We start from the raw sequence: 57,671 nt of genomic DNA, 5'->3' as shown, positions 1-57,671 counted from the left end.
CGCTAATTTTCCGATTGTGGTTGTTTTACCAACACCATTAACGCCAACCATTAAAATAACAAAAGGTTTTTTACCTTCAATATTTAATGGTTTATCAACCTTACTTAAAATATCGCCCATCTCTTCACGTAATTTTCCGTAAAGGGCTTCAGCATCTTTAAGATCTTTATGGGTGGCGTGTTTGGTCAGGCTAGTGATGATTTTAGTGGTGGTTTCCATACCCACATCAGCAATTAAGAGTTGCTCTTCTAACTCTTCAAAAAGCTCATCATCAATTTTCTTACCACGAAATAGGCTAAGGAACCCTGAACCTAAGTTCTGGCGAGTTTTCAGTAAACCTTTTTTCAGTCGGCTAAAAAAGCCTTCTTTCTTAGGTTTCTCTTGTTCAACAACTTTATCTGCTAGTACTTCTTCGCGTAAAGATTCAATATCTTCAGCTTCCGCTTGCGCAATAGCAAGACGTTCGTTTTCTTCTTCTTGCGCTAAACGTTGTGCTTCAGCTTCTTGAGCCAGACGTTCCTGCTCTAAACGCGCCGCTTCTTGACGTTGCGCTTCTAAACGTTCTTGTTCCGCTTTTAGTTCAGCTTGGCGTTGCGCTTCTTCTTGCGCTAAACGTTGTGCTTCAGCTTCTTGAGCCAGACGTTCCTGCTCTAAACGTGCCGCTTCTTGACGCTGCGCTTCTAAACGTTCTTGTTCCGCTTTTAGTTCAGCTTGGCGTTGCGCTTCTTCTTGCGCTAAACGTTGGGCTTCGGCCTCTTGAGCCAGACGTTCCTGCTCTAAACGCGCCGCTTCTTGACGCTGTGCTTCTAAACGTTCTTGTTCCACTTTTAGTACAGCTTGGCGTTGCGCTTCTTCTTGCGCAAGACGGGCTTGTTCTGCATGCTCGGCCTCTAAACGCGCTTGCTCTGCATCTATTTCTGCTTGGCGCTGAGCTTTCTCTTGTTCTAAACGTTGTTTTTCAGCTTCTTGTGCCAATCTATCTTGCACAACACGTTGCGCTTCTTGGCGCTCTACTTCTAAACGTTCTTGTTCCGCTTCTAATTGCGCTTGGCGAGCCGCTTCTTCTTGCGCCTCTTTTGCCAAACGTTCTTGTTCTAAACGCTCTTCTTCTAAGCGTTGCTGTTCTTTCTCTTGCTCAATATTTTCTTCTTTGTTACGCCCAAAACCGAGCCACGAGAAAAAACCTTTTTTTTCTTTTGCCATTAGCTACTAAACTCCTCGCACTAAATCATGGCGCGATTACATTGACGATATTGAAAATAATAATGAAGTCTATCATTTGATCATAGATAAACGCATCTTTTATACGAATTTTATGGTAAATTATTGCGGATTAAATCAAGGGAAGTCATCGAGATAACAACAGACACGAATTCCTTATTCCAAAAGACACTCCAAAACTCACGTTTAAACGATATAAATCAAAATAATATGGCCAAAAAACCACAAAAAGCCCCAATGGGACAAATCAGAATAATTGGGGGAAAATGGCGTGGTCGTAAACTTCCTGTTCTCGATAGCCAAGGATTACGACCAACAACGGATAGAGTGAAAGAAACGCTCTTTAATTGGCTAATGCCTGTTATCCAAGATGCCCGTTGCCTCGACTGTTTTGCAGGAAGCGGTGGTTTAGGAATTGAAGCTCTTTCTCGCTATGCTCGTGAAACCACGTTTATCGAATATGAACGTGCAGTTGCCCAACAAATTACCGCAAACTTAACCTTACTAAATGCAGAGAATGGGCATGTCATTCAAGACAGTGCATTGTCATATCTCGCTAAACAAGGTTCACCTTATAATGTCGTTTTTTTAGATCCTCCTTTTCATAAAGGCATGTTGTCAGACACTATCCAATTATTAGAAAATAACGGCTGGTTAGCGCAAGATTGCTATATTTATGTTGAGGAAGAAATTAAAGCACAGACTTATACGCTTCCTACCACTTGGACATTGCATAGAGAGAAGATCGCAGGGCAAGTTGCGTATCGTCTTTATATTCGCAGTCTATCTGCTTAATTTTTTATGGAGCTGCTATGTTAATCTTTTTTGGCCGATTTTTAATGGTCGGTGTTTGGGGCTTTCTATTTTTAAATATTATTTCCCCGTTTCCTAAGCCTTTAAAATATTTTATGGATATCGCTATGATTTTTATGGTGATTATGCATGGTTTACAAATTGTCATGTATAAAGCAGGACAGCCTAAAGATCAAAAACCGTCAACGGCATTACAATTTCGTATTTTCTTTTTTGGTATTTTTGAGCTATTAAAAATACAAAAAGAACTACGAAAAGAATATGAAGAAAAACAAAAGAATAAAACGAAACAATAACCGTAATATCGTTATATCCTCGCAATTATCTGGGGTGGTCAACCAACCCCAGAGGTTGCCAATCTTATCAACAAATTCTCTTATTTCTTGTTTGATTCATCATTTGGCATATCAGTTTCAAATTTCACAAAACGACTGCCTTGCATAAATAAACGCCCTTTCATTTTAGGCTCGATATCTTGATAAGACGATTTATCAATCTTTAACACTAAATCTTTACGCGAGTCAGTGGTCAAACGAAAAGTCACTTGATAATAATGTGTTGTTTCAGGGCCATTCACATCATTTTCTCTTGAGCGCCGTTCATTTGCAGCAACTTCTCTTTTATCAATAACATCAACCATATAAAGTTTAACGGGCGCATTATCATCACTTATTCGTTGCTTTCTTTGTTCAAAAAAACGATAAGTTGCTGACGCTATAATAATGATAAGTACTGCAATTCCTAAAATAGCCGCTTTATTCATTACATTAATTCCTATCGTTATATGGATTAAAAAGTAAGGTGCTTTATATTATTTTAATAAGTCCGTCAGTTTCGTCATTAACCGCTATTCTTAAATTAAACTTTCTGTTATCAATAATAAAACAGTTCTGAATATAAGGAAGATATTATGAGTTGGCCTTTTCTCGCCGTATTATTCTCCGGGTGGCTTTATATCGATGCAGCATATCGAGGCCCTAATTGGCAACGATGGTTATTCCGTCCTATCACGCTACTTCTTTTATTACTTTGGGCATGGCAAGTTCCTGAACACAGTATTAATAGCTACCTTATTGTAGGTGCATTATTAGCTACTTTGCTTTCTGATATATTAAGAATGTTTGATAGTAAGTATTTACTACCATCTTTTGCCTTGGTTTTCTTAAGTTACATTCTTTATATGGTCAGCTTTTTATTACCACTGCAACTCTCTTTCTATCTTCCTTTACTTGGATTCGTCATTCTTGCTTTCATTATCATTTTAGTGATTGTTTGGAGTAAGCTCGATAAATTAGCTATCCCTGCGTCTCTTACTTTATTAGCTGCATTTGCTATGTTTTGGATTGCTGGAGAAAAATTCTTCTACTTAAGTAACGATTACAACCTATCTATTATGATTGGCTCATTGTTGTTAGTAATTGCTTACTCAATATGGCTTATCAACCGCTTCCGCTTCTCATTCTCGGCTTCTAAAGGGCTTGTCAGCGCCTGTTATTTTATTGGGCATTTCTTTATCGTCAGAGCCTTATTCATTTAGCATCCATTAACCCCTTGTTTTGACAAAATAGAATGAGGGGTTAATTTTTTGACCTAATTCGCACTTTTTGCCAATGAATATGCCTTCGGTATCTTGACTCTGGACTCTACTCCAAGCTGTAAAGTACTTATCAGATAAATGAATTTAAACTTTACTTTGTTGAACAAGGAGAGCCAGTTATGACTAAACATGCTCATCAACACGATAATCATAAACATACCGATGCTTGCTGCTCAAGCTCTCAATGCTGTTCAGGTCACTCAGAGAATAGTACGCACTCACATACTGAAAGCGGACATTCTCATACCAAGACAGATAAAAGTGATCCTGAATGCGAGGATGAGCATCACCACAAACATGATCATGATGGTCACGATCATAGCCATGATGGGCATAATCATGCTCATGGAAGCTGTGATATCAACGCCCCTGTTTCTAACATTGAGCCAGAAAAGATTGCACAACAACGCTTTAGCTGGAAAGTACAAGGTATGGACTGCCCAAGTTGCGCACAAAAAATTGAAACCGCAGCACTTAAAGTGGCTGGTGTAAAACAAGCAAAAGTCCTTTTTGCCACCGAAAAATTGGTCGTTGATGCGGATAGCGATCTACGCGCAGATGTCATTGCCGCAATTAAAAGTGCAGGATTTGAGCTTTTTGATCTTTCATCTCCTCAATCTAAAAAAGTGGATAAGCAAAGCCTATTAAAAGAGAGCTCGTTTGTCATTGTACTTGCGATTTTAATGGCAATTAGCTGGGGTGCTGAGTTTATTGATCCTCAAGCAGGACGTGCCGCTTTTCTTGCAACAACCTTAATTGGCCTATTCCCCATTGTGAAAAAGTCTTTGCAACTTATTCGCAGTGGTACACCTTTCGCCATAGAAACGTTGATGAGTGTTGCCGCAATTGGTGCGCTCTTTATTAATGCTACCGAAGAAGCAGCAATGGTTATTTTGCTGTTTATGATTGGTGAAATGCTGGAGTCTTATGCCGCAGGACGTGCTCGTCGTGGTGTCAGTGCATTAATGGCATTAGTGCCAGAAGAAGCGACATTAGTCAAAGATGGTAAAAAACAAACTGTGCCTGTTGCGCAATTACGTCCAGGCGACATCATCGAAATTGCACCAGGTTCACGCTTACCCACAGATGCGGAATTAGTCAGTGCATTTGCAAGCTTTGATGAAAGTGCATTAACGGGTGAATCCGTGCCAGTAGAGCGTCTACAAGGCGAAAAAGTGGCAGCAGGTTGTTTATCTGTGGATAGAGCTGTACAGATGAAAGTGGTATCTGAACAAGGGCAAAATGCTATTGACCGTATTTTGCAATTGATTGAAGAGGCTGAAGAGCGTAGAGCGCCAATTGAGCGTTTTGTGGACCGCTTTAGTCGCTACTATACCCCTGCTATTATGCTGTTCTCTGCATTAGTGATTATTGTGCCACCGCTGTTCTTTGCTCAGCCTTGGGAAACATGGTTCTATCGCGGCTTAACGCTGTTATTGATTGGTTGTCCTTGTGCGTTGGTTATCTCAACACCAGCAGCAATTACCTCAGCATTAGCTGCTGCTACAAAACGTGGTGCGTTAATTAAAGGAGGTGCAGCGTTAGAGCAATTAGGCACCGTTAATACCATCGCACTTGATAAAACAGGTACATTGACTGAAGGGAAACCTCAAGTTACGGATGTTGTTGCTGAAACGGGGTTTAATGAAAAAGAAGTCCTGACTTTTGCTTCATCCGTAGAAGTCGGATCACACCACCCATTAGCAAAAGCCATTATCAATAAAGCACAAGAACAAAGCGTGCTTGTTGTTGAAGCGGAAGATCGTAAAGCCTTAGCGGGTAAAGGTATTGAAGGTTATTTAAATAGCCAACACATTCTAGTGAGTGCGCCGTCTCAATTATCAGAAACAACAACATTATCGCCTCAATGGCAACAAGAGGTTGCACGCCTTGAAGATGAAGGTAAAACCGTTGTTGTTGTATTAAAAGAGAGTCAGCTAATCGGTGTTATTGCTATGCAAGATACCTTACGCAGTGATGCCATCGAATCAATGAAATTATTGAAAGAGATGAACATTAATGCCGTAATGCTAACGGGCGATAATCCAAGAGCCGCAGCGGCGATTGCGAAAAAACTTGGCATGGATTTCCGTGCAGGATTACTCCCTGAAGATAAAGTGACTTCAGTGATGGAAATCAGTAAAACGCATAACACCATGATGGTCGGTGATGGTATTAACGATGCGCCAGCAATGAAAGCAGCGACTATTGGTGTTGCAATGGGAAGCGGAACTGATGTCGCACTGGAAACCGCAGATGCAGCATTAACACATAACCGTTTAACAGGTTTACCTGAAATTATTCAGTTATCTCGTGCAACACGCAAAATTATTCGTGAAAACATCACTATCGCGCTAGGCTTAAAAGCCGTGTTCTTAGTGACCAGCTTATTAGGAATAACAGGGCTTTGGGTTGCAGTACTGGCTGACTCTGGTGCAACAGCCCTTGTCACCGCCAATGCCGTAAGATTGTTAAGAGTAAAACTTAAATCATCTAGCAAAGAATAAAGTAAACTAAAAAACCCAAACTTCAATAATTGAGGTTTGGGTTATTTTTTAGCGCGATGATAAATTACAGATTGCTCTCTTTTTTACGGATAAGATAACGATAAGGTGCAGATTCAGTCTCTTGATTTAATAAATCATGTTCCATAAAACGACAAAAGCCGGGAATATCACGCACTGTGGCAGGATCATCCGCAATGACTAAAAGCGTATCACCTAATGCCATATTTCTTATGGTTTTACGCACTAACATCACAGGCTCAGGGCAACGTAGGCCTAGCGTATCTAATGTCTTAGTTGCATCATCAAATTGAGCATTCATTCTATTAACCATTCTTCTTACACTGACAGATTGCGTCATTATATCTCGCTTTCGTGTTCACATCACGGCACATTAAGTACAAAGGTATTCCCGCTAACCTTTGCTTTTGTTGCGCAACAGGCGTATTATGCGCATCCTCTCATTTAAGAGAGAAATCACTGTTTTATTGGGTTCCCTCACCCCAATCACTAAAAAGGTACAATTTATGTATACGTTCACTCCCCGCCAAAAAGCGGTGGCGCTGTTATGGCTTTCTTTGTTCCACATTCTGATAATTACATCTAGTAACTATCTTGTGCAATTGCCTATCTCCATTTTTGGTTTCCATACCACTTGGGGTGCCTTTACTTTTCCGTTTATTTTTCTGGCAACAGATTTAACGGTTCGTATTTATGGTGCGCCTTTGGCTCGACGCATTATTACTGCCGTCATGATCCCTGCATTAGCAATTTCTTACCTGCTCTCAACGCTCTTTTTCCAAGGAAGTTGGCAAGGTTTTGCCTCATTAACTGATTTTAATATCATGGTGGCAAGAATTGCGACAGCAAGCTTTATGGCTTATGTGTTAGGTCAAATCATGGATGTGTCTGTCTTTAATCGTCTAAGACAACAACAAAAATGGTGGGTAGCACCAAGTGCAGCGATGTTCTTTGGTAATTTACTCGACACACTCGCCTTCTTCTTTATTGCATTTTATCGTAGTACTGACGCATTTATGGCGGAGAATTGGGTTGAAATTGCATTGGTTGACTACGTGTTTAAATTGACCATCTGTATGCTGTTTTTCTTGCCTGCATATGGTGTTTTGTTGAATTTTATTTTGCGTCACTTTTTCGCACAAGAAAATCAAAAACAAGATTATGCTGAAATTCGCTCATAATCTGTCTCACCTCGCAAAAAAATAATGACATAAATGTCATAATTCAAACAATAAAGCTTCATAAATCAATTTTATGAAGCTTTATTCTGACCGAAATAATTTATTATTTTACGTAAATATTTCTTATAGTAATTAATTAGCATGATTAGTCAAACAACGTACAGAATATTACTTAAATATCATTATTATGATGTTTTTTGCATGCTAATATAAAAATGATTAATTATTTCCAATGAAATATTTTATTCGTCTATTAAACTGTTAATGTATTTAAGTTCATCTCCATAGAATTCTGTGTCAATTGGGATGACAAGCCCCACCATAAGGATTTTTTACTCTCTTTTGCGAATAGTAGGAGTCTATTATGTTAAAAGTTATTCAATCCCCCGCTAAATATATTCAAGGACCAGATGCGCTATACCATATTGGTAAATACGCAAAACCTTTTGGCGATAGAGCACTGATTATTGCTGATAAATTTGTTATGGAGCTCGTCGGAAGTACCGTCAAAGACAGCATGTCTCAATATGAAGTGAATGGGCACTTTGAACTGTTTAATGGTGAATGCACACACAACGAAATCAATCGGTTATCTGAACTCGCAAAAGCACAAGCCTCTCTTGTGATCATCGGCGTTGGTGGAGGTAAAACACTTGATACTGCCAAAGCTGTTGCTTATAAATGCCAGCTTCCTGTCGTCATCTCTCCAACCATTGCTTCCACTGATGCACCAACAAGCGCACTTTCTGTCATTTATACAGAATTAGGCGCGTTTGATAGTTACCTTTTCTACCCAACAAATCCTGATGTCGTCGTGATGGACACCAATATCATCGCTTCTGCACCAGCTCGTTTATTAGTGGCTGGAATGGGAGATGCTTTAGCAACCTACTTCGAAGCAAGAGCCTGTAGTCATGCCCAAAAACAGACTATGGCAGGAGGCAAATCAACACTAGCAGCTCTAGCTCTGGCTGAACTTTGCTATAACACCCTTTTAGAAGATGGTTATAAAGCAAAACTCGCAGTCAGCCGAGGTGTTTGTACAACGGCAGTAGAAAATATTATCGAAGCTAATACTTTCTTAAGTGGTATCGGTTTTGAAAGTGCGGGTCTTGCGGCTGCCCATGCTATTCATAATGGGTTTACGGCATTAGAAGAGTGTCACAATATGTACCATGGCGAAAAAGTCGCCTTTGGTACATTAGTCCAATTAGTGTTAGAAAACAGTCCATTAGAAGAGTTAGAAGAGTTCCTCGATTTCTGTATCTTAGTCGGACTACCGGTCACTTTAGAAGAGTTGGGTATCAATGCAACAGGCGATGAATTAAATGAAAAAATCATGGCGGTTGCTGAGTTAAGTTGTGCTGAAGGTGAGACAATTTACAACATGCCATTTGATATCGATTCCGATAAGGTTTATGCCGCTATTTTAACTGCCGACCAATTAGGACGGGAATGGCTTTATTAAAGCCTGAGTAAACAGGGAGTGTTTATCTCCCTGTTTGCATTTACAAAAAAGGGTGATTTATGGTCAGTATCGTATTAGTTTCAAAGAGCCTTACGCTCGCCAATGGTATTAAAGAGCTCGTTAATCAGACTGTAGATCGCCAAGTAAAAATTGCCATTGCGACCAACTATCAAACACCCTCTGATCTTGCTAATGAAGTGTCACCAGAAACGATACTCACAGCAATTAAAAAGTGTTATAGCAAACAAGGTGTACTCGTTTTACTCGATACTTATCATTCAGCACAAAATGCAGCACTCGCTATCGCTAATCTGGAGCATAGCGTAGCCACTAACGTCGCGTTAAGTTCAGCACCGATTGTTGAAGGCACCTTGGCTGCCGCCAATAGTATTGCGTTAGGCGCTTCGCTTGAAGAAGCAGAAAAAGCGGCGCATAAAACCATTACAATTAAAAAACTGCAATTAGGTGAAAATCTGCCTAATTTTAATATTCACCCTAAAAACACAAATTACGAACCTGTCAGAATTATCACCGCACCTGTTTGGCTATACCCTTATCATCGTTTTGTGATCCCTCGTAAAAAAATATCCTCTCACTTATTACTTGAAGAGCAAAAACGTCTCGTAAAAGCCATTGAGCGATCCAAAAAAGATATAGACTGGTTAACAGAAGAAGCGTACCGCACGATTGGAGAACAATATGCCCATATTTTTTCTAGTCACCGCTTCTTATTAGAAAATACAGAATTACAGCTGACTGTATGTAGCATGATAAGCAAACATCACTGTAATGCTGAATTTGCCTTACAGCAGACATTCATTGATTTAATAGATACTTATGCGCAAATGGATGATGATAATATGCGTGCTCGTGAAAGTGATTTAGATGATATTTTATCTCGATTACTACGCTATTTAACTTCAGCACCTCCGCCAATCACGCATCCTCCTTATACGAACGCAATTCTGGTGACAAAACAGCTTCATCCCTCCACATTAATGGCTCTTGATACCAATAAGATTAAAGGAATTTTATTAAGTCACGGCAATCCTCTGTCTAATACAACTGAATTGGCTAATGCACTAGATATTCCAATTATTAATGAAGCTGGAAAACAAGCGCTCTCGCTGACCGACGGGCAGAATATAACGCTCAAAAAAGTCCAAAATATTTGGCTTTATCAAAATACCTATATCTCACATTAAAAATAAGAGTATTTAAATAACCTGAGTTCCACCGTATCAGGTTATTTAATTTCCTTATTCTTTTATATTTCACAACTTTTTTTACTAAAAATAAAAAAGGGAATAAAAGATCCTCTTTTATTCCCTAGCTGCTTGTTATCTTAGTAATCAATTATTTTTTATTATCGAATAGGTAGTACTTATAATGCTCTTGCTAATAAACTAATAGGGTGTTCACATTTTTTCGTCGTTGACATCTCAATTTGCCATTTACAGGTTTCACAGTCTGTAATTACCAAATCACAGCCACTCTCTTCAATCTGGCGGAATAAGCCCGCACCAATGCCTTGAGCAACATCGTAGTTTTCAGATTTAAAACCGTAAGTTCCGGCAATACCACAGCATTGAGAATCTAAAACAATGACTTCAACACCAGGGATACGCTTAATTAAATCAATGGAATACGCTGTCCATCCCATTTTTTCCATATGACAAGGTGTGTGATACGCCACTTTTAACGGAGTGTGTTCCAGTGGTAATTCACGACCTTCTTCTAATAAGCGATAAATATAACGTGTTGCTAATTCAATGTTTTCACGTACTTTTGATGTATCAACATCAAGGATATGTTCATACTCATCACGAATAGTGAAAGTACAGGTTGATGATGTTGCAACAACAGGAATATTGTTTTCAACAATTTTTTCTGTCAGAGATTCAAGGTTTACCGCGGCTTGTTTTTTAGCTTGTTTAACAAAACCATTCGCAATTAATGCAACACCACAGCATTTTTCACGTTTTAATAACTGAACACCAATCTCCATTTTGTTGAATACTTTAACTAAATCTTTCCCTAATTGTGGGTGGTTATAGTTAGCATAACAACCATGAAAGAAGGCAACTTGATCTTTAAAACGCGCCTGCTCTTCAACTTGTTTTTTCATCCATGTTCTAAATGTACCAAAAGAGTATTTTGGTAATTCGCGACGATGGTCGATTTTAAGTGCTTTATCCAAGATCTTGCGTACAGGTTTTAATCCTGTAATGGTATTTACTATCGGCGCCATTGGCGTTGATAATGTGCCCATGAGATCCGTATGACTTAAAATAGCATCACGAAGTTTTGGTGTTTTTGTATTGTAGTTCAGTTTCGCACGCGAAATGATGTCACCAATCTTCACATCTGACGGACAAGCAACTTCACAACGCTTACAATTGGTGCAATATTTCAATGCTTCATCATAAAGCATCGGATCTTTTAAGCGTAAACGCTCACCATCAGGACCCGCTTGTTTAGGACCCGGATAAAGTGGATTTACTTTTGCAACAGGGCAGTAAGTCGTACAAACAGTACACTTAATGCACGCTTCAAAACTGTTATCATGTAAACTCATTGTGCTGCCTCCACAACCGCAGATGTGGTCTGTTCTGATTTATTGTGCTGTAAAATTTGCTGCGCTGCATAAAGTGCGCTGATCATTGAAACACCTGCACCACAACCTTCATTAAGCGGGTCAAACCCACCTAATACAGCACCTACGGCGTAAACATTCTCTAAGACTTCGCCATATTTCATCGGTCTTAATTGACTATCTGTATCAACACCAAATCGCATATAAGGCTGTTTCGCAAAGACATTCTTTTGTGTCCACTCATTGCGAGGTAATGTTTCTAGCAAATCAAGTTCCATCAAAGGTTCATAGACACGATCAAACTCTGCAATTAACCCATTATTGAAGAAGCTGCCCGTTGCCAATACAACATGCTCACTGCGAATCGGAATGTCAGTATGGTTTCGAGTATGAATACCTGTAACTTTATTCCCTACTAAATCAACTTGTTCTGCACGATCGCCCGGCATTATTAAACCGCCAGCTTTTTGGAAACGCAGTTTTAATGCTTGATGTAAGCGAATACCTAATAGTGATGGCGGCAATGTCGGTAATAAACAGATAGGTTTACCGACAAGTTGTTGAAGTAGCATCACTGGCTCTTCAGCATCCAGTCCAATACATGCAGGTAAAATAATTGCTTCAACACTATCATCGATATGCTTTTTCAGCTCTTCCGCTAACGCTTTAGTGTTTTCAGGTTTATCTAAATAGCGCGCAATATTGACTGCTCTAAATTCACTTGGATTATCACGCAATCTGTCTAATAGCGGTAAGTGGATATGATAAGGAATAGACTCAACACCTTGCTCATTCAGCGTATTACTTGCAAATTGTGGCTGAAAATCTAAGAAGCCTTCGATTCCAACAACAGCCAGCTTTTTCCATGGCAACGCTTGATCAACACCATGCGTTGGCACACGTTTTGGGCTCATCCAACTCATACGTGAACGCCCAACGGGTGTAATACGATAATGGTTTTCATCACCATTACCTTGATATTCAAGGCCTTTCGTACTTGATAATAATGCTTGAGCCTGTTCAATTAAGGTTGAAACCTGAGTTTCACCCATACGACTATAAGGATGTTTCGGAGCAAGCTCAGCCAATGCTGCTAACGCTTTTTTAGGTTGAGTCACTAACGAACCATCAGGAAGATGAGTTAATAGATCTAGCGAACCTGATGAAAAATGTAGTGCGCTTTGACCATTACTGATAATTGCGCAAGACTTACCTGCTTCAGCAAGACGAATACCTGCGGTTAATCCTGCAAGCCCGCTACCTATAATGATGACGTCAAATTTCATTATCTGCCTCCACTGAAGCTGTTTTTTCAATCATATCAGCATCTAAACCACATAAACCTTGGTAAACCCAACTGGTGAATTCACTCTCACGTAACGCATTACCCCAAGCAATTGGTCGAATACCTTTCCAACGCTCATTTAAGAAATGGGCAAGCTGCTGTTCTGATTCGTGAGGAGTAGTGACTTGTAAACGGTTTAATAAACCCGCTGCACGACAAGCACAAAGTTCACCTTGGCATGTTCCCATACCCACGCGAGTACGGCGGCGTAAATCAAGTAAGTTATTGACAGTTAAAGAGTTAACCGCATAGCGAACTTCCCCCGCCGTAACGGCTTCACATTCACAGACTAAACTCTTATCGCTACGTTCATTACTCAATAATTTATTCGCTAAATCACCGTGGCGATAAACCGCAGAACCACGAATTGGCGCAGGTAATGAAACAACGCTACGTAATGCTTGCTCTGCAGATTGGCGAGAGCCCGGTAAGGCTTCTTCTGCGGTTGTACATTTAGCAGAGACATTTAATTTTTCGCAGATTTTATCTGTTGCCCATTCAGCCATTAAACGGTAAGTCATTAATTTACCGCCAGTAATGGTAATAAAGCCTTCTAATCCATCACGTTGCGCATGGTCGAGTAAAACAATACCACGGCTAACATTACGACCAGATGGATCATCATCACTTGCAACTAAAGGACGCACACCAGCATAAGCACGTAAAATGCGAGTTTGAGCCAGTTTTGGCGCTAACATTGAGCCTTCACGGATGAGAATATCGACTTCTTCAGGGGTGACATACATATTGTCGATTTCATCGTAAGGTACTCGTGTTGATGTTGTACCAATTAATGAAATGGTATCGCCAGGCACTAAAATATCGGCATCCGCAGGTTTACGACAACGGTTGATCACCATATTGTTAATACGATGACCCAAAATCAACAACGCACCTTTGGCTGGGAACATACGAACTTTTAACTCGCCATATTCAGCGATTTTTTGCCCCCAAATTCCCCCTGCATTTGCCACTATTTGCGCGCGAATTTCATACAGTTTTTTCGCTTGATGATCGTAAACTTTCACACCTTTAACACGGTCGCCTTCACGAATAAGTCCAACAACTTCATGGTAAGTCAGTACTTGGGCGCCATGTTCGCGGGCATCTAACATATTTGCGGCAGTTAAACGGAAAGGATCGACAGTACCATCTGGCACTTTAACCGCGCCGATTAAATTTGGGTTAACAGATGGCTCTAAGCGAATAGCTTCTTCGGGTGAAATCGCTTGAGCATCAATACCTGCTGCTTGGCAAGATTGAATAAAGGTCTGTTGAAACTCTAAAGAATCTTCAGGAAGGGTAATAAAAAGGCCATCCGTTTTTTCAACACAATGACGAGCGACCCGTTTTAAAATCATGTTTTCTTCAATACACTCACGCGCTGACTCTGGGTCTGTTACTGCATAACGCGCACCACTGTGTAACAATCCATGATTTCGACCGGTTGCACCGGTTGCAATATCATGCCTTTCAAGCAGAACGCAACGTAATCCACGGCGTGCACAGTCTCTTGCCATGCCTGCACCGGTTGCTCCCCCGCCAATAATAATGACATCAGTTTCTGTCACTGGTGAACCGCTCATCATAGAGATGCCCTCTCACATTACATTCAGCAAACGCTTATTTATTCTTTAGCGTTAATTATAGTGTATAAGATACACAAAAAATGTGGTTAATGTTTGATAATGAGCAAAAACGAAAGAGAAACGCTCACGAGTGAAAAAATAAAACCACAAGTGTGATACTAATCACAAATTATTTAACAAAAAGTATTTGATAAAGTTAACATATCACTCAAAATTGCACATCTTGAAAAATTATTCGACAACTGAGTAATACCTCACAGTAAATTTGATTGTATAAGTTTACTATTAAGTTCGTTAAAGAAAATTTTTTGATAACTTCACTGTTCGTTTTGTCATTATTTAATATCAACATATTAAAATAAAAGCCATCGGAGGCTAATATGTTAAGTCTGTTTAGACCTGCGCCACATAAAGCGCGTTTGCCAAAAGAGCAGATAGATCCTGTCTATCGTCGTCTGCGTTGGCAGATCTTTATGGGGATTTTCTTCGGTTATGCTGCTTATTATTTAGTAAGAAAAAACTTTGCGTTAGCAATGCCTTATCTTGTAGAAGAAGGGTTTTCTAAAGGTGACCTAGGTTTTGCTTTATCAGGGATCTCGATTGCTTACGGTTTCTCTAAGTTTATCATGGGCTCATTCTCTGACCGTGCTAACCCTCGTTATTTCTTACCAGCAGGTCTTATTTTAGCGTCCGCAGTGATGCTATTTATGGGCTTTGTACCATGGGCAACTTCGAGCATTATGGTAATGTTCGTTCTGTTGTTCCTTTGTGGTTGGTTCCAAGGTATGGGTTGGCCTCCTTGTGGACGTACTATGGTGCACTGGTGGTCACAAAAAGAACGTGGCGGTATTGTTTCTATTTGGAACTGTGCGCATAACGTTGGTGGTGGCTTACCTCCATTACTATTCTTATTAGGTATGGCGTGGTTTAACGACTGGAAAGCAGCGTTATATATGCCAGCATTTGCCGCAATCTTAGTTGCTATGATTGCATTCGCATTAATGCGTGATACCCCGCAATCTTGTGGTCTTCCACCAATTGAAGAATACAAAAACGACTATCCACCTGATTATAAAGAAACTGACGAACAAGAGCTGACTGCAAAAGAAATCTTTATGAAGTATGTGTTCCCTAACAAACTTCTGTGGATGATTGCAATTGCTAACGTGTTTGTTTACTTACTGCGTTATGGCGTACTGGACTGGTCACCGACTTATCTGCGTGAAGTAAAAGACTTCGCAATGGATAAATCATCATGGGCTTACTTCTTATATGAATACGCTGGTATCCCAGGCACACTGCTGTGTGGTTGGATGTCGGATAAAGTATTCAGAGGTAACCGTGGTGCAACAGGCGTGTTCTTCATGACCTTAGTAACTATCGCAACTATCGTATTCTGGATGAACCCAGCGGGTAACCCGAATGTTGATATGGCATGTATGTTAATCATCGGTTTCTTAATCTACGGTCCTGTTATGTTGATTGGTCTGCATGCACTAGAGCTTGCACCGAAAAAAGCAGCAGGTACAGCAGCAGGCTTTACCGGTCTATTCGGTTACTTAGGTGGCTCTGTTGCGGCGAGTGCTATCGTAGGTTACACCGTTGACTACTTCGGTTGGGATGGCGGCTTTATGGTCATGATCGGCGGTAGTGCACTATCTGTTGTGTTATTACTTATCGTGATGGTTACCGAAACCAAACACAAACGTGAAATGCTTCAGAAGTACGAATAATCGCTAACTGATTATTTATGAAATTAGTTAAATCTCATCTCTAAAAACCAAGCCACATCAACTGTTTTGATGTGGCTTTTTTATTGCCAACTGTACATAACTTTGTTGTACATAGAATTAAAATGGAGCAGCTTTATGAGTACATCTTTTAGAATAAAACCGTTAGTTGCAGGCGTTCTTTTAACTCTATCTTTAAGTGCAATCGCACAAGCGGCAAGTGATAAGGTCGTTATCGCTCACCGAGGTGCAAGTGGTTATTTGCCTGAACATACGCTTCCTGCCAAAGCATTAGCTTATGCTCAAGGCGCAGATTATCTCGAACAAGACTTAGTGATGACAAAAGATAACGAACTGGTTGTCTTACATGATCACTATCTTGATCGTGTAACAGATGTGGCTGAACGTTATCCAAATAGAGCAAGAAAAGATGGTCGTTATTACGCTATCGACTTTACGCTTGAAGAGATCAAAGGACTAAAATTTACCGAAGGTTTTGACATTGTTGACGGTAAAAAAGTCCAAAGTTATCCAAACCGTTTCCCTATGGGCAAATCCGATTTCCGTGTACACACATTCCAAGAAGAGATTGAATTTGTTCAAGGTTTAAACAAATCAACGGGTCAAGATATTGGTATTTACCCTGAAATTAAAGCGCCTTGGTTCCATGAACAAGAAGGCAAAGACATTACCTCTAAAGTGCTCGAAGTGCTTAAACAATATGGTTACACGAAAAAAACCGACAATGTTTATCTGCAATCTTTCGATGCTAACGACCTAAAACGCATCAAAACAGAATTGATGCCTAAAATGGGTATGGATTTAAAACTCGTTCAGTTAATTGCCTATACAGACTGGAATGAGACTTATGAAAAACAACCTGATGGAACATGGACAAACTACAGCTATGAGTGGATGTTTAAGCCAGGTGCAATGAAAGAAATTGCCACTTATGCCGATGGTATTGGCCCTGACTACCACATGTTAGTCGAAGAAAATTCAACACCAGAAAAAATCACCTTAACGGGAATGGCTGCTGATGCGCATGCTAATAAACTAACCATTCATCCGTTTACTGTTCGTATTGATAAACTGCCTAAATACGCAAAAGATGGTGATCAGCTTTACGACATCATTTATAACCAAGCAGGTGCTGAGGGTGTCTTTACAGACTTCCCTGATTTAGGGGTTAAATTCTTACAAAAACAAGCTAAATAACTCATCGTTTTTTATTTACGCTTAAATAATTCAAGGTGCAGCTAGGTGACAAATGAATATAGTCAACAACGCTGCACCTTGCAGTCTAACAAGTAGATATTCTAAATAATTCAATGTGTAGCTATTAGAGTATAGCCAGTAGATACTCTAAATAATTCAAGATGCAGCTAGGCGACAAATGAATGAGATGCTAGGAGCATACATAAGTATGTGACTAGTACGAATGAATATAGTCAACAACGCTGCACCTTGCAGTCTAACAAGTAGATATTCTAAATAATTCAATGTGTAGCTATTAGAGTATAGCCAGTAGATACTCTAAATAATTCAAGATGCAGCTAGGCGACAAATGAATGAGATGCTAGGAGCATACATAAGTATGTGACTAGTACGAATGAATGTAGTCAACAACGCTGCACCTTGAAGTATGACGAGTATCCTAGATATTTGCGCCCTTTCTGATTGTATATTCCTTCATCTTTCTCTAACTTATTCTAATAATTTAATTAGAAATTATAATCACTTTTTAATTTAGCTATCATTATTTATTAAATATTTAGAGGAAGGGATCACGATGACAATAATGGCGATTATTTTACTTGTTCTTATCGTTCTTTTTATTGGTTGGGGAATTTCCATTTACAACCGTCTTATTGCGACACGCAATCAAGTAAGTAATCAGTTTGCGAATATTGACGTTATTTTAAAACAAAGAGCTGACCAAATTCCTCAATTAATGGCAATAGCTGAAAAAGCCATGGAGCACGAAAAAGGTGTATTTATTGCATTAAGTGATGCAAGACAACGCTATTTTAAAGCACAAAATATTAACGAAAAAATCAGCGCAACAAATGAGATGAATACAGCACTGCGAGGCATGATTGCCCTTGCTGAAAATTATCCGACGTTAATTTCAGGTGAGCAATTAGCACTACTTCAAACAGGTGTAAGTGATGTAGAAAATAAAATTGCTCAACGTCGTGAAGGCTTTAATGATGCAACAACTAACTACAACACTGCAATAGAGATGTTTCCTGATAGCTTAATTGCTGGCCTTTTCCACTTTGAACGTATGCAATTACTAGAAATACCAAAAGAAGAAATGAAATTTGAAGGAATTCACTTTAAATAACCGCATTAAGGATAAATTGCAGTGTTAATTTATTTTTTTATCGGCTGTGCTGTGGGTGTATTAATCTATTTTTTACGCAGCAAACGTCCTCAAAAAAAGAAGAACAGCTTGAGTATTGTTCCCTTTTTAGGGATTGCTTTTGCTGCTGGAAATTATCTGTTTTTTTCGAGAGAAACGGACGTTTATCCTAGTGGCGAAGACTCTGTTGTTAATCTTATCTCCGGAATTGCATTCGCTGTTATTTTGCTATTTGCATATGGTATTTCAACCCATATTGCGAATATTGGAGAGAAAGCGATAAAGAATTACCATCAATTACAAAATGAAGGAACCTCTAAATTTTCAGCACTTATCAACACTGTATTTGTTAGCCTTTTATTGCTGAGTTTAAGCTTCAGCTTATTTATCGACCAAAGATTGTTCTTTTTAAGTTTCGTTTTAATGTTCGTTTACCAAATCGTCAGAAGAACACCTGAAAAACGTTTTTTACGTTTTCAAAAAATTCTAGCGACATCTAAAATTCGCTCTTTAGCCATTGGGCTTGTTGAAATTGAAGGCAAGATAACTGAGGGGAAAATCTTAAATAGTCGATTAGGTAAAAAAGAGTGTTATGGCTATTTCTATTATGAATACGACATATCCACAGACAAAGAAGGTAAAAAAAGCTATCAGCAAACGCTTTGCGAAAAAGAAATCAATAATTTCATGATGACAGATGATACTGGATCAATTCAAGTTCTTGCGGCTGATACTCCTTTTATACACTTTGGTATCAAACCTCATCAAGATTTTGAATCCAACAGTAAACGTTTTAAAGAGTACATTTTAGACAAAAATACAACATATTTATTAATTGGTGATGCAGAGTCCGTCAATGGCGAAGTGGTTATCACACGTAAAGCACCTCATTACCTACTGGGTTTATCGCCACAAGATTATATTGTTAGTTGGAACAAAGCGCGTCCTTTACGTCGTAACGCGACTATCATCGTTATCCTTGCTCTTTTTGTTATCTTTTCCATTTTAGTAATACCGATGGAATATCAAGACGGCATCTTAACGCTTTATTTTAATAACACCTCTTCACCTTGGTAATTAATTATTATGGAATGGCTTATTTTCATTATTTTTATTCTCACCTTAGTGTATTTTTTAATACGCCAATTAGTGATGATTTATAACAACATGGTGATGCTAAAAAATAATTGCTATAAAGCCTTTGCAAACATTGATGTTTTATTAAAAAAACAAGCCGACTTGATCCCCATGCTGATAGTGATTACACAAAAAGCAATGGTTCATGAGAAAGCCTTATTTGAAAAATTGGCTGAAAATAGAGATCACTATTTACATGCAGATGTATTAGATGAAAAAGTTAATTTAGCTAATCAGTTATTACCACAAATAAAAAAATCACTCATTATTGCTGAAAAATATCCTGAACTTATCAGTGGGAAAAATTTGCACCTATTACAAATACAAGCGAAAGAATTAGAAGAATGCATAGCTGACAGGCGAGAATTCTTCAATCAATCGGTGACTCTCTATAATACTGAAATACGTATTTTTCCTAATATAGTGTTTACGTTTATTTTTAAATTTAAAGATATCCCTCTTTTTTGCCCTAGTAGGGAGGCAATATCATGATAGAAATTCCCTTTTCTTTTTTTGGTATAACGGATTGGTTTCTCAGCTTTAATGAACCTATCTCGATTATTATGTTTGCCACATTTGGCGTACTGTTCTCTATGGCAATTATTTTGCCATTAATCAGTATCACGCCTTTAAAAAAATATATGTCGCAGATTGCAGGAGGGTTATTTAGCTCGATATTTGTCAGCTTAATGGTCTTAATTAGCTTTAATTTAATGCTGGGTGTTAATTCTGCATTAAAGCTACTGTTAATTTGGTGGGTTATTTTATTTTCATGTATTACGTTTTGGTTTATTAATTATCGCTATATAAAAGACGTAACAGGAAATAAGTTTGCGAAGTTTCAAGAAAAAGCCCTTGAAGCAGAAGAAAAACGCAGAAAAAGCCGAAAATCCAAAAAATAAAAGAGAGCCTAAGCTCTCTTTTTTAGCATTATCGATATCGCATTTATGCCCTGTAAACAGGGAATGCAATAACATCACTAAGGCGTTCAACACCCAGTGCTAGCATAATAAGGCGATCAACACCTAAAGCTACACCCGAACATTCAGGTAGTCCCGCTTCAAGAGCAGCTAAAAAGCGCTCATCAATAGGTTGCTCTGGTAATCCCATTGCCACTCGCTGACGATTATCACGTTCAAAGCGATGACGTTGCTCTTGTGCATCCGTCAACTCACGGAATCCGTTCGCTAACTCAACACCTTTAAAATAGACTTCAAAACGCTCTGCTACACGATGATCTTCAGAGCTGATTTCAGCCAATGACGCTTGTGACGCAGGGAAATGATAGATAAAGGTTGGCTTTTCTAAACCGATATGAGGTTCAACTCCAGAAACAAATAGCAACTGAAGTAGCGTATCTTTATCTTCTTCAGTATCTGCAATATTTGATAAATCCAGTTTTGCAGCCACTTCACGCAATTTTTCTTTATCAACAGATAAAGGGTCAATATCGAGATAACGCAAAAATGCTTGCTGATAAGAGAGTGACTCTGACGCTTCACAATCTAACACTTCTTGCAGTAGATCATCGACTTCATTCATCAACCGGTACATATCAAAACAAGGGCGATACCACTCAAGCATCGTAAATTCCGGATTATGATATCTACCGGCTTCCTCATTACGGAAGCAACGCCCCATTTGATAAATCGGCCCACTGTTTGCAGCTAATAAACGCTTCATGTGGTATTCAGGGCTTGTCATCAAATAAAGTTTTAGCCCTTGAGAAGCACCAGGCCCCACAAATTGGGTTTCAAATGGGTAAAGATGAACATCGGTAACGGTAGCCTGACTCATCATCGGTGTTTCAACTTCTAATACACCACGATCAGTGAAAAAACGCCTAATATTACTGACTATTTTCGCCTTTTTTAATAAGTTGGCGATTGAGGCGCTTGGCTGCCAATCCGCGATTTCACTCATGAACGAAAAACTCCAACAGAAAACAAAGCGTGCAGTTTACTCGCATCCTCTTCAACAGACAAATTTCTCCTAATAAAGAGAGGTTTCATTTTATATTTTTTCACTGATTTTTCTTTTATTAAGTAAAAACACATAAGATAAATAAATATAATTCTACAAAACATCTACTTTTTGGCACTTTTTATCGTTTAAATAAACACCAGTTTAGAGTAAGAAACTCAGTGCTTTTTCGCTATTTTTATAAAAAGAGTTAATTAGAATAATTCTTTTTCTCAATTACAAATAACAATAAACTAACATTATGCTTATATTTAAATAGCCAAACTCATCTTAACTTCAAAGTTAACTTTCTATTTAAATCTACGTATTTTGATGAGTATTAAAAACCTTTAGAAATATTATTAATATTTTATTAACAATTAACAAGACAAACCGATTTGTTTTAGATAAATAGTAAAAAATTTATTTTAGTTTTTAAAATGGACTTTTATTAATTTAAATTAGACTTAAGAAAGATAAAAACATTTACCCTTTAAAATCAACATTTAATGAAAAATCATTGTCATTTTCAATTAAAGTTATCTATACTTTCAAAATAGGTTATTCATTACTATTTATAAATTTTCAATTTAGAAAAATATATTCTATTTAATCTTCAAGTTTCTCTGGTGGCTTATTAGTTAAACCCAGAATTCTTGGCATAGATCACACTTTTTTTGCGAAATACGGGAAAACCATCATTCATATCAAATTTCGGTGTCCTACATTTCGTTATACTAAAATTACAGTCAATGATAATAAAGATGTTATCAAGCGCAGTCACAAGGTAGTGAAACAATTTCGTTACGGATAGCGTAAAAAAATAGCATTACAAATTAATAATGTCAGTGAATTGAATTCTAGACAATTATTCCAATTTTCACTTGAACAATGGAGAAGCGCAGTGCAAACCTTTAATGCCGATATAGCGATAATCGGAGCCGGGGGCGCAGGCTTACGAGCAGCAATAGCTGCAGCGGAAGCTAATCCTCAACTGAAAATTGCTCTGATCTCAAAAGTTTACCCAATGCGTAGCCACACCGTGGCAGCAGAAGGCGGATCAGCAGCAGTGACTCAGGCTCACGACTCCTATGATTTCCACTTCAATGATACCGTTTCAGGCGGTGACTGGTTGTGTGAACAGGATGTCGTCGATTACTTCGTTGAGCATTGTCCAACAGAGATGACTCAACTAGAACTCTGGGGCTGTCCTTGGAGCCGGAAAGAAGACGGGTCAGTCAACGTCCGACGTTTTGGTGGGATGAAGATCGAACGGACCTGGTTCGCAGCCGATAAAACCGGCTTCCATATGCTACATACCCTGTTCCAAACATCCTTAAAATACCCACAAATTCAACGTTTCGACGAACACTTTGTTCTCGATATTCTTGTTGATGAAGGTCACGCTCGTGGTCTTGTTGCTATTAATATGATGGAAGGTACGAAAGTTCAAATTCGTGCTAACGCAGTCATTATGGCAACCGGTGGTGCGGGACGTGTTTATCGTTTCAATACCAATGGCGGTATTGTTACTGGTGATGGTATGGGTATCGCTTTACGTCATGGCGTTCCACTGCGTGATATGGAATTTGTTCAATATCACCCAACTGGTCTACCAGGTTCAGGTATTCTGATGACCGAAGGTTGTCGTGGTGAAGGTGGTATTCTGGTCAATAAAGATGGCTATCGTTATCTGCAAGATTACGGTCTAGGACCAGAAACACCATTAGGTAAACCAGAAAATAAATACATGGAATTAGGTCCTCGCGATAAAGTTTCTCAAGCTTTCTGGCATGAGTGGCGCGCAGGCCGTACCATCAAAACTCACCGTGGTGACGTTGTTTATCTTGACTTACGTCATCTGGGTGCGAAAAAACTTCATGAACGTCTGCCATTTATTTGTGAACTGGCAAAAGCGTATGTGGGTGTTGACCCAGTTAATGAACCAATCCCTGTTCGTCCTACTGCTCACTACACTATGGGTGGTATCGAAACTAACCAACAAACTGAGACTCGTATTAAAGGTCTGTTTGCGGTGGGTGAATGTTCATCTGTTGGCTTACACGGCGCTAACCGTTTAGGTTCTAACTCACTGGCAGAGCTGGTTGTATTCGGTCGTCTTGCTGGTGAAGAAGCGGTTCGTTGTGCACAAGAAGCAGCACCAGCTAACGCATCAGCATTAGATGCTCGTACTCGTGATATCGAAGATGGCCTGAAAAATCTGATGAACCAAAAAGGTTCTGAAAGCTGGTCACAAATTCGCGACGAAATGGGTGAATCAATGGAAGAAGGTTGCGGTATCTATCGTACACCTGAATTAATGCAAAAAACCATTGATAAACTGGCTGAATTAAAAGAACGTTTCAAACGCGTTGAAATTAAAGACACGAGTAGCGTCTTTAATACAGATTTACTGTACAAAATTGAGCTTGGCTTTGGTTTAGATGTCGCTGAATGTATGGCTCATTCCGCAATCAATCGTAAAGAGTCTCGTGGTGCACACCAACGTCTTGACGAAGGTTGTACTGAGCGTGATGACGTGAACTTCCTGAAACATACTCTGGCGTTCTATAACCCAGAAGGTGCCCCTCGTTTAGAATATAGCGATGTGAAGATCACGAAATCTGCTCCTGCTAAACGTGTCTATGGTGGTGAAGCGACTGCACAAGACAAGCAGAATAAGGAGAAAGCGAATGGCTGATGACATGAAGCACATTAAAATGGAAGTCATGCGCTATAACCCAGAAACAGACGAAGCGCCTCATTTCGTCACTTATGATGTTCCTTATGATGAGCAAACCTCATTACTGGACGCATTGGGTTATATTAAAGACAATTTAGCGCCTGATCTTTCTTATCGTTGGTCTTGCCGTATGGCGATTTGTGGCTCTTGCGGCATGATGGTCAACAAAGTGCCTAAATTGGCTTGTAAAACGTTTATTCGTGAATATCCAGACGGTGTAAGAGTTGAAGCGTTAGGTAACTTCCCAGTTGAGCGTGACCTTGTTGTCGATATGACTCACTTTATTGAAAGCTTAGAAGCGATTAAACCTTATATCATCGGTAATGATCGTAAGCCTTCAGAAGGGACGAATAAACAGACTCCTGCTCAAATGGCGAAATACCACCAATTCTCTGGTTGTATCAACTGTGGTCTTTGCTATGCAGCATGCCCGCAGTTTGGTCTAAACCCAGAGTTTATTGGCCCAGCAGCGATTACATTAGCTCAACGTTACAACACAGATAGTCGCGACCATGGGGCAAAAGAGCGTATGCCTCAGTTAAATGGTGAGAACGGTGTCTGGTCTTGTACCTTTGTTGGCTACTGTTCTGAAGTCTGTCCAAAACATGTGGATCCTGCTGCCGCTATTCAGCAAGGTAAAGCAGCCAGTGCGCAAGACTTTGTCATTGCGATGCTGAAACCACGTTAAGGAGGAAACAAGACATGACAACAAAACGTAAGCCTTATGTTCGTGGCATGCAACCAAACTGGTGGACGAAACTTGGATTCTATCGTTTCTATATCACCCGTGAAGGGACTTGTCTTCCACAACTTTGGTTCAGTCTGGTTGTACTGTTTGGTGTATTCGCACTGAAAAATGGACCAGAAAGTTGGGCAGGTTTCGTTGGATTCCTGAGCAACCCAATTGTAATGCTAATTAACATTGTGACCCTAATTGCAACGGTCTTCCACTCTGCAACTTGGTTCAAACTTGCACCAAAAGCAGTGGTTATCGTTGTTAAAGATGAAAAAATGCCACAAGAACCCATCGTTCGTGGTTTCTGGGGTGTCACTATCGTTGTTACTGCCGCTATTCTGGCAGTGGCGTTAATTTAACCCAGGAGGAAATAATGAATCAGAATCAACTTCCTAAGCGCTCTGATGAACCTATTTTCTGGGGATTATTTGGTGCAGGTGGTATGTGGAGTGCGATTGTTTCTCCAGCAATCATCATCCTGCTCGGTATCCTAATCCCTATGGGTATTGCGCCAGAAGCATTTACTTATGAACGTATTATGGCATTTAGCCAAAGCATCATTGGCCGTCTGTTCTTACTGCTAATGATTATTCTGCCAGTTTGGTGTGCATTACACCGTATTCACCATACTCTGCACGATTTTAAAGTGCATGTACCTGCAAGCAAATGGGTATTTTATGGTGGTGCAGCAATTATCAGCGTTATCGCTATCATTGGTGTATTTACACTGTAATTGATTAATACGTAAAGATTAAAAGCCACTCAATTGAGTGGCTTTTTTATACCTGATATTCAGGTTTAACTCGCCAATTTCAGACCAATAATGCCGAAAATAATCATCGCTAAACTCAATAAACGATAAATATTGGCAGACTCACCAAAGACTAAAATACCAAAGATTGCGGTGCCTACTGCGCCAATACCCGTCCAAATTGCATAGGCGGTGCCTGCGGGTAAGCCTTTCATGGCATAAGATAACATGCCCATGCTCACAACCATGGCGCTAATGGTAATTATACTAGGTGTTAAGCGCGTAAAACCGTGTGTGTATTTAAGACCGACAGCCCAAACGATTTCTAATAAACCCGCGATAAAAAGAATGATCCAAGACATAAACTACCCCTATTTGATAAATTGGGGTCGTCCCCTGAATACAAAGACAAAAAGCTGGGTCGTCCCAGCTTTCGAAAGATGAAGTTCAAGTATAAAAAAAAGAAATTAATCATGCAATAGTATAAAATTAACTCAATTTTTTTGAGGTGCGCCCTCTTCACCATAAAGAAAAGCAGAGACATCGTCTTCAACTTCTCCCATTGCCATCAGAGCATCCAGCGTCTCTTTTGCTTCTTCTTCATTGACAATACTCATGGCGAAACCAACGTGTACCAGTACCCACTTACCGATCATCGTATGAGGCTCCCCCTCACAGACTAACGCAATATTCACTTCTCGCTTAACGCCACAAACATCGACCATTGCATTTTCAGTGATTGTTTTTCCAACTTCAACAACCTGACCTGGAATACCAAGACACATAACAACCTCTATTCGATCTCTATTTGCTTTATTCGCATTGCATCATCATTTTCAACACGCAAATTTTGGCTACCACAAGACGGACAACCTGCATTAAAGGTTGAAACAGTGACAACTTGATGACAATCCCAACACCATGCTTTCGCGGGGATAACCTCAATATGTAATTCACAACCTTGGGCAAGGGTGTCTCTGCAAACAATATCAAAGCAAAACTCAAGTGCAGTGACTTCAACACAAGATAATGCGCCCAATTCCATCCATACACTTTTTACTTTTTTTGCATTATTTAATTTAGCTTGAGAATCTATTATCTCAAATGCGCTCTGGCAAAGCGTAATTTCATGCATGTCGATACCTTATTGCAGCAGGATAAATAATAGCAACTATAGTATCAGTACATAGTTGCTTTATTATTGATCTTAGAACAACAATTCAGCACCGGTTTCAAAAGCTGCTCTACGACGACGCTCTTTAACCATCTCTTCAAGTGCATCTCTATCAATACACACTAAAGCATGAGTTGGGCAGACTTCAATACATGCGGGACCCGCTTCACGATGGTGGCATAAGTCGCATTTGTTGGCTTCCGCTTTAAATGCCTCAATCGCATTGAGCGCGGTTGATTTGCGCATAACTGGACGAGAAACCACTTCCATCGTGCCATAAGGGCAAGCCAGTACACAGGTTTTACAACCTATACATTTTTCCTGATCAACATAATAATAATCTTTGTTATGAATGATAGCGCCATTCGGACACACATTAGCACAAGGGGCATCTTCACATTGATGACAAACAACTGCCGTACTGATTGAAAATCCTTTGACCACATGAATTCGGGGTTGGAAATTCTGCTCACTAATTTGCTCAATGGCTAAATTATCTTGGTCTTCTTGCTGATGTGACACGACACAAGCCACTTCACAAGTATGGCAACCAATACATTTTTTAGGGTCTGCAATGATGAAACGGTTCATCATATTCTCCTGATCTTTGTTATATATAGCCGTTATATATGGCGATAAATGCAACGAGTTATTCTAATTAAGAGTAATAATTAGAGTATCAATAGAATGAATCTAGCACGGTTCATGCCAATATATTTTTGATATAACTATTCCTTATTTTTCAATTAAATAATTTTCAAATAAAAATGATTATTAATTAATAAATAAGTCACTTCGTCAAATTATTCGACAATTTTGACGATAAAACAAATCGATATATATTTGATTATATAGTGATTTGATAAATTTATATTCTTAAGTTTCATTACATATACAAAAATAGCGGGTTGGATCAAAAATGATTCAGTCATTGATATAAATTTATTATAAACCTACTACAATATAGCTAATTTTTTAGGGCAATCGGTGGTGTCATGAAATTAAGCAGTAACAATGCTGAAACTATGGAGAGCCTTCGTAATGAGCGCAACCAATATCGAATATTGGTTGATATCACAAATTCTGTATTAGCTCATCTAGACATGGATGGTCTTATTTCTGAAGTCTCTAAAGAAATACATCGTTTTTTTGGACTGAATCATATTAGTCTTATGTTATGCCGTACCTCATCACAAAATAGTGGTGAAGGTATTCTTTATTCTAGTCGTTATCAGGCTGGGAAATCAGTCATTCGCCAACAACGTAAGTTTAGTAGCGCGAATAACAAAGCAGAAGAAATTATTAATCAGAATAAACCTGTCTTAATTGATATTAATAAAGAAGATCAAGAAGATGTTTTGATTAAGCGTCTAGTTAAGCAAAATATGCAGACGGCTTTGTTATTGCCACTGGCTTTTAATCATAAACCGCTAGGCTTATTAATTTTAGCGCACGAAGTAGGAAGTGTTTTTACTAACGATACTTGCCAATTGCTACAACAAATTGCAGCTCGTATTGGTATCGCCATTGAAAATGCAGCGGCTTATGAAGAAATAACACATTTAAAAGACAGTTTAAAGAATGAGAATATTTGGCTTAATGAGCAAATAGATAACAATGCATGCTTCAGTGAGATTATTTATCAAAGTGACGCTATGCATAATGTGCTAGAACAAATTGAATTAGTGGCACAAAGTGATAGTACTGTACTTATATTAGGTGAAACAGGTACGGGTAAAGAATTAATTGCGCGCGCTATTCATCGTCTAAGTCTGCGAAAAAATAAGTCGATGATAAAAATGAACTGTGCCGCAGTACCTTCTGGCCTTTTAGAAAGTGATCTCTTTGGTCATGATAAAGGCGCATTTACAGGCGCAACCAATACACATATTGGCCGATTTGAGATGGCAGATAAAAGCACGCTATTTCTTGATGAAATTGGTGATATGCCAATTGACTTACAACCCAAATTGCTTCGCGTTCTTCAAGAGCGAGAAATAGAAAGGTTGGGTGGTAATAAAGTGATCCCAGTTGATGTTAGGCTAATTGCAGCGACCAATAAAGATCTGCATGAATTAACAGATGAAGGTGAATTTAGAGAAGATCTTTATTATCGTCTTAATGTTTTTCCTATTATTATTCCACCACTAAGAGAGCGACCTGAAGATATTCCGCTTTTAGCTAAACATTTTACGCAAAAAATTGCGCGTAGAATGGATAGAAAAATAGATTGTATTCCTGCCAACGCATTGGAGCAGTTAACACTTTATCCATGGCCGGGTAATGTTCGTGAACTTGAAAATATTATTGAGCGTGCCGTTATTTTAACGCGAGGATCAACATTAAACCTTCAGTTAAAAGAGCTTCATATTAACAAGCCCTCTCGTTTAAAGCAGGTACTGACTCAACCTTCATCCATTGAAAAGCGCATGCAGACGAATGCGCCAGAAAGCGATGATGAAGAGCGAGAAAGGATAATTCAAGCATTAAGAGAAACCAATGGTGTAGTTGCTGGCGCTAGAGGCGCTGCTTTAAAACTAGGATTAAAAAGAACAACGTTATTATCGCGGATGCAACGTCTCGGTATTTCAATTCCAGAAATACTTTAACCCTAAAATAGTTTCTTACTTATCTAAAAGAGTGTAATTATTTTATTACACTCTTTTTTTTGTACATTTGAAACTTATTAATCTCTATCTATAATCTAAATGATTATATTTTATTAATTACTCACTTTATTAACTATTAATAATATAAACCATCAATGGAGCATATTATATATGAATAGCCTGCTTATAAATAGAATTAGTGAAATAAAAAAAGAATACAAGAATAATAAATATGTCTTTATTCCCCAAAGTATTGTCATTGATTTAATAAAACAATTAGGTGCTGAAGAAAAAGATATTAATGCACTCATGGAATATGGTGACTATTTAGCACAAGATCCGACCCTTTCATTTCGTCATTCTCGAACAGGACGCTACCTTTTTGATAATGATATAGAAACGATCTCCAGACTAGAATATCAACCTTTTGTTCTCACTGAGGAAGATGGATTTATTCGTGAAGACAGTGGCACACAAAGGCATTTTAGAGCACTTGATGATCGCTGGCAGAGCAATACGGCTTATCAAGCGTTATTAAAATTAAAAATGCTACTAATTCAAGGTAATAAATTTACATCTCGTCACTTAACCGATCAAAATTCGCCTAAATCAATATCAACTGTTTTTCATTTAAGATTAATTGCCCAACCAGATTCTTTAAGTGAACTTTCCATTGAAGGGGTTCATAAAGATGGCGTTGATCACACCATGATTGTGATGATGAATAAGAATAACGTTAAGGATAATACTGGCGCTTTACGTGTTCATTCACCAAAAGAGGCGATAGGAACAGCTTGGCAAAAAATTGATCCTAAAAATGTACTTTATGAACACAATAATGCTCAATATCTTGATATTTTACTCATTGCAGATAATGAATTAAATCATAGCGGTACACCTATTTTTACGCATGATAATAAAAAACAGGCTTACCAAGACTTTATTGTTTTACTATCTCGCTATCCAACGGTTGATTCTCACCCATCACATAAATTTGATTCGATGGATCCGCATCCTGACTTACCTTTAACACTTTATTTAAATCAGTCAGTCGCTTAGTTGTGCACAAAATAATAATCTAATAAAAAACCGAGCTTACTGACGCTAAGGTCAATAAACTCGGTTCTAAGGCAGAAAGACAATATTAATCAGACGAAGATCAACCCTCGGCGGCTTCTCTTAAACGACGTTTAATATTGCTATATTCCGTTTTCACATAGTGTTCTGCCTGAGCCTGTTCCTTGATTGGCTCAACACATACTGCACAATATTTATACTCAGGTGTTTTGGTAATTGGGCTTAAATTCTCTGCAACCAGTTCGTTACAAGCACCAATCCACCATTGATAAGTCATATATACAGCACCTTTATTCGGTCTATCACTGACCGCAGCACGCGTAATGACTTTACCTTGACGAGAGCGTATCCAAACTAACTCTTGATCTTTGATACCCAACTGTTTGGCATCTTCTGTGTTTAATTGAACATAACCCGGTTCATCAGCCAACGCCGCCAATGCTTTACAGTTACCTGTCATTGAACGGCAAGAGTAGTGTCCAACTTCACGGACGGTTGCCAATACCATTGGAAACTCATCAGAGAGTTTGTCAATTGGTGGAGCCCACTCACAAGTAAAGAATTGACCTTTACCGTTAGGAGTATCAAATTTACCACCATCGTACAGATATTGTGTACCTGGGCTATCTTCTGTTGGGCAAGGCCATTGGATATAAGCCAAGTCCGCCATTTTTTCGTAAGTCGCACCATAATAAATTGGGCATAGCTCACGCAACTCATCCCAAATTTCTTTGGTATTGTTGTAATGCATTGGATAACCCATTGCTGTTGCCATCAGACTGATAATTTGCCAGTCTGTTTTCACATCGCCAACAGGTTCAACAGCTTTATAGAAGCGTTGGAAACCACGGTCTGCCGCAGTATAAACACCTTCATGCTCACCCCATGATGTTGCAGGGAAAATAACGTCAGCAATAGACGCCGTTTTGGTCATAAAGATATCTTGCACTATCAGTAGATCCAGTTTTTCAAACGTTCTACGGATTGTTGCTAAATCAGGCTCAGTTTGCAGTGGATCTTCACCCATTACATAGTGAGCTTTTAATAAGCCGTGATCGATATTATGAGGAACTTCACTTAACGCATAGCCCACTTCTTCAGGCATTGACTCAATGCCCCAGAATTTAGCAAATTTCTCACGCGCTTTTTCGTCAGTAACGTATTGATAACCTGGTAGTGTGTTAGGCAAGGCTCCCATATCACACGCACCTTGTACGTTATTTTGACCACGAACTGGGCCAACCCCGACGTATTTTTTACCTAAATTACCCGTTAATAAAGCTAAACTAGTCAGTGAACGTACCGTTTCAACACCTTGGTAGAATTGAGTTACACCCATACCCCAAAGAATTGTTGCTGTTTCTGCTTTCGCGTACATACGTGCAGCTTCACGAATAATTTGAGCACTTAAACCTGTTGTTTCTTCAACAGATTCAGGTGTATAGCTTTCAACTAATTTACAATACTCTTCAAATTGCTCAGTGTGATTTTCGATAAAGGATTTATCATGCAATCCTTCTTCAATAATCACATGCGCAATCGCATTTAATAGCGCAATGTTAGAGCCATTTTTTAAGCCTAAGTGTAAATCGGCTAAACGTGCTGTTTCGATGTAACGAGGGTCACATACAATAATTTTGGCACCCTTTTCTTTCGCCTTAACAATACGGCGAGCAACAATAGGATGCGAGTCTGCGGCGTTATAGCCGAAGACAAATAGACATTTGGTATCCTCAATCTCAACGATTGAGTTGCTCATAGCACCATTACCGACCGAACGCTGCAGACCTGCAACCGAAGGGCCGTGTCAGACACGAGCACAGCAGTCTATATTATTATTTCCGATAACCGCACGAGCGAATTTCTGCATAACGAAGTTAGCTTCGTTACCCGGGCCTCGTGAAGAGCCAGTTGTCATAATAGATTTAGCACCGTATTTCTCTTTGATAGCAAGAAGCCTGCTACTTGCAAACTCAATCGCTTCATCCCAAGAAACCGATTCTAATTTTCCGCCTCTTTCACGGCGGATCATTGGTGTTTTAAGACGTGGAGTCAGTATCTTAGTATCATGGATAAAATCCCATCCATAATACCCTTTCAGACACAGCTCACCTTGGTTTGTTAAACCATTGGCTCCTTCAGCGCCAATAATTTTACCGTTTTCCACCTTCAGGTAGATTTTGCATCCTGAGGCGCAATACGGACAGACCGTGATGACTTTTTTCATCAACATTGCTCCTGTGTTCATCAACTTTCAGGTTATTACCTGATCTTCTCCTCTATCTATGCAGAGAGTGTGCCAAATAAGCACGCTTTTTCACTTTTCTACAACACAATGAAAAATAAAGAGAAATAAAATTCGTTGAATGAGTAAGAAAACAATGACAACTAAAGTAGTAGGAAGAGCTCGACACTAATGACGATATTTATGTCGATTTGTATTTCTATCAAAATTCGTTATACATTAACGCTTATAACGTAATAATACTTATTTATTTCATCTGCGAAATCAAAATAATAAATACGCTTTCTTATCTGCCTTTATCGGGATCTTGCCGTATATAATGATGACAACCTTCTAATATCTCTATCAATATTCCTATCTACTAGAACTATTTAAATTAATAATTTTGATATTAATACAATTCAAATAAAAAATTTTTAAACTTCAATAAAAAAAAGAACATAATACTGAACCTGAAAACAACTCCGCGGTCTTAAAGACCTCTACACCATATAAATTGATAATCACTGAACATGCAAAAATTAAAGTTTTTACGGTTTTCTAAAGAGAACATTGCCCTTTTTTTAGCTGTCTACCTTGGTTTCTTTCTTAATCTTTCCGTTTACATTGGCCGATACGGCACACAGAATACAAACAACCCCCTCATTGAGGCATTATATATTCTAGGTGAAATTGCCGTTAACATTGCCTTTACCTTCTTTCTATTACGACTACTCTCTTTTTTCGGCTCTCTATTCTTTAAAATAGTCGCCTCTTTTATTCTCGTCGTGAGTGTTTGTGCGAGTTACTATATTTCTTTTTATGATGTCGTCATTGGATACGGCATTATCATTTCAACACTAACCACGGATACGGATTTATCTAAAGAGCTGGTTAGCCCAAATGTGATTATTTGGATTATTGGCTTATCTATTTTGCCATTGGCTCTTATTTGGCTAGGTAAAAAACCAGAGAAAAATCTAACTACACAACAAAAGAAAAAAATCTGGATAAAAAATACCGTCAAAATGCTTGTGATTGCACTGGCTGTTTTTGCCTATTTGAAAACACTTGATTCAAAACAAAAAGCCTATGAAATAAAAAATAACTTGGATCTGCCAAGCTATAGTGGTGGCTTAAGTTATGCGTATTTACCTACAAATTGGATTATCCCATTATTTCAATATGCAATAACGCAGTATGACGATACGTTTAATAACCAAAATATTTTTAATCCTGCCGATCACTTCACTTATGAGCCTTCAAAGGCAAATGAAGATGTGTATGTTGTTTTTATTATTGGTGAAACAGCAAGATGGGATCATATGGGATTGTTCGGATATGAACGTCAAACAAACCCTCTATTAAGCCAAGAGAAAAATCTTGTTGCCTTTAAAGGTGTTTCTTGTGATACCGCAACCAAGCTCTCTTTAAAATGTATGTTCGTACGAGAAAACGGAACAGAAAGTAACGATCAGCGGACATTAAAAGAGAACAATATTTTTTCAGTATTAAGCCAATTAGGTATGTCATCAGAGTTGTTCTCCATGCAAAGTGAATTGTGGTTTTACAATAAACTTGATTTAAATAACTACGCAATGAAAGAGATGATGACTGCCAAAAATAGCAATTTTGGTAAAGAACTTGATGACACCTTATTAATTACTGAAACGGCAAATACGGTTGCCCAACATCCAAAGGGAAATCATTTAGTGATTTTACACACTAAAGGCTCTCACTTTATGTATTCACAACGTTACCCTGAATCATTCAAAAAATACCAACCTGAATGTTTAAATGTGGATGATGAGTGTACTAAAGAGCAGTTAGTGAATGCTTATGATAACTCTATTCTTTATACCGACTATTTTATTGATGGCATACTCGACACATTGCGCGATAAAAAAGCCATTGTGTTTTATACCTCCGATCACGGTGAATCTATTTCAGAAAAAGGTGGCTTACACGGCACACCAAAAGAAATTGCCCCACCAGAACAATTTAAAGTGCCATTCTTAGTTTGGATGTCAGATAGCTATTTAGCAGATCCTGAAAATAAAAAGCTATTTGATAACTTAAAGCGCAATCAAGATGCAGAGCGCACGTTCTATCATCACAATATTTTTGATTCAATGTTAGGTTGTCTAGGTTATTCATCGTCAGATGGTGGTATTAATAATCAAAATAACCTCTGTTTTAGTGATATACCATCAAACCAAGAATAAATTTTTAAACTAACAATATTCTTTTAAGTTGATAGAAAAAATAAATTGATAGAAAAAACCCACGTTCAATATTGAGCGTGGGTTTTATTACTTTTAACTTTATAAACTAATTATTGATTAAAACTTGCGTCGGTATAAAGTGGAGTGGCTTGAATATCTTTTACTGTTTTTGCGCCACCTAACATCATATTAATTTTTAATTCTTTATTTAAATGTTGGATAACTGAATTAACACCTTCAGCACCACCTAAATTTAATCCATAAAGAATTGGGCGACCAACAGCGACAACATCTGCACCACTGGCTAATGCTTTAAAGACATGTGAACCACGACGCACACCACTGTCAAACACGATAGGGACACGTTTATTTACCACTTTAGCAATTGCAGGTAACACATCAATCGTTGCTGGTGCGCTATCTAATTGACGACCGCCGTGATTAGAAACCCAAATCGCATCTGCACCCGCTTTAATTGCAGTATCTGCATCTTCAGGTGATTCGATACCTTTTACAATCACAGGTAAACCAGACATCTTTTTCACATACTGAATATCTGCGGGTGTAAATGCTTGTTTAGCTTGAGCATAAATTTCACTAATACCCGCACCTTTACCTGTTTTAGATTTATCATCACTGATTTTTGCAAACGCTTCTAAGTTGGCAAAACCTAATGGAAATTGGAAATTATTTTTCACATCATCTTCACGATAACCACCCACTGAAGAGTCGATAGTCATAATGATACCTTTAGCGCCATACTGTTTTGCTTGAGATAAAATATACTCATTAAAGGCATCATTTTTACTCATGTATAACTGAAAGAAGAATGGGTAACCGGGTTGAGCATCCGCCACTTCTTTAATGGTTTTATTACCATAAGTGCTTAATGAAAAAATAGAGCCGGCTTTCGCCATACCTTTTGCTGTGGCAACTTCGCCTTGTTGATGTGCAAGCCCTTGAGCTGCCATCGGTGCCTGAATAATAGGCGTATCTAATTTAATACCCAAAAATTCTGTTTTTAAATCTAAGTCAGAAAATTCGATGCCTTGTAATGAACGAGGCATAATATATTTTTTATCAAATGCACTTGTATTAGAGCGTAAGTTATTTTCATCTTCAGCACCACCGCGAATATAACCGAAGGCGCCTTTTTCCATATTTGCTTGAACTTGAGCTTCCATTGCTTTTAGGTTTACTATTTTAATTGGGCCTTCAGCAGTACTTGCTTTATATTCAGCAGCCTGTGCAACACCTACACTTAATGCCATAGCAATAGCGGTAGCTTTTAATATTTGACGTTTCATTTCTATTCCATTTTTAATTAAGGGCTTATATCTATAATTTAATAAATTTAAAACTCAATTAAATTATATTTTTCAAAAAATAATATAAGCCCTATTTTTAGGTAAAACTTAAATTAACCGCTTACTTTTTTGTTAAAGTATTATAGCTTGTCATAAGATTACGATAGTCTGGAATATGATTAGCAAACAGTGTGCCTAATCCTTCGACATCATTACGCCAGTCACGGTGTAATTCACAAGCTAAACCAAACCAGTTAATTAATTGCGCCCCTGCTTTTGACATTCTATCCCACGCAGAGTCACGAGAAATGGCATTGAAAGTGCCTGAAGCATCAGTGACAACAAAGACTTCAAAACCTTCCTCAAGTGCTGATAATGCAGGGAATGCAACACAAACTTCAGTCACAACACCCGCAATAATCAGTTGTTTTTTACCCGTTGCTTTAACGGCTTTGACGAAGTCTTCATTATCCCATGCATTGATTTGACCTGGGCGAGCGATATAAGGAGCATCTGGGAACATTTCAACGAGCTGAGGCATTAGAGGACCATTAGGACCATCTTCAAAAGAAGTCGTTAAAATGGTAGGTAAATTAAAGTATTTAGCAGCATTGGCTAATGCTAATACATTATTATTGAATTTATCAGGCTCGATATCTCTGACTAAAGAGAGTAATCCAGCTTGATGGTCTACCAACAGAACAGCGGCATTATTTTTATCAATACGATGATATTTAAAGCTCATAATAATCTCCGATAGCATAATAGAGGTAAGACTCAATTAAATCATAGCACCAAATTTACATGACAATATTCAGATTAATTTAAATTTGAGTTTATTTATAATAAACAACCAATTATAAATATTTAAATTTAATTAAATATCACGATACTTAATTAACTATTTATTGCCTTATATAAATTCATTTCGTTAAAAAGAATTATAAGTGCAACTATTCTTAAATGAATCTAAAGATTATTGCTTTAACCATTCAAATTTTTTGTTCAATTTTTAAGGGAGAAAAAAGATAAAAAAAACCCCCGCGGGCGGGGGTGAGATAAGCGCAATTAAAAGGTCTCTAATTTACTATCAAGAGATGGGTATTCATTAATGACGATTACGCACAATTTGATAGCGACGAGTTAAGTACTCAACTGGCACGCTCCAAATATGAACTAATCGACAGAATGGGAACAATAAGAAAATCGTCATACCTAAGAAAATGTGCAATTTAAACACGAATGCGACACCTTCAAGATGAGCCGAAGCACCGCCGTGGAAAGTCACTATAGATTGTGCCCAAGCCACCAGCTTCATCATTTCGCTACCATCCATATGTTGTGCTGAGAATGGAATAGTCAGTAAACCTAGCGCTACTTGAATAACCAAAAGCGTTAAGATCATGATGTCACCAAATGAAGATGTAGCTCTAACCCGTGGATTGGTTAAACGGCGTTTTAATAACATCACGCCCCCCACCAGCATTAATACACCACAAGTACCGCCACCGACCATTGCCATAATTTGTTTATATTCAATAGGCAGGAAAGATTCATACATCCAATGTGGTGTTAGCATTCCCAGAAAATGACCAGCAAAAATACCGAGGATCCCAACATGAAATAAGTTAGAAGCCAATCGCATGTTTTTCTTGTCTAACATCTGGCTAGAGCCAGCACGCCACGTATATTGACCATAGTCGTAACGTAGCCAGCTACCGATAATAAAAACGGCACCCGCAATATAGGGATAGATATCAAAAAATAACATATTGATGTAATTCATTTTTGTGCTCCCGTATCCAACGAATTCCCCACGTTGAGATATTGAACTGTAGTCTCTTGTGCAAAACGGCGCTGATGTTGGCTGATTTTGCCACTACCACATTGCGTACCTTCGCCAAGAAACGTCACTTGTTCTTCTTCCCACACAGCATCTAATGCGGCAGGCGTATCATCTAAAGGCTCTTTTTCTACTTGAGCAGTCAGTTGTGATGCTTCCAATCCACTTTGTGAGAGGCAAAGCAACACATCAAAGAGCGCGTGATAATCACTGCCTCGTTGTTTCAAACGCTCACCTAACAGCGCCAAAATAGGCGCAATGTTATTTAGCCCTTCAATACAGTCTGTCGTGGGCAGGAGCGTTAAGTACTCAAGGTAAGTCGGCAAATAGTCAGGGAGTTCACGACTACTTAATGTGATCCCTGCTTGTTGATATTGATTGAGCAGATCAACCATTGCCTGACCACGATCGCGGGACTCGCCATGAACGTGTTCAAATAACAACAGCGATCGCGCCCGCCCTCTATCAAAAAGCTCACTGTAATTGGCTTGCGCATCTAACAACTCTTGCTGCGTTAAGGTATGAATAAACGCCATTAATTTCGCAACTTGAGTCACAGGAAGCTCATCAGCTTCCTGTAATGCATCGATAAGCTCGCCTCGGTTATCCCACAACTCCTGTGTGGGATAATCTAAGAGATGAGAAATGACTTTCAGAGAGATCATTATATTTTCTCCTCTGACCGACGTTCGTCTTGAGGTGTTCTTGATGTGATATCAATTGCATCAATACGATGACTATTAAACAAATTAAATTTGCTATCACTGCCATGACAACCGTCACCAAAGCTAAAGCCACAACCATTACGTTCTGGGAACGCTTCTCTTGCAAGTTCACGATGGCTTGATGGAATAACAAAGCGATCTTCATAATTTGCAATAGCCAGATAACGATACATCTCTTGTGCTTGCGCTTCAGTCAAACCTACTTGCTCTAATGCACTTAAGTCTGTTTTGCCTTCTACGGTTTCAGCACGTTTATAATGACGCATCGCTAACATGCGTTTTAATGCTAATAACACAGGTGCAGTATCCCCAGCTGTCAGTAAATTTGCTAAATACTGAACTGGAATACGTAAGCTTTCTACATCAGGCAGAACGCCTGTATGTGGTAACACGCCCGCATCAGCAGCAGACTGAATTGGTGACAAAGGTGGCACATACCAAACCATTGGTAAGGTGCGATATTCAGGGTGCAGTGGTAATGCTAGCTTCCAATCCACCGCCATTTTGTAAACAGGTGAACGCTGCGCTGCATCAATCACACTTAATGGAATACCTTGCTCTTCAGCGGCTTTGATCACTTCAGGATCAAATGGATCCAAGAAGATATCTAGTTGGCTTTGGTATAAATCTTTTTCATTATCCGCACTGGCGGCTTGTGAAATTTTATCTGCGTCATACAGCATCACACCCAGATAACGAATACGTCCTACACAAGTTTCTGAGCATAGTGTTGGCTGACCGGCTTCAATACGTGGATAACAGAAAATACATTTTTCTGACTTACCACTTTTCCAGTTGAAGTAGATTTTTTTGTATGGGCATCCGGTTAAACACATGCGCCATCCACGGCATTTATCTTGGTCGATAAGCACAATGCCATCTTCAGCACGTTTATAAATCGCACCACTTGGGCATGTTGCAACACAAGCAGGATTTAAGCAGTGTTCACATAAACGTGGTAAATACATCATGAATGTATTTTCAAACTGCCCATACATCTCTTTTTGCATATTGGCGAAGTTTTTATCCGCAGCACGTTTACTAAACTCGCCACCTAAATCGTCTTCCCAGTTTGGGCCTTTTTCGATTTTGGTCATGCGCTGACCTGTGATCAGCGAACGAGGTCGTGCTGTCGGTAAAGAGCCTTCTGGTGCATTTTTTAAATGCTCATAGTCATAATCAAATGGCTCATAGTAATCATCTAATGCGGGGACATCTGGGTTGGCAAAAATTTTCGATAATAGATCAACACGGTTGCCCATTCTTGGTACTAATTTACCTTTGATATTTTTGATCCAACCGCCTTTCCACTTCTCTTGGTCTTCCCAATTTTGTGGATACCCTGTACCCGGTTTTGTTTCAACGTTATTGAACCATGCGTATTCGACACCTTCACGGCTCGTCCAAACATTTTTACAGGTTACTGAACAGGTATGGCAACCGATACATTTGTCGAGGTTCAGTACCATACCGACTTGTGAACGAATTTTCATTATGCCTTCTCCTGTCCATTCAGGGTCTGTTGATAAGCATCACCTTCACCATCAAGCCAATCAATCTGTTTCATTTTACGCACCACAACAAACTCATCACGGTTAGAACCCACAGTGCCGTAATAGTTAAAGCTATAAGCCAACTGAGCATATCCACCAATCATATGGGTTGGTTTAGGGCAAACACGTGTCACAGAGTTGTGAATACCACCACGCATTCCTGTTATTTCAGATCCTGGCAGATTTATTTGACGTTCTTGTGCGTGATACATATAAATCATGCCATCAGGAATACGTTGGCTAACAATCGCTCTCGCCGTTAGCGCGCCATTACTGTTGTATGCTTCAACCCAATCGTTATCACTAATTCCCATCTCTTTAGCATCATCTTCACTCAACCAAACCACAGGGCCACCACGACCAAGCGTTAACATCAGTAAGTTATCGCTATATGTTGAGTGAATACCCCATTTCTGGTGAGGCGTCAGGAAGTTCAGCGCTTTTTCAGGGAAACCATTTGGTTTTTTGCCTTTAACTGCATCAATAGCTTTGGTATCAATTGGTGGACGATAAACCACTAAACTTTCACCATAAGCACGCATCCACTCATGATCTTGATACAATTGCTGACGACCACTTAAAGTACGCCAAGGGATCATCTCGTGAACGTTGGTATAACAGGCGTTATAAGAGACGTGCTCATCTTCAAGACCAGACCATGTAGGGCTTGAAATAATCTTACGAGGTTGAGCAACGATATCGCGGAAACGAATTTTTTCGTCTTCTTTTACTTTAGCTAAATGAGTGTGATCGCGTCCTGTCACTTTACTCAGTGCATCCCACGCTTTTACCGCCACCTGACCGTTAGTTTCAGGGGCTAAAGAGAGGATAACTTCGGCTGCATCAATCGCGGTTTCAATCGCTGGACGCCCTTTTGCTGCGCCATCATGACGGATACGGTTGAGTTTTTTCAGGAAATCGACTTCTGCCTGTGTATTCCAACTGATCCCTTTACCACCATTACCCAATTTATCCATTAGAGGGCCTAATGACGTAAAACGAGCATAGGTATTAGGATAATCACGCTCTACAGGAATAAGATGTGGTGCGGTTTTACCCGGAATAAGGTCACATTCGCCTTTTTTCCAATCCTTCACATCGAAAGGCTGTGCCATTTCAGCGGCGGAGTCATGCTGAATAGGTAATGTCACTAAATCAGTTTCAACACCTAAATGACCCACACATAATTTAGAGAAGGTTTTAGCGATACCTTTATAGATTTCCCAGTCTGTTTTGGATTCCCAAGCAGGATCAACTGCGGCTGTTAATGGATGAATAAACGGATGCATATCCGACGTATTCATATCATCTTTTTCATACCACGTTGCAGTTGGTAAAACGATATCTGAGAATAGGCAAGTGCTCGACATACGGAAGTCTAACGTCACGACTAAATCGACTTTGCCTTCACCGCCTTTATCTTGCCACTCCACTTCTTGTGGTTTGACTTGGCCTTGTTCACCTAAATCTTTACCTTGCAGGCCGTTTTCAGTACCCAGCAAGTATTTCAGTACCCAGCAAGTATTTCAGTAAATATTCATGTCCTTTACCCGCCGAACCTAACAAGTTAGAGCGCCAGATAAATAAATTACGTGGGAAATTTTGTGGGTTATCAGGCTGTTCTGATGCAAAGCGGATCTCACCTGACTTCAATGCATTAACGGTATAGTCAGCCACACTCACACCCGCTTCTTGTGCTTTTTTCGCAATAGACAGTGGGTTTAAGTTTAATTGAGGTGCGGAAGGTAACCACCCCATACGCTCTGAACGCACGTTCATATCTACCAAACTACCAGTAAAGCGTGATTTATCCGCTAATGGTGATAATAACTCTGTTGGTGATACTGTTTCATAACGCCACTGACTTGAGTGGTTATAGAAAAACGAGGTGCTGTTCATATGACGAGGTGGACGTTGCCAGTCAAGACCAAAGGCTAATGGCAACCAACCAGTTTGCGGACGCAGTTTTTCTTGTCCAACATAGTGTGCCCAACCACCACCACTTTGACCGACACAACCACAGAAAATCAGCATGTTGATAATGCCACGATAAGTCATATCCATGTGATACCAGTGGTTAATACCCGCACCGACAATCACCATTGAACGACCATGTGTTTTTTCTGCGTTATCCGCAAATTCACGCGCAATACGAGCGATATCTTGACGGCTTACACCTGTTACTTTTTCAGCCCATGCGGGTGAATATGCTTTGATTTCATCGTAGTTTGATGCACAGTTTTCATCATTTAAACCGCGATCAACACCGTAGTTGGCTAATAATAAGTCATAGACTGTTGTGATGTATTTCTCTTCACCATTAGCAAGTGTAATGCGTTTAGCAGGTAGCTTGTGAACAAGCACATCATCAAGCGCAACACCTTCAAAATATTCGCTTTTAATGCCACCAAAATAAGGGAATGCAACATCAACAATATCATCATGATTATCTAAAAGACCTAATTGTAATGTGACATTTTCGCCACTTTTACCGTCTTTAGGCTCAAGATTCCATTTAGCTGTCCCTTCCCAACGAAAGCCCATAGAACCTTGAGGAGCAACCAATTGTTGGGTTTGCTCATCAATGGCAATGGTTTTCCACTCTGGGTTTTTCTCTTGATCCAGATTGTTCACTAAATCAGAGGCACGCAACATACGACCTGCAACTAATTTGCCTGAGTCGTGTTTATCTAGCATCACCAACATTGGCATATCAGTGTAAGTGCGCACATAGTTGCGGAAATATTCTGTTTGGCGCTTAACGTGGAATTCGCTAAGAATAACGTGTCCCATCGCCATTGCCATTGCGCTGTCTGTACCTTGTTTTGGGTTTAACCATTGGTCACACAGTTTAGCGATTTCAGCATAATCAGGTGTTACGGCAACTGTTTTAGTGCCTTTATAACGAACTTCGGTAAAGAAGTGCGCATCAGGAGTACGGGTTTGAGGTACGTTAGAACCCCACGCAATCAGATAAGAAGAGTTATACCAGTCTGCTGATTCTGGTACGTCTGTTTGCTCACCCCAAGTCATTGGCGAAGCAGGTGGTAAGTCACAATACCAATCATAGAAACTTAAGCACGCGCCACCAATAAGCGATAAATAACGCGCACCCGCCGCATATGACACCATCGACATCGCAGGAATTGGCGAGAAACCGATAATACGATCAGGACCAAACTCTTTTGCTGTAAACACGTTAGAAGCTGCAATGATTTCATTCACTTCTGACCATGAAGAGCGAACAAAACCACCACGACCACGCGCTTGCTTATAGCTTTTGGTTTTTTCTGGCGAGTTGACAATAGAAGCCCATGCATCAACGGGATCGCTATGTTGTGCTTTGGCTTCACGCCATAATTTAATGAGGCGTTTACGTACCATTGGGTATTTAACGCGGTTCGCGCTATATAAATACCATGAATAGCTTGCACCACGAGGACAGCCACGAGGCTCATGATCAGGCAAATCAGGACGTGTACGCGGATAGTCAGTTTGTTGGGTTTCCCATGTGACTAACCCATTTTTGACGTAAATTTTCCAACTACATGAACCTGTACAGTTTACACCATGAGTAGAACGTACAATTTTGTCATGTTGCCAACGACTGCGATAACCATCTTCCCAGTCACGATTAACATTTAGCTCTTGGCCATGATCCTTTGAAAAGGTATCGCCAAGTTGTTTGAAATAGCGGAATCTATCGAGAAACTTACTCATCAGATACTCTCCCAATGCGCGCGAGCGCTCTCACATTGCGTATAATTCGTCATTATTGTTTATTGTGTTTACGTCCATAGACCAACCAAGTGATCAAGACGCAGGCGATATAAAATAGAACAAAGATTTTCATGGCACCGGCAGGAGAGCCAGTCATAGCCAATGATGTACCAAAGGCTTTAGGAATAAAGAATCCACCAATTGCACCAATGGCAGAGATAAAACCAAGCGCTGCGGCACTTTCTGTTACCGCCTCTTTTTGAGCTGCTTCATCTGTGGCGCCTTGGGCTTTCATGCGATCAACAGTGATTTTTCTAAACACCACTGCAATCATTTGGAATGTAGAACCACTGCCTAAACCAGCGGTTAAAAACAGCACCATAAAGACACCGTAGAACGCGATAAACGAACCACCAGCACCGTTTTCAGGTAACGTTAAAAAGAGTAATGCCGAGAATATTGCCATGATGATAAAGTTAATCAGCGTAACTCGAATGCCACCAAATTTATCAGAAAGCGCACCACCGACAGGACGTGCTAAAGCCCCTAATAAAGGTCCAAAAAAGGCATAATGCAGAATGACAATATCTGGGAATTGGGTTTTTGATAACATGGCAAAACCCGCAGAGAAACCAATAAATGAACCAAAAGAGCACAGGTATAAAATACTTAATAACCAGAGGTGACCCCGTTTTAAAACGGGTAATTGCTGACTTAAAGAGGCTTTATTAGCGGCAAGATCATTCATACCAAACCAAGCAGCAAAGGTAAAAAACAATAAGAAAGGCACCCAAACCCACGCCGCATTTTCTAGCCATAAGTGCGAACCATCAGGTTGAACAACACCGGGGCCACTAAACATTGCAAAAACACCCACACCAATCACTAATGGGGCAATTAATTGCATAACGCTTACGCCAAGATTACCTAATCCACCATTTAATCCTAATGCACCGCCTTGACGTGCTTTAGGGAAGAAAAAGCTGATGTTTGCCATACTTGATGCAAAGTTTGCACCTGCGAAACCACATAATAGTGAAATCACAATAAAGGTTGAGTAAGACGTTGTAGTGTCTTGCACTGCAAAACCAAGCCAAATACAAGGAATGATTAGAAATACGGTACTGATTGCCGTCCAACGACGACCACCAAAGATAGGAATAACAAATGAATAAGGAACACGCAAAATAGCGCCAGAAACAGAAGGCAGCGCAGTCAGCATAAATAACTGATCTGTGGTAAAGTTAAAACCGACTTTGTTCAAATTTACTGCAACTGCACTAAAAAGCATCCATACGCAGAATGATAAGAGTAAACAAGGAACAGAAATCCATAAATTGCGTGAAGCGATCTTTTGACCAGTTTTTTCCCAAAAAGCTTTATCTTCAGGATGCCAATCTTCGATCACCCCTTTTCTCATTTTTTCTGGGTGTTGAGTGAGTGCCATAACAACCTCGATTAACGGTTAGATTGGCACCTTTTTACGATTAGAATTGTTAATTAGTCATGATCTGCATCAAGCAAAGATTTGTTTGATTTTTAAGCTAAAATCGTTCTTTACACCTAAGTATTAATAGGGTTATCCTTGATTTTTCATTTTAAATTAATAAGTTAAATTAAAACCGCTATAATCTACAAGTGAAATTACCTCCATAAGATATTTAGGGGTAATACTTTAGTAGTATATGACATTTGATGCCTTTTTAAGGCAAGATAGTGCCTGAATAAATTTGGAAAAATAACGATGAGTACTCATAAAATCCAATGGCATTACCGTTTTTCAATTATTAATCAAATCGCAATATTAATGTTACTTTTCACCCTATTGGGTGTTGTGGGTATGGCGGTTTCTAACCACATTATTTTAAGTGTGCAAGGTAATGCCCATGCGATTAATAAATCAGGCTCTTTGCGTATGCAGAGCTATCGCTTGTTATCTGCTTTACCCCTAGATGAACAACATCGTTATTATCTTCACGAATTAGAAACCGACTTAGACAGTGGTGAATTACTTCAAGTCTTAAGCAATGAATCGCTACAATCACAATATGCTCAATTAAATACTTACTGGAAAGATACCTTAAAACCAACATTGCTCTATGCAAAACAACGTGATGATGCAAAAGAAGAAGTTGTCTTTTTTGTTTCTCAACTCGATAAATTAGTGTTAAGTATAGACCAGCTAACAGAGCAAAAAATAAGGATGGTGGCTTATACCCAGCTTATTTTTACTGCGCTCACTCTGTTATTACTGTTTGGCTCTGTTTGGCATTTTCGCCGTCGTTTATTACATCCTTGGCAACAATTAATGGCGATGGCTAATTCGATTGGTCATGGTGATTTTTCAGCACGTTTTCATCAACGCGCGCACCATGATGAAATTGCCACATTGGGTATCGCACTCAATACCATGTCAGAAGAGCTTTCTACGCTATATAGTGAATTAGAAAAAAGAGTGGTCGAAAAAACGCACGACTTACAACAGAAAAATAAAGTGCTCTCTTACCTCTATCATTCAAGCCAGCAGTTACACTCCCCCGCACCGCTGTGTGCTCGATTAAGACAGATATTATTTGAGCTTCAACAAATTATTCCTAATGCGTATTTGCAGATACGCTTATATGAAGATAATCATCACACATTGTTTAATGAAATTAGTTTAGCGCCTCAATCACGCCCACATCATTGCCCTGATCAGCAATGTGAACGTTGTGAAGATAATACGCCAATAGCAACTTTGCTAAATAGTGAGTTATTACATTGGGAATTAGCCGATCAAATCCATCGTTATGGCTTGTTTGTTATGCAGTTACCTGAAAATACGATTTTAACGGATGAACAAAATAATTTAATGCTATTACTGACAAAACAAATTTCAGCCATGCTGGCAATGGAACAACAAAACGAGCAACAGCAACAGCTTCTATTAATGGATGAGCGTTCGGCAATTGCTAGCGAATTACATGACTCTATTGCCCAATCACTTTCCTGTTTAAAAATGCAAGTCAGCTATTTGCAAATGCAGTCAGAAACCTTACCTGATAATTGCCAAAAACTACTCAAAGAGATGCGTGAAGAGCTTAATGTGGCTTATCGCCAATTAAGAGAACTGTTAACCACGTTTCGCTTAAAACTGACTGAACCAGGATTACTTGCTGCGTTAGAAAGTACATTAACTGAATTTAATCAACGCCTTGGTTTTGCTATTAATTTTGACTATCAATTACCTGCAAAATGCGTAAATTCGCACCAAGGCATTCATGTGGTTCAAATTGTGCGTGAAGCGTTAAATAATATTTTACAACATGCCAATGCCAACTGGGCGGAAGTCTCGTTATCACTTGATAATGGCATGGTTGAGCTAAAAATTAATGATAATGGTGAAGGAATTAGCCCTAACCCTGAAAAATTAAATCATTATGGTCTTATTATTATGCGTGAACGCGCAAATAGCCTAAATGGTTCTTATACTATAAAAGTACGCGAACAGGGCGGTACTCAAGTGTTTGTTAAATTTCCATTAATAACTACTCATAAAGACCCTGTCTAAATTGGAGCAAGTCGTAATGAATAATATGGGATCCTCCACAGAAAAAGCGACAATTTTACTCATTGATGATCACCCGATGCTACGCAATGGTGTAAAACAACTTTTAAGTCTTGATACAACACTAACTGTCGTTGGGGAAGCGGGAGATGGTATTCAAGGTGTGAAACTAGCTGAAGAGTTAGATCCTGACTTAATCTTACTCGATCTGAATATGCCAGGAATGAATGGTTTTGAAACACTTGATCAACTGCGATTAAAGTCGTTATCAGGTCGGATCGTCGTGTTTAGTGTATCAAACTACAGTGATGACTTGGTCACCGCGTTAAAACGTGGTGCTGATGGTTATCTTTTAAAAGATATGGAGCCAGAAGAATTGCTTGCGGCTCTTAAACAAGCTGCCGCAGGGAAAATGGTCGTCAGCCCTACGTTAACCCCTATTTTGGCCGAGTCATTACGTGAAGATCGTTCTGAAGGTGAGCGTGATATTGAACAACTCACCCCGCGTGAACGCGATATTTTAAAGCTGATCGCGCAAGGGCTATCAAATAAAATGATCGCACGTAAGCTTGATATCACTGAAAGTACGGTCAAAGTACACGTCAAACATCTACTGAAAAAAATGAAGCTAAAATCTCGTGTTGAAGTTGCCGTTTGGGTTCATCAACAACGTGTAGATTAATCAAAATTAGGTACGATGGGCTGGTGAGTATTCATCAGCTCAACTAACTCTTTTGCCCCTTTTTGTAACGACTCCCCCTTTAGCCACATAGCATGAATAGGTAATCGCAATTCATTTTTGGTATTTTTAAACTGAAGCTGCTTGAGCTTGCCTTTTTGTAATTGAGTATAAATCAGTGAATACGGTAAATTACCCCAGCCCATTCCCGCTTCGACCATACCCAGAGCCATTTGAAAACTATCAGTTTGCCAATAATTCGTTGCCACTAAAGAGCGTACATCACGTAATTCCTGAGTATGACTAGCAATAATGATTTGGCGAACATTTACTAAATCTTCAATAAATACACCTGCGGGGTGAGCAAGAGCTATATGACTGGCTGATATTGTTGCAACAAGTGATTCAGAACCTAAATATTGAAATTGCTCATCACCATTAACATACATTCCACCATAAACTAAGCAGAGCTGTATTTTACGCGCATGTAGCATTTCAATAATGTCATCTTGTGCAGCTGTTATCACATTCACATTAAGTAACGGATAACGTTGCGTTAATTCAGATAACGCAGATAATAAATAATCAGGATTAATATCAGCCGCAACACCAATATTTAAGACACTTTCGAGATCCATCGAAAGCTCTTGTGCATGCACTTGTAATAATTTTAATTGCTCTGCAATCATTCGGGCATGGGGTTCAAGTGCTTTGGCTTTTTCTGTGGGCTGTGGCTCTCGTGATGAACGCTCAAAAAGTGCATAACCTAATTCTGCCTCCATATTCGCAATTGCCATACTGACTGCTGATGGAACGCGTTTTAATGAACGTGCAGCCGCAGAGAAAGATCCCTTATCCATCACGGCTAAAAATATCGCAATATGTTCACTTGAGAACTGCATGTTCACTCCTGATGTTTCAGTTAAATTGATACTAGCTAACTTTTTCTATCATTCTTACTGATTTATCTTACGATGCTTAACGACACAGATCCACAGAAAAAGAGAGCACAATGCAAGGTATCAAACGAAAAATTGTCTACGTGACAGCTTATGAAATTTTTGGCTGGGTTATTTCATCAGTCGGGCTTGCACTTTTGGCTGATAGCTCAACAGCAGTAACTGGCCCATTAGCGCTTGTGATCACAACAATCGCGGTGAGTTGGAATTTTATTTATAACTGTCTATTTGAATTTTGGGAGAGTCGGCAGGTTTCAAGAATTCGAACATTTAGACGTCGCCTAGTACATGCGATTGGATTTCAGCTAACACTGGTGCTCTATTTAATTCCGTTAATAGCATGGTGGCTTAATGTTTCGTTATGGCAAGCGTTAGTGATGGACTTTGCACTGATCATCATCATCCCTTGTTATACCTTCGTTTATAACTGGGTATTTGACAAAGTGTTTGGCTTACCAAAATCTGCATTACCTGAAAATGCGCCCGCTGCCTAAGCGACAAATTAAGTAAAGAGAGTGATCTCAATAACGGATCACTCTTTAACAGGATAGATATCTTCTAACGCAAATTGCTCAATACCGCCTTCTAACTCGCAACGACCTAAACCAATATTTTTATCATCCGCTGTCGTTCTTCTTAGTAATTTACCTGTTACTTGGGAAAGCGTTGGATCAATTTCAATCACACGGTAATACTCTTTCATATAACTCTCTTCACCCAGCGCCATATAAACTAAAAACTCATCACCTGTTTTAATGTTCATCTCGTTTTTACTTACTCTTAATAGTTAATCTAATGATGATAGAATAAGTTTAGTCTAACTAAAGGTAATAAGAGAAAGATTGACTCACTCGATATTACATTAAGTTAATTTATTAATTTCCAACTCATCATAATGATGCTGATCAGAATAAAAGACAGTGTTAAATATTGGAAAAAACGCTCTGATAAATACACCAGTAAATAGCGTGCTAATGGAATAGAGAGTAATGAGCCTAAGCAAAGAATAAGTGCCGTGTGAACATCGGTATAACCACCAGCACTATAAGCGATAGCTGATCCACCAGAAAGGATAGTGGTAATAAAAATAGAAGTGCCGATTGCCTCTTTAATCTCCATTTGTGCAAAACGCATTAACACAGGCAACACCACTAATCCCCCTCCTACGCCAGTTGCACCAAGTACAAACCCAGCACTTACTCCCGGCACAAATAAGGAAGAAAAAGTAACAGAAGAAGGTGCCGATAAAGGGCTCAAAGGAGCTGAAAGTGATGATTTTCTTATCATTCGCTGTAAAAATAAGATCAGCGAAAATACAATAGCCACAATCATTAAGATATTAATTGCAGATTCAACACGAGCATAATATTGAGGTTGTGATCCCAACCATGTCACGCCATAACTCGCTAAAAATGTCGCAGGAAACATGATCCCCAAAATCAATAGTGCAGGTTTTAATGGAATATTGCCTAAACGAAAATGGATATAAGAAGATGAGAGTTTCATTAGCATAGAAAGTAAATTTGCTGTCGCAACTGCCGCTAGTGCATTCATACCAAAAAGATAAATAAGAACTGGCAATAAAATAACACCACCGCCAACACCCGTTGTTGTAATAACTAACCCTATCGTAGCGCCAATAAGCAGTTGTGTTACAAGCAACATCTTATTTCCTTTTTGCTCAAAATTTCACAAGCTTCGATTATAGGCAAAATAACTTATAACCAAAAGGAATTAGATATAACAAATAGGAATATAAATTTCATTGTTATAAAAAAGCTCCTTAATATGAGCTTTATTCATATTAAAGAGCCAACTTTGAAAAAAGATATTTTATTGATTAATCAGTTAGTTAATTTCAGCCAAAATGGTTTCTGCTGAAAAATAATCACCTGTTTTCGCCTTTTGCAGTAACACACCATTACGAGAAGCCACAACTTGAACTTCCATTTTCATCGCTTCCATAATAGCAATGACATCGCCTTCTTTAACTTTGTCACCATCAGATAAAATCCAGCTATGCAATACGCCCGAAATAGGTGCAGTGACGGCTTTTTCATTCTCTTCTTTCTCATAGCTCGCACCGATTGCTGTCGGTATTACCGCAGAGAGAGAAAGTAATTGAGCAGGTAAAGCTAATTCGTGACGACGACCATCAATTTCAATAAAAGTACGTACTAGCTCTTCATTTTTTACCTGTGTGCTACGAGGGAAATGGGTATTTTTTGCCTGAAAATCAGTTTCAATCCAACGGGTATGCACTTTAAAGTTTTCAGTAAAATCAGTATGATCCATCATTTCACAATGGAAAGGCAATACACTTGCCACGCCTTCAATTTTAAATTCAGCTAATGCTCGACGAGCACGAGAAATAGCTTGTTCACGCGTTGCTCCAGTGACGATTAATTTCGCCATCATGGAATCAAATTGACGTGAAACATGATTATTTTCAGCAACACCACTATCTACACGCACACCTGGACCTGAAGGCTGAGAGAAATGCGTAATTAAACCCGGTGTTGGCAAAAAGCCTTTGGCGGGATCTTCTGCGTTGATCCTAAATTCAAAAGAGTGACCGCGCGGAACAGGGGTTTTATCAATACTGAGTGGTAAACCTTCCGCAATACGTAACTGCTCTATCACTAAATCAATACCCGCCGTTTCTTCGGTAACTGGGTGCTCTACTTGTAAACGTGTATTCACTTCAAGAAAGGAGATAGTACCGTTGGCACTTAATAAAAACTCGACCGTACCCGCACCTACATAGCCCGCTTTAGCACAAATATCTTTAGCTGACTGATGAATACGTTCACGTTGTTCATCTGTTAAATAAGGTGCTGGTGCTTCTTCAATTAACTTCTGATTACGACGTTGTAATGAACAGTCTCGCGTTCCTACAACCACAACGTTACCCAGTTTATCGGCAATAATTTGCGCTTCGATATGGCGAGGTTTATCTAAGAATTGTTCGACATAACATTCACCACGTCCAAAAGCTGTTACAGCTTCTCGTACTGCTGAATGATACAGCTCTTCAATTTCGTCCATTTTATGGGCGATCTTTAAACCCCGTCCACCACCACCAAAAGCGGCTTTAATGGCAACAGGTAGACCATATTGTTTAGCAAAATCTAGAACCTCTTTGGCATCATTAACGGGATCAGCCGTACCATTTACAAGAGGAGCACCAACAGATTGTGCAATTTTGCGAGCTTTCACTTTGTCGCCAAGCACTTCTATCGTTTCTGGGTTAGGGCCGATCCAAATAAATCCCGCGTCTTGTACCGCTTTTGCAAAATCAGCTCGTTCAGAAAGAAAACCGTAACCGGGATGGATCATCGTGGCATTAGCTTTATGGGCAATCTCAATAATTTTATTAATATCTAGATAGCTCTCTTTCGGCAAATTACCATTGAGCCCATAAGCTTCATCAGCAAGGCGAACATGCAATGCATCAATATCATCATTGGCATAAATAGCGATGGATGTCGCGCCATAGTCCTGACAAGCTCGAATAATACGAACAGCGATTTCGCCTCTGTTGGCAATCAGTACTCTATGCTTCACTCGTTGTTTTTGGTTAATTGTTGTCATGAGTGGCATTCTCCTATCAATATTCTTGAAATTCGGTAATTGGATTAAAACGAATTTTAGCGTTAACAGGGATCTGCCCTGCGAGTGGTAAGTGGTATTCAGCAACAGCACCGATAACAGGGTATCCTCCTGTTAAAGGGTGATCGTTAAGGAACAAAACAGGTTGCCCATTAATCGGAACTTGAATTGCACCAATGCAAGTGCCTTCGCTCGATAGCTCTTGTTGTTGCTCTCGTGCCAGAGGTATTTCGCCCAACAGACGTAACCCAATACGATTAGACTGTGGTGTCACTTGCCATAATTGAGACGTTAACGTCTTTATCGCATCCGTTGTAAACCAGTCTGTACGAGGGCCTAGAACAACATCCAGCGTAACGATATCGCCTTGTTTTGGCAGTGTTGATGTAGGTTGTTCCTCAGCAATAATCCCATTTAGCGTACTTTCGTGATTAAGATGAAGTACGTCACCTTCTTGTAAAGCATTAGGACCAATTTGCGCTAAAGTATCAAACGCATGGCTGCCTAAAACCGCTGGTAATTCAAAACCACCTCTAACAGCTAGATAACTACGTACACCCGCTTTTGGCATACCTAAAATAATTTCATCGCCACAGCGAACATCTATAGGCTGATAACCTGATAAATATTCGCCCTCACCCGATTCATGTTTTAATAAAATAGAACAATCTGCACCGGTTAATGCAATCACACAGTCTTGTCGTGCTTTAAGCGTTAATCCACCTTGCGTTATTTCAAGCGCCACAAATGAGATAGGATTACCCACTAGACGATTAGCTGCATGTAAAGCTGGCTTATCGAGCGCGCCAGACGCTGAAACCCCCATTGATGCCGCGCCAATACGCCCTTCATCTTGAAATAAAGTTTGTAGCCCTGCTGAAATGACATATAACCCTTTATCATTTAACGAGAGCTGGGAAGCTACTGCTGATTTTTTCTCAGGTAATGAAACTGTTATTGGGGATTTTTGGACATCAACAAAATGCACTTCATTACCTGGTAATAAAAAGGCAGGTTGTTCACGAGAAAGATCCCACATTTTTATTTCTGTGGTGCCAATTAATTGCCAACCACCTGGGCTTTGTTGTGGATAAACACCACTAAACTCACCAGCTAATCCGACAGATCCAGCAGGAATTCGTGTGCGAGGTGTTTTACGGCGAGGCACATAGAGCTGCGTTTCATCGGCAATCAAATAAGCAAAACCTGGGGCAAAACCAGTGAATGCTACTTGATAGGTTTGTTCTGTGTGCCTGCGGATCACCTCATTGGTAGCGATCCCTAATAATTCAGCGACCTCATTAAGATCTTCACCTTGATAATGGACAGGGATCGTTAATGATTGTGTTTGACGAGCTGATATCGCTTTAACTTCTAATTGTCGGATCTGACACACAAGTTCTTCAGCCGTGATTAGCCACGGCGTATAGTGAATTAAGAGTGTTTTCGCTGCGGGAACAATATCTTGAATAGCAGCAATATTCGCTTGTTTAATGGATTCATACAATGCAAGCGTCTCTTTTAAAGAGGATAGCTCGACAAGTACATGAGATAAGTTAACGGGTAAAAAGCGCAAAGTATCTTCCTCCCTTATACGTGATAAGCAGCATCAGGCACATCGGTAATAAACATATGCCCCGGAGCATGGCTGATTGCAAAAGGAACACCTGAACGCATCACTGCCGCTTGTGGAGTTACACCACAAGCCCAAAATACGGGGATCTCGCCTTCTTCAATTCTCACTGAGGAGCCAAAATCTGGCGACATAATATCTTTAATACCCAGCGCATCAGGCGAGCCAATATGTACGGGAGCGCCATGTACAGAAGGGAAACGACCACTGATCATTACTGCATCAGCAACTCGGTCAGCAGGAATAGGACGCATCGAAACCACTAACTCGCCTTCTAATCGCCCAGCAGGGCGACATAAGCGATTCGTTTTATACATCGGAACATTGCTGTTATCTGTGATATGGCGGATTTCAATGCCCGCTTCTAACATTGGCGTTTCAAATGTGAAACTACAGCCAATAAGGAAAGTGACTAGATCCGGATGCTGTGCCCAAATCTCAGTGGCATCCGTAATTTCATCAACTAATTTGCCATCTTCCCAAACACAGTAACGGGGAATATCAGTGCGTAGATCAGCGCCTTTTGCTAAAACAGTGCGATAACTTCCTGATTCACACACATCTAAAATAGGGCAACTTTTCGGATTACGTTGAGCATAAAGCAGAAAATCAAATGCCCAATCACGCGGCAAACTAATCATATTAGCTTGTGTCATTCCTTTAGCCATACCCGCTGTTGGAATATCCAAACCATTGCGAATAGCAAGTCGAGCTTCTTGTGCTTTTGTGATTGCCTCAGGTGTTGCCTTCATTAAATAAGTCATTTTTACACCTCATTGTTCAGTGAAGAAGGGGCAAAAGGCTTAATGCTAACACCATGATTAATTAAAATTTCTTTTACACTTTTGGCAAGAGCTACAGCATCTGGGCTATCACCATGAACACAAATAGAATCAGCCTGTATCGTGGTAAAAATACCTTCTATAGATTCAATTCCACCTTCTTGCACAAGGCGTAACATGCGTTGTGCAACAAGTTTGGGATCATGTAAAACGGCACCCTCTTTTTTGCGAGAAACTAATGTGCCATCAGAATGATAAGCTCTATCTGCAAAGGCTTCAGCAATCACTCGAAGCCCTTTTTCCTTTGCAAGTTCAATAAGGGGTGATCCGGCTAAAGCAACTAATATAAGTTGTGGATCGATGGAGAGGATCGCATCAATAACAGCAAGTGCTTGACGTTTATCATGAGCAATAGTGTTATAAAGCGCGCCATGAGGCTTAACATAAGTCACACACATTCCAACCGCTTTAGCTAATCCTTGTAATGCACCTATTTGATAAATCACATCTGCGGTTAATTCATCACTGGCGATATCCATATTACGGCGACCAAAACCCACTAAATCAGGATAAGCGACGTGTGCCCCTATCGCGACATTGTGTTGTTTCGCTGCTTTTAATGTTTTTAAAATTCCATCTGGTGAACCTGCATGAAAGCCACAAGCAATATTTGCACTACTGACAATTTCAAGCACTGCATCATCATTGCCCATTGTCCATTGACCGAAGCTTTCACCTAAATCACTGTTTAAATCGACTGCTTTTATCATCGTTATTATTCTCTTAAGCAATGTTGAGGTAGTTGAAAATAGCACCCACAGACATAATGCCCATATACCAAGTCAGCGCACAGACAAAAATACCTGACCACAGTAACCATGCAGGATATTTATAACCATTCATGAGATCTTGGCGGCGCCATGCAACAAAAATGAAAAGTGTCATACCAATAGGTAAAATTAGTCCATTAAAACCACCGGCAAAGACTAATAATGCAGCCGGTGCAGTTCCCATTACCATATAAATGGCGAGTGAAATAGCGATGAAAATAATGGTTGCGATATTACGTTGACGCTCAGTAACACCTTCTTTAAATACAGTAATAAATGACATTGAGGTATAAGCAGCACCAATCACACTCGTTAATGCAGCTGCCCATAAAATAAGACCAAAGATGCGTAATCCAGTTAAACCCGCTGCATGTTGAAATGCTTGAGAAGCTGGATTTGCTGCATGGCTAGAAATATCTAATGTTACACCACTGGCAACCACACCTAAAATGGCAAGGAACAGGATATAGCGCATTAATCCAACGACTAAAATTCCCTTGGTTGCAGCGCTTGATACCGCATCAATGTCCTCAATCCCCGTTGTTCCTTTATCAAGGAGACGGTGAGCACCCGCATAACAGATATAACCGCCTACGGTTCCACCAACAATTGTAGTGATCGTAGCGAAGTTAATTGCATCAGGTAAAACAGTTTGTCTTAATGCTTCACCTACTGGAGGATTAGACGCAATCATGACAAAAACCGTCAGTAAGATCATAACGATACCAAGAACAATGATCATACGATCAATAAAGTTACTGGCTTTGCGTGATGAGAAAATATAGATCGCAAGTAAAGCACTTAAGATCCCGCCCCATTTAGGATCAAGACCAACCATTGCATTAAGCCCTAAGCCAGCACCTGCAATGTTACCCACGTTAAATACTAAGCCGCCAAAAATAACTAATACAGCAAGTAAGTAGCCACTGCCAGGTATTGCTTTGTTAGCAATATCTGAAGCTCGCATATTGGTAACCGTGATCACTCGCCAGATACTTTGCTGAACAACATAGTCGATGATGATTGATGCCAAAATACCAAACGCAAATGCGGCTCCCATAGTGGCAGTAAAGGTTGCAGTTTGAGTAATAAAACCTGGCCCAATTGCTGACGTTGCCATTAAAAAAATGGCAGCTATCAGAGAAGAACGTCTATTTTTTATAAACGTATTTGATGTTGTATTTGCAGTGTCTTGTGTAGCCATGAGCTACCCCCTTTATCATCATTATTTTAATTATTATTACTAAGGCAATTAGCGTGCCATTGTTGAGCATGAATACGTAATTGTTAATCACCTGATATTAGATTGTTGAACAATTAATAATAATAGATGAATAAATAAGCAAATAGATTTAAATATGGGATGATAAAAGTGCAAACAAGATCGCATTTTTAACATTTTATTGACAA

49 protein-coding genes and 1 pseudogene (1 of these 50 cut by a window edge) are annotated in these 57,671 nt (G+C 39.4%); 23 read left to right on the top strand and 27 right to left on the bottom strand.

Features of this window, described 5'->3' with window-relative positions:
- On the bottom strand, positions 1–1,203 hold the 5' portion of the coding sequence (gene ftsY / locus ACWPWK_RS12495; RefSeq protein WP_109372039.1) for a signal recognition particle-docking protein FtsY. 552 nt of this gene lie to the left of the window's left edge; only the first 1,203 of its 1,755 coding nucleotides appear in the window; the start codon lies at positions 1,201–1,203; its stop codon lies beyond the left edge, outside the window.
- A gap of 228 nt (positions 1,204–1,431) precedes the next feature.
- On the opposite strand from ftsY, the gene rsmD reads away from it, so the two are divergent.
- Both rsmD and ACWPWK_RS12485 read left to right on the top strand, forming a co-directional pair.
- Entirely contained in the window at positions 1,432–2,016 is a 585-nt protein-coding gene (rsmD, locus tag ACWPWK_RS12490; RefSeq protein WP_109372042.1) for a 16S rRNA (guanine(966)-N(2))-methyltransferase, read from the top strand.
- Between the two features lie 17 nt (positions 2,017–2,033).
- Positions 2,034–2,330, top strand: coding sequence for a DUF1145 family protein (locus tag ACWPWK_RS12485; RefSeq protein WP_109372044.1), 297 nt, complete (start codon positions 2,034–2,036; stop codon positions 2,328–2,330).
- Between the two features lie 80 nt (positions 2,331–2,410).
- On the opposite strand, the gene ACWPWK_RS12480 is transcribed toward ACWPWK_RS12485, so the two are convergent.
- Positions 2,411–2,797, bottom strand: coding sequence for a DUF2500 domain-containing protein (locus ACWPWK_RS12480; protein ID WP_196532408.1), 387 nt, complete (start codon positions 2,795–2,797; stop codon positions 2,411–2,413).
- Positions 2,798–2,944: 147 nt separating this feature from the next.
- Between ACWPWK_RS12480 and ACWPWK_RS12475 the strand changes: the two genes are divergently transcribed.
- Both ACWPWK_RS12475 and ACWPWK_RS12470 read left to right on the top strand, forming a co-directional pair.
- Entirely contained in the window at positions 2,945–3,571 is a 627-nt protein-coding gene (locus ACWPWK_RS12475) for a lysoplasmalogenase (protein WP_109372048.1), read from the top strand.
- A gap of 179 nt (positions 3,572–3,750) precedes the next feature.
- Positions 3,751–6,138 (top strand): zinc/cadmium/mercury/lead-transporting ATPase, encoded by a 2,388-nt coding sequence (locus ACWPWK_RS12470; RefSeq protein WP_109372050.1) that lies wholly within the window; start codon positions 3,751–3,753, stop codon positions 6,136–6,138.
- A 64-nt stretch (positions 6,139–6,202) separates the two neighbouring features.
- Here the strand turns inward: ACWPWK_RS12470 and tusA are convergent, their stop codons facing one another.
- A complete protein-coding gene (tusA, locus tag ACWPWK_RS12465; RefSeq protein WP_109372081.1) occupies positions 6,203–6,457 on the bottom strand; it encodes a sulfurtransferase TusA in 255 nt (84 codons plus the stop codon).
- 205 nt (positions 6,458–6,662) lie between these two features.
- Between tusA and ACWPWK_RS12460 the strand changes: the two genes are divergently transcribed.
- The 3 genes from ACWPWK_RS12460 (at position 6,663) to ACWPWK_RS12450 (ending at position 10,010) form a co-directional block, all read left to right on the top strand.
- Positions 6,663–7,337 (top strand): 7-cyano-7-deazaguanine/7-aminomethyl-7-deazaguanine transporter, encoded by a 675-nt coding sequence (locus ACWPWK_RS12460; protein ID WP_109372053.1) that lies wholly within the window; start codon positions 6,663–6,665, stop codon positions 7,335–7,337.
- A 364-nt stretch (positions 7,338–7,701) separates the two neighbouring features.
- A complete protein-coding gene (locus tag ACWPWK_RS12455; RefSeq protein WP_088493854.1) occupies positions 7,702–8,805 on the top strand; it encodes a glycerol dehydrogenase in 1,104 nt (367 codons plus the stop codon).
- A gap of 59 nt (positions 8,806–8,864) precedes the next feature.
- Positions 8,865–10,010 carry a phosphoenolpyruvate-utilizing N-terminal domain-containing protein gene (locus ACWPWK_RS12450; RefSeq protein ID WP_109372055.1) on the top strand — a complete coding sequence of 382 codons (1,146 nt, stop codon included), beginning with the start codon at positions 8,865–8,867 and terminating at the stop codon, positions 10,008–10,010.
- A 179-nt stretch (positions 10,011–10,189) separates the two neighbouring features.
- Here ACWPWK_RS12450 and glpC read toward each other — a convergent pair whose 3' ends face one another.
- From glpC to glpA, 3 genes are read right to left on the bottom strand one after another with little or no spacing between them, the layout of a single operon-like run.
- Entirely contained in the window at positions 10,190–11,383 is a 1,194-nt protein-coding gene (gene glpC / locus ACWPWK_RS12445; RefSeq protein WP_454208993.1) for an anaerobic glycerol-3-phosphate dehydrogenase subunit GlpC, read from the bottom strand.
- On the bottom strand, positions 11,380–12,687 hold the full coding sequence (gene glpB, locus ACWPWK_RS12440) for a glycerol-3-phosphate dehydrogenase subunit GlpB (RefSeq protein WP_109372057.1): 1,308 nt from the start codon (positions 12,685–12,687) through the stop codon (positions 11,380–11,382). The genes glpC and glpB overlap by 4 nt, the downstream gene beginning before the upstream one ends.
- A complete protein-coding gene (gene glpA, locus ACWPWK_RS12435) occupies positions 12,677–14,335 on the bottom strand; it encodes an anaerobic glycerol-3-phosphate dehydrogenase subunit A (protein WP_196568796.1) in 1,659 nt (552 codons plus the stop codon). The genes glpB and glpA overlap by 11 nt, the downstream gene beginning before the upstream one ends.
- Before the next feature lie 380 nt (positions 14,336–14,715).
- Between glpA and glpT the strand changes: the two genes are divergently transcribed.
- The 6 genes from glpT to ACWPWK_RS12405 all read left to right on the top strand — a co-directional run bounded on the left by glpT (position 14,716) and on the right by ACWPWK_RS12405 (position 20,472).
- Positions 14,716–16,068: a glycerol-3-phosphate transporter gene (glpT, locus tag ACWPWK_RS12430; protein WP_072063819.1), complete on the top strand. Its 1,353-nt coding sequence runs from the start codon at positions 14,716–14,718 to the stop codon at positions 16,066–16,068.
- A 135-nt stretch (positions 16,069–16,203) separates the two neighbouring features.
- Positions 16,204–17,283, top strand: coding sequence for a glycerophosphodiester phosphodiesterase (glpQ, locus tag ACWPWK_RS12425; RefSeq protein WP_109372059.1), 1,080 nt, complete (start codon positions 16,204–16,206; stop codon positions 17,281–17,283).
- A gap of 574 nt (positions 17,284–17,857) precedes the next feature.
- A complete protein-coding gene (locus ACWPWK_RS12420) occupies positions 17,858–18,415 on the top strand; it encodes a LemA family protein (RefSeq protein WP_109374312.1) in 558 nt (185 codons plus the stop codon).
- 21 nt (positions 18,416–18,436) lie between these two features.
- Positions 18,437–19,510 carry a hypothetical protein gene (locus ACWPWK_RS12415; protein WP_109374311.1) on the top strand — a complete coding sequence of 358 codons (1,074 nt, stop codon included), beginning with the start codon at positions 18,437–18,439 and terminating at the stop codon, positions 19,508–19,510.
- Positions 19,511–19,519: 9 nt separating this feature from the next.
- The gene (locus ACWPWK_RS12410) at positions 19,520–20,062 is read left to right on the top strand and encodes a LemA family protein (RefSeq protein ID WP_109374310.1); all 543 of its coding nucleotides are present in this window, start codon (positions 19,520–19,522) and stop codon (positions 20,060–20,062) included.
- Positions 20,059–20,472 (top strand): hypothetical protein, encoded by a 414-nt coding sequence (locus tag ACWPWK_RS12405; RefSeq protein WP_109374309.1) that lies wholly within the window; start codon positions 20,059–20,061, stop codon positions 20,470–20,472. Before ACWPWK_RS12410 ends, ACWPWK_RS12405 begins: the two co-directional genes overlap by 4 nt.
- Positions 20,473–20,515: 43 nt before the next feature.
- On the opposite strand, the gene epmA is transcribed toward ACWPWK_RS12405, so the two are convergent.
- Positions 20,516–21,493 carry an elongation factor P--(R)-beta-lysine ligase gene (gene epmA / locus ACWPWK_RS12400; protein ID WP_023583702.1) on the bottom strand — a complete coding sequence of 326 codons (978 nt, stop codon included), beginning with the start codon at positions 21,491–21,493 and terminating at the stop codon, positions 20,516–20,518.
- A gap of 943 nt (positions 21,494–22,436) precedes the next feature.
- Here epmA and frdA point away from each other — a divergent pair.
- Genes frdA through frdD form a run of 4 tightly spaced genes read left to right on the top strand, consistent with a single transcriptional unit; the run spans position 22,437 to position 25,744 of the window.
- The gene (frdA, locus tag ACWPWK_RS12395) at positions 22,437–24,233 is read left to right on the top strand and encodes a fumarate reductase (quinol) flavoprotein subunit (RefSeq protein WP_109374308.1); all 1,797 of its coding nucleotides are present in this window, start codon (positions 22,437–22,439) and stop codon (positions 24,231–24,233) included.
- Positions 24,226–24,963, top strand: coding sequence for a succinate dehydrogenase/fumarate reductase iron-sulfur subunit (locus ACWPWK_RS12390; protein ID WP_075672948.1), 738 nt, complete (start codon positions 24,226–24,228; stop codon positions 24,961–24,963). Before frdA ends, ACWPWK_RS12390 begins: the two co-directional genes overlap by 8 nt.
- A gap of 14 nt (positions 24,964–24,977) precedes the next feature.
- Positions 24,978–25,370 (top strand): fumarate reductase subunit FrdC, encoded by a 393-nt coding sequence (gene frdC, locus ACWPWK_RS12385; protein WP_088493866.1) that lies wholly within the window; start codon positions 24,978–24,980, stop codon positions 25,368–25,370.
- A 14-nt stretch (positions 25,371–25,384) separates the two neighbouring features.
- A complete protein-coding gene (frdD, locus tag ACWPWK_RS12380) occupies positions 25,385–25,744 on the top strand; it encodes a fumarate reductase subunit FrdD (RefSeq protein WP_006535438.1) in 360 nt (119 codons plus the stop codon).
- A gap of 65 nt (positions 25,745–25,809) precedes the next feature.
- On the opposite strand, the gene sugE is transcribed toward frdD, so the two are convergent.
- From sugE to hydN, 4 genes are all read right to left on the bottom strand, one after another.
- Positions 25,810–26,124: a quaternary ammonium compound efflux SMR transporter SugE gene (gene sugE, locus ACWPWK_RS12375; protein WP_069368216.1), complete on the bottom strand. Its 315-nt coding sequence runs from the start codon at positions 26,122–26,124 to the stop codon at positions 25,810–25,812.
- A gap of 132 nt (positions 26,125–26,256) precedes the next feature.
- Positions 26,257–26,547: a hydrogenase maturation factor HybG gene (gene hybG / locus ACWPWK_RS12370; RefSeq protein WP_109374307.1), complete on the bottom strand. Its 291-nt coding sequence runs from the start codon at positions 26,545–26,547 to the stop codon at positions 26,257–26,259.
- 8 nt (positions 26,548–26,555) lie between these two features.
- Complete coding sequence (hypA, locus tag ACWPWK_RS12365; RefSeq protein ID WP_109374306.1) at positions 26,556–26,897, bottom strand: hydrogenase maturation nickel metallochaperone HypA; 342 nt, start codon at positions 26,895–26,897, stop codon at positions 26,556–26,558.
- Between the two features lie 72 nt (positions 26,898–26,969).
- On the bottom strand, positions 26,970–27,527 hold the full coding sequence (hydN, locus tag ACWPWK_RS12360) for an electron transport protein HydN (RefSeq protein ID WP_109374305.1): 558 nt from the start codon (positions 27,525–27,527) through the stop codon (positions 26,970–26,972).
- Between the two features lie 404 nt (positions 27,528–27,931).
- On the opposite strand from hydN, the gene ACWPWK_RS12355 reads away from it, so the two are divergent.
- Together ACWPWK_RS12355 and ACWPWK_RS12350 are read left to right on the top strand one after the other, a co-directional pair.
- On the top strand, positions 27,932–29,545 hold the full coding sequence (locus ACWPWK_RS12355) for a sigma 54-interacting transcriptional regulator (protein WP_109374304.1): 1,614 nt from the start codon (positions 27,932–27,934) through the stop codon (positions 29,543–29,545).
- A gap of 171 nt (positions 29,546–29,716) precedes the next feature.
- Positions 29,717–30,604, top strand: a complete 888-nt coding sequence (locus ACWPWK_RS12350; protein ID WP_109374303.1) for a 2OG-Fe dioxygenase family protein — start codon at positions 29,717–29,719, stop codon at positions 30,602–30,604.
- A 100-nt stretch (positions 30,605–30,704) separates the two neighbouring features.
- Here ACWPWK_RS12350 and fdhF read toward each other — a convergent pair whose 3' ends face one another.
- A complete protein-coding gene (fdhF, locus tag ACWPWK_RS12345; RefSeq protein WP_109374302.1) occupies positions 30,705–32,849 on the bottom strand; it encodes a formate dehydrogenase subunit alpha in 2,145 nt (714 codons plus the stop codon).
- A gap of 530 nt (positions 32,850–33,379) precedes the next feature.
- Between fdhF and eptB the strand changes: the two genes are divergently transcribed.
- Entirely contained in the window at positions 33,380–35,071 is a 1,692-nt protein-coding gene (gene eptB, locus ACWPWK_RS12340) for a kdo(2)-lipid A phosphoethanolamine 7''-transferase (protein WP_109374301.1), read from the top strand.
- Positions 35,072–35,181: 110 nt separating this feature from the next.
- Here eptB and ACWPWK_RS12335 read toward each other — a convergent pair whose 3' ends face one another.
- From ACWPWK_RS12335 to ACWPWK_RS12305, 7 genes and pseudogenes are all read right to left on the bottom strand, one after another.
- Complete coding sequence (locus ACWPWK_RS12335) at positions 35,182–36,378, bottom strand: lactate oxidase (protein WP_109374300.1); 1,197 nt, start codon at positions 36,376–36,378, stop codon at positions 35,182–35,184.
- Between the two features lie 121 nt (positions 36,379–36,499).
- Positions 36,500–37,123: an isochorismate family cysteine hydrolase YcaC gene (gene ycaC / locus ACWPWK_RS12330; RefSeq protein ID WP_023583682.1), complete on the bottom strand. Its 624-nt coding sequence runs from the start codon at positions 37,121–37,123 to the stop codon at positions 36,500–36,502.
- Positions 37,124–37,486: 363 nt separating this feature from the next.
- Positions 37,487–38,164: a respiratory nitrate reductase subunit gamma gene (gene narI / locus ACWPWK_RS12325; RefSeq protein ID WP_109374299.1), complete on the bottom strand. Its 678-nt coding sequence runs from the start codon at positions 38,162–38,164 to the stop codon at positions 37,487–37,489.
- Entirely contained in the window at positions 38,161–38,886 is a 726-nt protein-coding gene (gene narJ / locus ACWPWK_RS12320) for a nitrate reductase molybdenum cofactor assembly chaperone (RefSeq protein WP_167392502.1), read from the bottom strand. The genes narI and narJ overlap by 4 nt, the downstream gene beginning before the upstream one ends.
- The gene (gene narH / locus ACWPWK_RS12315; RefSeq protein ID WP_109374297.1) at positions 38,886–40,439 is read right to left on the bottom strand and encodes a nitrate reductase subunit beta; all 1,554 of its coding nucleotides are present in this window, start codon (positions 40,437–40,439) and stop codon (positions 38,886–38,888) included. Before narH ends, narJ begins: the two co-directional genes overlap by 1 nt.
- A pseudogene (locus tag ACWPWK_RS12310) lies at positions 40,439–44,219 on the bottom strand (nitrate reductase subunit alpha). The gene narH and the pseudogene ACWPWK_RS12310 overlap by 1 nt, the downstream one beginning before the upstream one ends.
- 52 nt (positions 44,220–44,271) lie before the next feature.
- Positions 44,272–45,666, bottom strand: coding sequence for a NarK family nitrate/nitrite MFS transporter (locus ACWPWK_RS12305; protein WP_109374295.1), 1,395 nt, complete (start codon positions 45,664–45,666; stop codon positions 44,272–44,274).
- A gap of 297 nt (positions 45,667–45,963) precedes the next feature.
- Between ACWPWK_RS12305 and narX the strand changes: the two genes are divergently transcribed.
- On the top strand, positions 45,964–47,769 hold the full coding sequence (narX, locus tag ACWPWK_RS12300) for a nitrate/nitrite two-component system sensor histidine kinase NarX (RefSeq protein ID WP_109374294.1): 1,806 nt from the start codon (positions 45,964–45,966) through the stop codon (positions 47,767–47,769).
- Between the two features lie 25 nt (positions 47,770–47,794).
- Positions 47,795–48,448, top strand: a complete 654-nt coding sequence (gene narL / locus ACWPWK_RS12295) for a two-component system response regulator NarL (RefSeq protein ID WP_109374313.1) — start codon at positions 47,795–47,797, stop codon at positions 48,446–48,448.
- Here the strand turns inward: narL and ACWPWK_RS12290 are convergent.
- Positions 48,445–49,347, bottom strand: coding sequence for a LysR family transcriptional regulator (locus tag ACWPWK_RS12290; RefSeq protein ID WP_109374293.1), 903 nt, complete (start codon positions 49,345–49,347; stop codon positions 48,445–48,447). The two genes, narL and ACWPWK_RS12290, sit on opposite strands and share 4 nt — an antisense overlap.
- Before the next feature lie 110 nt (positions 49,348–49,457).
- Between ACWPWK_RS12290 and ACWPWK_RS12285 the strand changes: the two genes are divergently transcribed.
- Positions 49,458–49,898, top strand: coding sequence for a PACE efflux transporter (locus ACWPWK_RS12285; protein WP_109374292.1), 441 nt, complete (start codon positions 49,458–49,460; stop codon positions 49,896–49,898).
- Between the two features lie 38 nt (positions 49,899–49,936).
- Here the strand turns inward: ACWPWK_RS12285 and ACWPWK_RS12280 are convergent, their stop codons facing one another.
- The 7 genes from ACWPWK_RS12280 to ACWPWK_RS12250 form a co-directional block, all read right to left on the bottom strand.
- Positions 49,937–50,167, bottom strand: coding sequence for a hypothetical protein (locus tag ACWPWK_RS12280; RefSeq protein WP_100159878.1), 231 nt, complete (start codon positions 50,165–50,167; stop codon positions 49,937–49,939).
- A gap of 104 nt (positions 50,168–50,271) precedes the next feature.
- Positions 50,272–51,069, bottom strand: a complete 798-nt coding sequence (locus ACWPWK_RS12275) for a sulfite exporter TauE/SafE family protein (RefSeq protein WP_109374291.1) — start codon at positions 51,067–51,069, stop codon at positions 50,272–50,274.
- A 183-nt stretch (positions 51,070–51,252) separates the two neighbouring features.
- Positions 51,253–52,998 carry an acetyl/propionyl/methylcrotonyl-CoA carboxylase subunit alpha gene (locus tag ACWPWK_RS12270; RefSeq protein ID WP_109374290.1) on the bottom strand — a complete coding sequence of 582 codons (1,746 nt, stop codon included), beginning with the start codon at positions 52,996–52,998 and terminating at the stop codon, positions 51,253–51,255.
- A gap of 16 nt (positions 52,999–53,014) precedes the next feature.
- The gene (locus tag ACWPWK_RS12265) at positions 53,015–54,592 is read right to left on the bottom strand and encodes a 5-oxoprolinase subunit B/C family protein (protein ID WP_109374289.1); all 1,578 of its coding nucleotides are present in this window, start codon (positions 54,590–54,592) and stop codon (positions 53,015–53,017) included.
- A 14-nt stretch (positions 54,593–54,606) separates the two neighbouring features.
- The gene (locus tag ACWPWK_RS12260) at positions 54,607–55,413 is read right to left on the bottom strand and encodes a putative hydro-lyase (protein WP_109374288.1); all 807 of its coding nucleotides are present in this window, start codon (positions 55,411–55,413) and stop codon (positions 54,607–54,609) included.
- Between the two features lie 2 nt (positions 55,414–55,415).
- Positions 55,416–56,201: a LamB/YcsF family protein gene (locus ACWPWK_RS12255; RefSeq protein ID WP_109374287.1), complete on the bottom strand. Its 786-nt coding sequence runs from the start codon at positions 56,199–56,201 to the stop codon at positions 55,416–55,418.
- A gap of 13 nt (positions 56,202–56,214) precedes the next feature.
- Complete coding sequence (locus ACWPWK_RS12250) at positions 56,215–57,465, bottom strand: NRAMP family divalent metal transporter (RefSeq protein WP_109374286.1); 1,251 nt, start codon at positions 57,463–57,465, stop codon at positions 56,215–56,217.
- Positions 57,466–57,671 lie beyond the last annotated feature (206 nt).

The sequence above is a fragment of the Proteus sp. Marseille-Q3619 genome, assembly GCF_965283115.1.
Note: the sequence above shows the minus strand (reverse complement) of the source record. Positions and strands in the feature narration are given on the sequence as shown.

Coding starts and splice junctions, on each gene's coding strand:
- rsmD (WP_109372042.1), top strand. CDS start 1,432: ATGGCCAAAAAACCACAAAAAGCCCCAATGGGACAAATCAGAATAATT.
- ACWPWK_RS12485 (WP_109372044.1), top strand. CDS start 2,034: ATGTTAATCTTTTTTGGCCGATTTTTAATGGTCGGTGTTTGGGGCTTT.
- ACWPWK_RS12480 (WP_196532408.1), bottom strand. CDS start 2,797: ATGAATAAAGCGGCTATTTTAGGAATTGCAGTACTTATCATTATTATA.
- ACWPWK_RS12475 (WP_109372048.1), top strand. CDS start 2,945: ATGAGTTGGCCTTTTCTCGCCGTATTATTCTCCGGGTGGCTTTATATC.
- ACWPWK_RS12470 (WP_109372050.1), top strand. CDS start 3,751: ATGACTAAACATGCTCATCAACACGATAATCATAAACATACCGATGCT.
- tusA (WP_109372081.1), bottom strand. CDS start 6,457: ATGAATGCTCAATTTGATGATGCAACTAAGACATTAGATACGCTAGGC.
- ACWPWK_RS12460 (WP_109372053.1), top strand. CDS start 6,663: ATGTATACGTTCACTCCCCGCCAAAAAGCGGTGGCGCTGTTATGGCTT.
- ACWPWK_RS12455 (WP_088493854.1), top strand. CDS start 7,702: ATGTTAAAAGTTATTCAATCCCCCGCTAAATATATTCAAGGACCAGAT.
- ACWPWK_RS12450 (WP_109372055.1), top strand. CDS start 8,865: ATGGTCAGTATCGTATTAGTTTCAAAGAGCCTTACGCTCGCCAATGGT.
- glpC (WP_454208993.1), bottom strand. CDS start 11,383: ATGAGTTTACATGATAACAGTTTTGAAGCGTGCATTAAGTGTACTGTT.
- glpB (WP_109372057.1), bottom strand. CDS start 12,687: ATGAAATTTGACGTCATCATTATAGGTAGCGGGCTTGCAGGATTAACC.
- glpA (WP_196568796.1), bottom strand. CDS start 14,335: ATGATGAGCGGTTCACCAGTGACAGAAACTGATGTCATTATTATTGGC.
- glpT (WP_072063819.1), top strand. CDS start 14,716: ATGTTAAGTCTGTTTAGACCTGCGCCACATAAAGCGCGTTTGCCAAAA.
- glpQ (WP_109372059.1), top strand. CDS start 16,204: ATGAGTACATCTTTTAGAATAAAACCGTTAGTTGCAGGCGTTCTTTTA.
- ACWPWK_RS12420 (WP_109374312.1), top strand. CDS start 17,858: ATGACAATAATGGCGATTATTTTACTTGTTCTTATCGTTCTTTTTATT.
- ACWPWK_RS12410 (WP_109374310.1), top strand. CDS start 19,520: ATGGAATGGCTTATTTTCATTATTTTTATTCTCACCTTAGTGTATTTT.
- ACWPWK_RS12405 (WP_109374309.1), top strand. CDS start 20,059: ATGATAGAAATTCCCTTTTCTTTTTTTGGTATAACGGATTGGTTTCTC.
- epmA (WP_023583702.1), bottom strand. CDS start 21,493: ATGAGTGAAATCGCGGATTGGCAGCCAAGCGCCTCAATCGCCAACTTA.
- ACWPWK_RS12390 (WP_075672948.1), top strand. CDS start 24,226: ATGGCTGATGACATGAAGCACATTAAAATGGAAGTCATGCGCTATAAC.
- frdC (WP_088493866.1), top strand. CDS start 24,978: ATGACAACAAAACGTAAGCCTTATGTTCGTGGCATGCAACCAAACTGG.
- frdD (WP_006535438.1), top strand. CDS start 25,385: ATGAATCAGAATCAACTTCCTAAGCGCTCTGATGAACCTATTTTCTGG.
- sugE (WP_069368216.1), bottom strand. CDS start 26,124: ATGTCTTGGATCATTCTTTTTATCGCGGGTTTATTAGAAATCGTTTGG.
- hybG (WP_109374307.1), bottom strand. CDS start 26,547: ATGTGTCTTGGTATTCCAGGTCAGGTTGTTGAAGTTGGAAAAACAATC.
- hypA (WP_109374306.1), bottom strand. CDS start 26,897: ATGCATGAAATTACGCTTTGCCAGAGCGCATTTGAGATAATAGATTCT.
- hydN (WP_109374305.1), bottom strand. CDS start 27,527: ATGAACCGTTTCATCATTGCAGACCCTAAAAAATGTATTGGTTGCCAT.
- ACWPWK_RS12355 (WP_109374304.1), top strand. CDS start 27,932: ATGAAATTAAGCAGTAACAATGCTGAAACTATGGAGAGCCTTCGTAAT.
- ACWPWK_RS12350 (WP_109374303.1), top strand. CDS start 29,717: ATGAATAGCCTGCTTATAAATAGAATTAGTGAAATAAAAAAAGAATAC.
- eptB (WP_109374301.1), top strand. CDS start 33,380: ATGCAAAAATTAAAGTTTTTACGGTTTTCTAAAGAGAACATTGCCCTT.
- ACWPWK_RS12335 (WP_109374300.1), bottom strand. CDS start 36,378: ATGAAACGTCAAATATTAAAAGCTACCGCTATTGCTATGGCATTAAGT.
- ycaC (WP_023583682.1), bottom strand. CDS start 37,123: ATGAGCTTTAAATATCATCGTATTGATAAAAATAATGCCGCTGTTCTG.
- narI (WP_109374299.1), bottom strand. CDS start 38,164: ATGAATTACATCAATATGTTATTTTTTGATATCTATCCCTATATTGCG.
- narJ (WP_167392502.1), bottom strand. CDS start 38,886: ATGATCTCTCTGAAAGTCATTTCTCATCTCTTAGATTATCCCACACAG.
- narH (WP_109374297.1), bottom strand. CDS start 40,439: ATGAAAATTCGTTCACAAGTCGGTATGGTACTGAACCTCGACAAATGT.
- ACWPWK_RS12305 (WP_109374295.1), bottom strand. CDS start 45,666: ATGGCACTCACTCAACACCCAGAAAAAATGAGAAAAGGGGTGATCGAA.
- narX (WP_109374294.1), top strand. CDS start 45,964: ATGAGTACTCATAAAATCCAATGGCATTACCGTTTTTCAATTATTAAT.
- narL (WP_109374313.1), top strand. CDS start 47,795: ATGGGATCCTCCACAGAAAAAGCGACAATTTTACTCATTGATGATCAC.
- ACWPWK_RS12290 (WP_109374293.1), bottom strand. CDS start 49,347: ATGCAGTTCTCAAGTGAACATATTGCGATATTTTTAGCCGTGATGGAT.
- ACWPWK_RS12285 (WP_109374292.1), top strand. CDS start 49,458: ATGCAAGGTATCAAACGAAAAATTGTCTACGTGACAGCTTATGAAATT.
- ACWPWK_RS12280 (WP_100159878.1), bottom strand. CDS start 50,167: ATGAACATTAAAACAGGTGATGAGTTTTTAGTTTATATGGCGCTGGGT.
- ACWPWK_RS12275 (WP_109374291.1), bottom strand. CDS start 51,069: ATGTTGCTTGTAACACAACTGCTTATTGGCGCTACGATAGGGTTAGTT.
- ACWPWK_RS12270 (WP_109374290.1), bottom strand. CDS start 52,998: ATGACAACAATTAACCAAAAACAACGAGTGAAGCATAGAGTACTGATT.
- ACWPWK_RS12260 (WP_109374288.1), bottom strand. CDS start 55,413: ATGACTTATTTAATGAAGGCAACACCTGAGGCAATCACAAAAGCACAA.
- ACWPWK_RS12255 (WP_109374287.1), bottom strand. CDS start 56,201: ATGATAAAAGCAGTCGATTTAAACAGTGATTTAGGTGAAAGCTTCGGT.
- ACWPWK_RS12250 (WP_109374286.1), bottom strand. CDS start 57,465: ATGGCTACACAAGACACTGCAAATACAACATCAAATACGTTTATAAAA.